At 61.4% G+C, this 53,928-nt stretch carries 62 protein-coding genes and 1 pseudogene (2 of these 63 cut by a window edge); 43 read left to right on the forward strand and 20 right to left on the reverse strand.

The genetic code is table 11. The annotated features are described in order from the left end of the window. The 7 genes from HGHM_RS16940 to HGHM_RS16970 all read left to right on the forward strand — a co-directional run. Positions 1-134, forward strand: the end of a protein-coding gene (locus HGHM_RS16940; RefSeq protein ID WP_019142751.1) for a hypothetical protein. The gene continues 355 nt to the left of window position 1, outside the view; 134 of the gene's 489 nt are visible here — the last part of the coding sequence; the start codon falls outside the window, past its left edge; it ends in the stop codon at positions 132-134. A 195-nt stretch (positions 135-329) separates the two neighbouring features. After that, positions 330-710, forward strand: a complete 381-nt coding sequence (locus HGHM_RS16945; protein ID WP_019142752.1) for a tautomerase family protein — start codon at positions 330-332, stop codon at positions 708-710. Between the two features lie 166 nt (positions 711-876). Further along, positions 877-1,332, forward strand: a complete 456-nt coding sequence (locus HGHM_RS16950) for a hypothetical protein (RefSeq protein ID WP_148415734.1) — start codon at positions 877-879, stop codon at positions 1,330-1,332. Positions 1,333-1,448: 116 nt separating this feature from the next. After that, positions 1,449-1,859 (forward strand): DUF1801 domain-containing protein, encoded by a 411-nt coding sequence (locus tag HGHM_RS16955; RefSeq protein WP_019142754.1) that lies wholly within the window; start codon positions 1,449-1,451, stop codon positions 1,857-1,859. A gap of 136 nt (positions 1,860-1,995) precedes the next feature. Then, a complete protein-coding gene (locus HGHM_RS16960; RefSeq protein WP_161603791.1) occupies positions 1,996-2,532 on the forward strand; it encodes a contact-dependent growth inhibition system immunity protein in 537 nt (178 codons plus the stop codon). A 247-nt stretch (positions 2,533-2,779) separates the two neighbouring features. Further along, a complete protein-coding gene (locus HGHM_RS16965) occupies positions 2,780-3,130 on the forward strand; it encodes a hypothetical protein (protein WP_148415736.1) in 351 nt (116 codons plus the stop codon). Positions 3,131-3,354: 224 nt separating this feature from the next. Next, on the forward strand, positions 3,355-3,882 hold the full coding sequence (locus tag HGHM_RS16970; RefSeq protein WP_019142757.1) for a hypothetical protein: 528 nt from the start codon (positions 3,355-3,357) through the stop codon (positions 3,880-3,882). A gap of 88 nt (positions 3,883-3,970) precedes the next feature. Here HGHM_RS16970 and HGHM_RS16975 read toward each other — a convergent pair whose 3' ends face one another. Then, the gene (locus HGHM_RS16975; RefSeq protein WP_019142758.1) at positions 3,971-5,122 is read right to left on the reverse strand and encodes a patatin-like phospholipase family protein; all 1,152 of its coding nucleotides are present in this window, start codon (positions 5,120-5,122) and stop codon (positions 3,971-3,973) included. A gap of 691 nt (positions 5,123-5,813) precedes the next feature. Here HGHM_RS16975 and HGHM_RS16985 point away from each other — a divergent pair. The 5 genes from HGHM_RS16985 to HGHM_RS17010 all read left to right on the forward strand — a co-directional run bounded on the left by HGHM_RS16985 (position 5,814) and on the right by HGHM_RS17010 (position 10,095). Beyond that, a complete protein-coding gene (locus HGHM_RS16985) occupies positions 5,814-7,679 on the forward strand; it encodes a M48 family metallopeptidase (protein WP_034349215.1) in 1,866 nt (621 codons plus the stop codon). 190 nt (positions 7,680-7,869) lie between these two features. Then, positions 7,870-8,643 (forward strand): SDR family oxidoreductase, encoded by a 774-nt coding sequence (locus HGHM_RS16995; protein ID WP_019142760.1) that lies wholly within the window; start codon positions 7,870-7,872, stop codon positions 8,641-8,643. Between the two features lie 123 nt (positions 8,644-8,766). Then, a complete protein-coding gene (locus HGHM_RS17000) occupies positions 8,767-9,078 on the forward strand; it encodes a hypothetical protein (RefSeq protein WP_019142761.1) in 312 nt (103 codons plus the stop codon). Next, positions 9,079-9,519: an SRPBCC domain-containing protein gene (locus tag HGHM_RS17005; RefSeq protein ID WP_019142762.1), complete on the forward strand. Its 441-nt coding sequence runs from the start codon at positions 9,079-9,081 to the stop codon at positions 9,517-9,519. It begins immediately after the preceding gene. 78 nt (positions 9,520-9,597) lie between these two features. Next, positions 9,598-10,095 (forward strand): VOC family protein, encoded by a 498-nt coding sequence (locus HGHM_RS17010; RefSeq protein WP_019142763.1) that lies wholly within the window; start codon positions 9,598-9,600, stop codon positions 10,093-10,095. Between the two features lie 16 nt (positions 10,096-10,111). Here the strand turns inward: HGHM_RS17010 and HGHM_RS17015 are convergent, their stop codons facing one another. Beyond that, positions 10,112-10,459 (reverse strand): antibiotic biosynthesis monooxygenase family protein, encoded by a 348-nt coding sequence (locus HGHM_RS17015; RefSeq protein WP_019142764.1) that lies wholly within the window; start codon positions 10,457-10,459, stop codon positions 10,112-10,114. Then, positions 10,459-10,804, reverse strand: a pseudogene (locus HGHM_RS21705) (NIPSNAP family protein). The gene HGHM_RS17015 and the pseudogene HGHM_RS21705 overlap by 1 nt, the downstream one beginning before the upstream one ends. Positions 10,805-10,885: 81 nt before the next feature. Between HGHM_RS21705 and HGHM_RS17025 the strand changes: the two are divergent. Next, positions 10,886-11,626 carry an ArsR/SmtB family transcription factor gene (locus tag HGHM_RS17025; RefSeq protein ID WP_019142766.1) on the forward strand — a complete coding sequence of 247 codons (741 nt, stop codon included), beginning with the start codon at positions 10,886-10,888 and terminating at the stop codon, positions 11,624-11,626. 8 nt (positions 11,627-11,634) lie between these two features. Here HGHM_RS17025 and HGHM_RS21710 read toward each other — a convergent pair whose 3' ends face one another. From HGHM_RS21710 to HGHM_RS17045, 4 genes are read right to left on the reverse strand one after another with little or no spacing between them, the layout of a single operon-like run. Then, a complete protein-coding gene (locus tag HGHM_RS21710; protein ID WP_075111757.1) occupies positions 11,635-12,642 on the reverse strand; it encodes a ribokinase in 1,008 nt (335 codons plus the stop codon). Next, the gene (locus tag HGHM_RS17035; protein WP_019142768.1) at positions 12,639-13,910 is read right to left on the reverse strand and encodes a cytochrome P450; all 1,272 of its coding nucleotides are present in this window, start codon (positions 13,908-13,910) and stop codon (positions 12,639-12,641) included. Before HGHM_RS17035 ends, HGHM_RS21710 begins: the two co-directional genes overlap by 4 nt. Before the next feature lie 17 nt (positions 13,911-13,927). Continuing rightward, on the reverse strand, positions 13,928-14,710 hold the full coding sequence (locus HGHM_RS17040) for an SDR family NAD(P)-dependent oxidoreductase (RefSeq protein WP_019142769.1): 783 nt from the start codon (positions 14,708-14,710) through the stop codon (positions 13,928-13,930). A gap of 36 nt (positions 14,711-14,746) precedes the next feature. Beyond that, complete coding sequence (locus HGHM_RS17045) at positions 14,747-15,097, reverse strand: hypothetical protein (RefSeq protein WP_019142770.1); 351 nt, start codon at positions 15,095-15,097, stop codon at positions 14,747-14,749. 272 nt (positions 15,098-15,369) lie between these two features. On the opposite strand from HGHM_RS17045, the gene HGHM_RS17050 reads away from it, so the two are divergent. Then, positions 15,370-15,603 (forward strand): hypothetical protein, encoded by a 234-nt coding sequence (locus HGHM_RS17050; protein ID WP_148415738.1) that lies wholly within the window; start codon positions 15,370-15,372, stop codon positions 15,601-15,603. A 33-nt stretch (positions 15,604-15,636) separates the two neighbouring features. On the opposite strand, the gene HGHM_RS17055 is transcribed toward HGHM_RS17050, so the two are convergent. Further along, complete coding sequence (locus tag HGHM_RS17055) at positions 15,637-15,870, reverse strand: hypothetical protein (protein WP_019142772.1); 234 nt, start codon at positions 15,868-15,870, stop codon at positions 15,637-15,639. Positions 15,871-16,017: 147 nt separating this feature from the next. Here HGHM_RS17055 and HGHM_RS17060 point away from each other — a divergent pair, with 147 nt between their 5' ends. The 6 genes from HGHM_RS17060 (at position 16,018) to HGHM_RS17090 (ending at position 22,878) form a co-directional block, all read left to right on the forward strand. After that, positions 16,018-17,262: a zinc-dependent alcohol dehydrogenase gene (locus HGHM_RS17060; RefSeq protein ID WP_026076135.1), complete on the forward strand. Its 1,245-nt coding sequence runs from the start codon at positions 16,018-16,020 to the stop codon at positions 17,260-17,262. Between the two features lie 506 nt (positions 17,263-17,768). Beyond that, a complete protein-coding gene (locus HGHM_RS17070) occupies positions 17,769-18,239 on the forward strand; it encodes a MarR family winged helix-turn-helix transcriptional regulator (protein WP_019142775.1) in 471 nt (156 codons plus the stop codon). Then, the gene (locus HGHM_RS21715) at positions 18,236-20,287 is read left to right on the forward strand and encodes an FUSC family protein (RefSeq protein WP_019142776.1); all 2,052 of its coding nucleotides are present in this window, start codon (positions 18,236-18,238) and stop codon (positions 20,285-20,287) included. The genes HGHM_RS17070 and HGHM_RS21715 overlap by 4 nt, the downstream gene beginning before the upstream one ends. Further along, positions 20,284-20,490 (forward strand): DUF1656 domain-containing protein, encoded by a 207-nt coding sequence (locus HGHM_RS17080; RefSeq protein ID WP_019142777.1) that lies wholly within the window; start codon positions 20,284-20,286, stop codon positions 20,488-20,490. The genes HGHM_RS21715 and HGHM_RS17080 overlap by 4 nt, the downstream gene beginning before the upstream one ends. A 7-nt stretch (positions 20,491-20,497) precedes the next feature. Continuing rightward, positions 20,498-21,406, forward strand: coding sequence for an efflux RND transporter periplasmic adaptor subunit (locus HGHM_RS17085; RefSeq protein WP_019142778.1), 909 nt, complete (start codon positions 20,498-20,500; stop codon positions 21,404-21,406). A gap of 11 nt (positions 21,407-21,417) precedes the next feature. Beyond that, positions 21,418-22,878, forward strand: coding sequence for an efflux transporter outer membrane subunit (locus tag HGHM_RS17090; RefSeq protein WP_034349316.1), 1,461 nt, complete (start codon positions 21,418-21,420; stop codon positions 22,876-22,878). On the opposite strand, the gene HGHM_RS17095 is transcribed toward HGHM_RS17090, so the two are convergent. Both HGHM_RS17095 and HGHM_RS17100 read right to left on the reverse strand, forming a co-directional pair. After that, complete coding sequence (locus tag HGHM_RS17095; RefSeq protein ID WP_026076137.1) at positions 22,872-23,351, reverse strand: methyltransferase family protein; 480 nt, start codon at positions 23,349-23,351, stop codon at positions 22,872-22,874. The two genes, HGHM_RS17090 and HGHM_RS17095, sit on opposite strands and share 7 nt — an antisense overlap. Continuing rightward, on the reverse strand, positions 23,348-24,097 hold the full coding sequence (locus tag HGHM_RS17100; protein ID WP_019142781.1) for an MBL fold metallo-hydrolase: 750 nt from the start codon (positions 24,095-24,097) through the stop codon (positions 23,348-23,350). The genes HGHM_RS17095 and HGHM_RS17100 overlap by 4 nt, the downstream gene beginning before the upstream one ends. Before the next feature lie 125 nt (positions 24,098-24,222). Between HGHM_RS17100 and HGHM_RS17105 the strand changes: the two genes are divergently transcribed. From HGHM_RS17105 to HGHM_RS17115, 3 genes are read left to right on the forward strand one after another with little or no spacing between them, the layout of a single operon-like run. Next, entirely contained in the window at positions 24,223-24,558 is a 336-nt protein-coding gene (locus tag HGHM_RS17105) for an ArsR/SmtB family transcription factor (protein WP_034349317.1), read from the forward strand. After that, positions 24,555-24,983 (forward strand): YeeE/YedE family protein, encoded by a 429-nt coding sequence (locus HGHM_RS17110; protein WP_026076138.1) that lies wholly within the window; start codon positions 24,555-24,557, stop codon positions 24,981-24,983. The genes HGHM_RS17105 and HGHM_RS17110 overlap by 4 nt, the downstream gene beginning before the upstream one ends. 9 nt (positions 24,984-24,992) lie before the next feature. Then, complete coding sequence (locus tag HGHM_RS17115) at positions 24,993-25,433, forward strand: DUF6691 family protein (protein WP_019142784.1); 441 nt, start codon at positions 24,993-24,995, stop codon at positions 25,431-25,433. A gap of 9 nt (positions 25,434-25,442) precedes the next feature. Here HGHM_RS17115 and HGHM_RS17120 read toward each other — a convergent pair whose 3' ends face one another. After that, positions 25,443-25,682, reverse strand: coding sequence for a hypothetical protein (locus tag HGHM_RS17120; protein WP_019142785.1), 240 nt, complete (start codon positions 25,680-25,682; stop codon positions 25,443-25,445). 125 nt (positions 25,683-25,807) lie between these two features. Between HGHM_RS17120 and HGHM_RS17125 the strand changes: the two genes are divergently transcribed. The 8 genes from HGHM_RS17125 to HGHM_RS17160 all read left to right on the forward strand — a co-directional run bounded on the left by HGHM_RS17125 (position 25,808) and on the right by HGHM_RS17160 (position 33,323). Then, positions 25,808-26,539 (forward strand): TraX family protein, encoded by a 732-nt coding sequence (locus HGHM_RS17125; protein ID WP_026076140.1) that lies wholly within the window; start codon positions 25,808-25,810, stop codon positions 26,537-26,539. A gap of 94 nt (positions 26,540-26,633) precedes the next feature. Beyond that, on the forward strand, positions 26,634-27,503 hold the full coding sequence (locus tag HGHM_RS17130; protein ID WP_019142787.1) for a cytochrome b/b6 domain-containing protein: 870 nt from the start codon (positions 26,634-26,636) through the stop codon (positions 27,501-27,503). Position 27,504: 1 nt separating this feature from the next. Further along, on the forward strand, positions 27,505-28,281 hold the full coding sequence (locus tag HGHM_RS17135; protein WP_034349217.1) for a molybdopterin-binding protein: 777 nt from the start codon (positions 27,505-27,507) through the stop codon (positions 28,279-28,281). Positions 28,282-28,615: 334 nt separating this feature from the next. After that, positions 28,616-29,224, forward strand: a complete 609-nt coding sequence (locus HGHM_RS17140) for a trimeric intracellular cation channel family protein (RefSeq protein ID WP_034349318.1) — start codon at positions 28,616-28,618, stop codon at positions 29,222-29,224. A 102-nt stretch (positions 29,225-29,326) separates the two neighbouring features. After that, positions 29,327-30,265, forward strand: coding sequence for a dihydrodipicolinate synthase family protein (locus HGHM_RS17145; protein WP_019142790.1), 939 nt, complete (start codon positions 29,327-29,329; stop codon positions 30,263-30,265). A 190-nt stretch (positions 30,266-30,455) separates the two neighbouring features. Then, positions 30,456-31,607: an SMP-30/gluconolactonase/LRE family protein gene (locus HGHM_RS17150; protein WP_019142791.1), complete on the forward strand. Its 1,152-nt coding sequence runs from the start codon at positions 30,456-30,458 to the stop codon at positions 31,605-31,607. Between the two features lie 25 nt (positions 31,608-31,632). Next, the gene (locus tag HGHM_RS21720) at positions 31,633-32,442 is read left to right on the forward strand and encodes a phytanoyl-CoA dioxygenase family protein (RefSeq protein ID WP_019142792.1); all 810 of its coding nucleotides are present in this window, start codon (positions 31,633-31,635) and stop codon (positions 32,440-32,442) included. Positions 32,443-32,459: 17 nt separating this feature from the next. After that, complete coding sequence (locus HGHM_RS17160; RefSeq protein WP_026076143.1) at positions 32,460-33,323, forward strand: PhzF family phenazine biosynthesis protein; 864 nt, start codon at positions 32,460-32,462, stop codon at positions 33,321-33,323. Between the two features lie 104 nt (positions 33,324-33,427). Here HGHM_RS17160 and HGHM_RS23415 read toward each other — a convergent pair whose 3' ends face one another. Next, positions 33,428-33,919: an SMI1/KNR4 family protein gene (locus HGHM_RS23415; RefSeq protein WP_019142794.1), complete on the reverse strand. Its 492-nt coding sequence runs from the start codon at positions 33,917-33,919 to the stop codon at positions 33,428-33,430. A 276-nt stretch (positions 33,920-34,195) separates the two neighbouring features. Here HGHM_RS23415 and HGHM_RS17170 point away from each other — a divergent pair, with 276 nt between their 5' ends. Both HGHM_RS17170 and HGHM_RS17175 read left to right on the forward strand, forming a co-directional pair. Next, positions 34,196-35,317, forward strand: a complete 1,122-nt coding sequence (locus HGHM_RS17170) for a methyltransferase (RefSeq protein WP_019142795.1) — start codon at positions 34,196-34,198, stop codon at positions 35,315-35,317. Positions 35,318-35,403: 86 nt separating this feature from the next. Then, on the forward strand, positions 35,404-35,625 hold the full coding sequence (locus tag HGHM_RS17175; RefSeq protein ID WP_019142796.1) for a hypothetical protein: 222 nt from the start codon (positions 35,404-35,406) through the stop codon (positions 35,623-35,625). A gap of 10 nt (positions 35,626-35,635) precedes the next feature. Here HGHM_RS17175 and HGHM_RS17180 read toward each other — a convergent pair whose 3' ends face one another. Then, positions 35,636-36,187, reverse strand: a complete 552-nt coding sequence (locus HGHM_RS17180) for a DUF2939 domain-containing protein (RefSeq protein ID WP_081583600.1) — start codon at positions 36,185-36,187, stop codon at positions 35,636-35,638. A 415-nt stretch (positions 36,188-36,602) separates the two neighbouring features. Between HGHM_RS17180 and HGHM_RS17190 the strand changes: the two genes are divergently transcribed. From HGHM_RS17190 to HGHM_RS17215, 6 genes are all read left to right on the forward strand, one after another. Further along, complete coding sequence (locus HGHM_RS17190) at positions 36,603-37,466, forward strand: branched-chain amino acid ABC transporter permease (RefSeq protein ID WP_026076144.1); 864 nt, start codon at positions 36,603-36,605, stop codon at positions 37,464-37,466. A 2-nt stretch (positions 37,467-37,468) separates the two neighbouring features. Beyond that, complete coding sequence (locus HGHM_RS21725) at positions 37,469-38,494, forward strand: branched-chain amino acid ABC transporter permease (protein WP_034349218.1); 1,026 nt, start codon at positions 37,469-37,471, stop codon at positions 38,492-38,494. Beyond that, a complete protein-coding gene (locus tag HGHM_RS17200; protein ID WP_019142801.1) occupies positions 38,487-39,251 on the forward strand; it encodes an ABC transporter ATP-binding protein in 765 nt (254 codons plus the stop codon). Before HGHM_RS21725 ends, HGHM_RS17200 begins: the two co-directional genes overlap by 8 nt. Continuing rightward, positions 39,238-39,945, forward strand: a complete 708-nt coding sequence (locus HGHM_RS17205; protein WP_026076145.1) for an ABC transporter ATP-binding protein — start codon at positions 39,238-39,240, stop codon at positions 39,943-39,945. The genes HGHM_RS17200 and HGHM_RS17205 overlap by 14 nt, the downstream gene beginning before the upstream one ends. Before the next feature lie 58 nt (positions 39,946-40,003). Continuing rightward, entirely contained in the window at positions 40,004-41,176 is a 1,173-nt protein-coding gene (locus HGHM_RS17210; protein ID WP_019142803.1) for an ABC transporter substrate-binding protein, read from the forward strand. Between the two features lie 76 nt (positions 41,177-41,252). Next, positions 41,253-42,299 carry a cyclase family protein gene (locus tag HGHM_RS17215; protein ID WP_026076146.1) on the forward strand — a complete coding sequence of 349 codons (1,047 nt, stop codon included), beginning with the start codon at positions 41,253-41,255 and terminating at the stop codon, positions 42,297-42,299. Between the two features lie 149 nt (positions 42,300-42,448). Here HGHM_RS17215 and HGHM_RS17220 read toward each other — a convergent pair whose 3' ends face one another. Further along, positions 42,449-43,267 carry an acyl-CoA thioesterase gene (locus tag HGHM_RS17220; RefSeq protein ID WP_019142805.1) on the reverse strand — a complete coding sequence of 273 codons (819 nt, stop codon included), beginning with the start codon at positions 43,265-43,267 and terminating at the stop codon, positions 42,449-42,451. Between the two features lie 117 nt (positions 43,268-43,384). Here HGHM_RS17220 and HGHM_RS21730 point away from each other — a divergent pair, with 117 nt between their 5' ends. Together HGHM_RS21730 and HGHM_RS17230 are read left to right on the forward strand one after the other, a co-directional pair. Further along, complete coding sequence (locus HGHM_RS21730; RefSeq protein ID WP_019142806.1) at positions 43,385-43,924, forward strand: MarR family winged helix-turn-helix transcriptional regulator; 540 nt, start codon at positions 43,385-43,387, stop codon at positions 43,922-43,924. Further along, the gene (locus HGHM_RS17230; protein ID WP_407635410.1) at positions 43,894-45,183 is read left to right on the forward strand and encodes an MFS transporter; all 1,290 of its coding nucleotides are present in this window, start codon (positions 43,894-43,896) and stop codon (positions 45,181-45,183) included. Before HGHM_RS21730 ends, HGHM_RS17230 begins: the two co-directional genes overlap by 31 nt. A gap of 55 nt (positions 45,184-45,238) precedes the next feature. Here HGHM_RS17230 and HGHM_RS17235 read toward each other — a convergent pair whose 3' ends face one another. Then, complete coding sequence (locus HGHM_RS17235; RefSeq protein WP_019142808.1) at positions 45,239-45,691, reverse strand: MarR family winged helix-turn-helix transcriptional regulator; 453 nt, start codon at positions 45,689-45,691, stop codon at positions 45,239-45,241. A gap of 119 nt (positions 45,692-45,810) precedes the next feature. Between HGHM_RS17235 and HGHM_RS17240 the strand changes: the two genes are divergently transcribed. Then, positions 45,811-47,343, forward strand: a complete 1,533-nt coding sequence (locus HGHM_RS17240; protein WP_019142809.1) for an MDR family MFS transporter — start codon at positions 45,811-45,813, stop codon at positions 47,341-47,343. A 257-nt stretch (positions 47,344-47,600) separates the two neighbouring features. Here HGHM_RS17240 and HGHM_RS17245 read toward each other — a convergent pair whose 3' ends face one another. Then, positions 47,601-48,572, reverse strand: a complete 972-nt coding sequence (locus HGHM_RS17245) for a GlxA family transcriptional regulator (protein ID WP_019142810.1) — start codon at positions 48,570-48,572, stop codon at positions 47,601-47,603. Positions 48,573-48,665: 93 nt separating this feature from the next. On the opposite strand from HGHM_RS17245, the gene HGHM_RS17250 reads away from it, so the two are divergent. Further along, on the forward strand, positions 48,666-49,499 hold the full coding sequence (locus HGHM_RS17250; protein ID WP_019142811.1) for a dienelactone hydrolase family protein: 834 nt from the start codon (positions 48,666-48,668) through the stop codon (positions 49,497-49,499). Between the two features lie 246 nt (positions 49,500-49,745). On the opposite strand, the gene fdxA is transcribed toward HGHM_RS17250, so the two are convergent. The 4 genes from fdxA to HGHM_RS17270 form a co-directional block, all read right to left on the reverse strand. Beyond that, on the reverse strand, positions 49,746-50,090 hold the full coding sequence (gene fdxA, locus HGHM_RS17255) for a ferredoxin FdxA (RefSeq protein WP_034349220.1): 345 nt from the start codon (positions 50,088-50,090) through the stop codon (positions 49,746-49,748). 173 nt (positions 50,091-50,263) lie between these two features. Then, positions 50,264-51,049 (reverse strand): SDR family NAD(P)-dependent oxidoreductase, encoded by a 786-nt coding sequence (locus tag HGHM_RS17260; protein WP_034349321.1) that lies wholly within the window; start codon positions 51,047-51,049, stop codon positions 50,264-50,266. A gap of 25 nt (positions 51,050-51,074) precedes the next feature. Then, the gene (locus HGHM_RS17265) at positions 51,075-52,733 is read right to left on the reverse strand and encodes a long-chain fatty acid--CoA ligase (RefSeq protein WP_019142814.1); all 1,659 of its coding nucleotides are present in this window, start codon (positions 52,731-52,733) and stop codon (positions 51,075-51,077) included. A 15-nt stretch (positions 52,734-52,748) separates the two neighbouring features. Then, positions 52,749-53,928 carry the 3' portion of an acyl-CoA dehydrogenase family protein gene (locus HGHM_RS17270; protein ID WP_019142815.1) on the reverse strand. Its footprint extends 44 nt past the window's final position, so 1,180 of the gene's 1,224 nt are visible here — the last part of the coding sequence; its start codon lies off the right edge, out of view; its stop codon occupies positions 52,749-52,751.

The following is a 53,928-nucleotide window of genomic DNA, read 5'->3' on the forward strand; positions in this document are numbered from 1 at the left end:
CAGCCTATGAGCAACTGAGACTGCGCTGGGAGTATGGTCACGCAGCGGCTTTCATCGCCTGGCTCGCCGGTTGGTTCGCGCTTGTGGCCGCGATTACGAGACCGCTGGACTCGGGGCGAAACACAGCGGCCTAAATTGGTCCAGCCGGTGTGAAAGATCCGCGCGTGCTGATCTTCGGCAGGAAAACTGGAATTTAATGACGTGCCGCCGGTGACGCACGAGAAACAGCTTGCTTCCCCGGGAACGCTAATAAAATCGGGGGAAGCTCCGCCGCTGCACGGCGAGTCGTCCCACCAGTCAGATGCTCTAATCGCGAAAGGAGAGAAAACATGCCATTGGTAACGATCACAGTGCAAAAACCCAAGACCCCGCAATTCAAAGACAGCGTTCTGTCGGCGGTACACGAGGCCCTCGTCGCGTCGGGCGTTCCGGAAACCGATCGTTTTCACAGAGTTCTCGAACTTGAACCGGAAGACTTTCGCTTCGACTTGAACTACCCAGACCTTACACGTCCACGAAACGATGACTTTGTGCTGATAGAGATTCTTCTCTCGGTGGGCCGAAGCGTGAAAGTCAAAAAGAAAATCGTTCAGGACATCATCAGCAAGCTCTCTTCCCAGGGCTTCGATGCGGAGCGGATCATGATTTGCTTCAAGGAGACGGCATGGGAGAATTGGTCCTTCGGCGGTGGCCGCTTCTTCTATATGTGAAGCGATGGGTGAGGCGACGAGAGGCACGTCCGGGACTTGGCTGCCTGTAGCGTGCAGGTCAATTGACTCTCTGGGAGGCATAAGGGATGCGAAAGGAATATGGCCAGGCGTTAAGAGCTTTGTTTGAACAGGCCATGTCGCAGCGCTGGCCGGGCTACGAAAAGTGGTGTCGCACTATATCTGGCCTGGAGAACGGGCCTTCCGCAAGCGGGTCGCCGACATGGCGGATCTCTGGATTGTATTATCGCCAAATCAGAAACTTGAGCAATTTTCTGTCGAGATAGGATGGTCGCGCCTGCAGCGTTTTCCCGAATTAAGCATGAGGCCGTCATCCATTGCGCCTCAAGACGCGTATGACCAGAATGAATACTTTTGCCGCCTGGGTGAAATGGTGCATGGACATGACTACTGGTGGACAATCGAAGAGTTTCGCCAGGCGCAGAGCATTGAAGAGCTTGGGGCGTCGCTGGAAAAACTTAGCGCATCTATGGTGCAGGAACGGTTGCAGCCAAGGGTGAAGGAAGCCATGGACGCTCTGGAGAAGCATGGCATCCCCTATCTCGAAATGGCTGTCCAGCGATTCAATGCCGGAAACGCGTCGCAGACGAAACGAACGATGTAATGACAGATGGAGATGCGCGCCGGCTGGCCCGATTTGCATGGCCAGCGATGCGTACACCAGACCGGCAGAACGACAAACTCTAGATTGAATGGGAGGAGAGCATGAAAAACGAAAGCATGAAAAATCCCGACGCGAGCCAAGGCGGATCGGCATCCGAGCTGATCTCGCAAAGAATCGCTGAACTCGGGGACTGGCGCGGCGACATCCTTGCCAGGATGCGCAAGCTCATCCGGGAAGCGGCCCCGGATGTTGTCGAGGAGTGGAAGTGGAACGTCCCGGTCTGGTCGCATGATGGCATCATCTGCACCGGAGAGACGTACAAGTCCGCTGTGAAGCTTACCTTTGCCAAGGGAGCTTCGTTGCAGGATCCCACCGGGCTCTTTAACTCTAGCCTCACCGGAAATGTACGACGGGCGATTGACATTCACGAGAATGAGAAGATCGATGAGGCTGCCTTCAAGTCGCTGATCAGGGCGGCGGTTACGGCCAACAGCGCCGCGGCCAAGGCGCGGAGTACGAAAAAGTAGCTGGCACCAACGGGATTGTGCGTCACCATGTCCCGTTCACTCGAGCGGCGCCGGTCGTAGTGAATTGCCGGTTCGAGGTGACGTTCGGACTATGCCGGACGCAGCGAGGCCGCCGATCAACCCATTGCCAGAAAACATGCTGAAAATTCTTCGCGAACGTTTTCAGAAAACTGTACCAACGAAGCATGCCATGGTGTATGCAGTTCCCGGCTTCGTCATGATTGTTGCAGCTTCGGGCAACTTGCGTCTGCGCTTTGACGCTGAAGCATTCCAGTGCACATTGCCGATGGCATCAGATCCGGAATTGTTGGGTGGTGCCGTCCGGGACGCATTGGCTGCCAGCCGTGCCATACCCATTGCGAAGCTGCAGGCATTTCTGGATGCCCCCGGCGATTTCGGGTACGAGGCTTGTGTCAAGGCTCTTTGGCGCCTCGTCGGCGGCAGGCCGAGGGCTGCTGTGCCGGAGAACACGGCGCGCTGCGATGTGCATACGGAAAATGGCGGCATCGTTTTTCTTCCTATGCAAAAACGTCATGGGAGTGTTTGGGCCAACCACGGCGAGATTGAACCGGTCATGGTCGATGCGCGCGGCGAGCTGGGACTGATCGGCGAGGCCCTGATCGACGCCTTGCGCCGCTGCATTCCCAATGTCATCGATGACGCTCAGCCATGAAGCATGCCAATGAACTTCGATGCGAATCGTGACGGCGATCTCAGCTCAGCGTGTCAGGGATTATGCCGAATGAGAGATGACGAACAGGCACTTGTCACGCACTTGTGCCGCCCCCTTGATGAGCCGTTCACAGGAGGTTTCCGCGCTAGCTGGCGTTATCGAACGCCAATCTGGCATTTATGTGAGTGCTATACTCCACCGGGCATTAACGCTAAACGCAATCAACAAAACATCTTCGGAGACAATCATGCGTTTACTTATCGCTACCCTTCTGACCATCATGGCCGTATCAACTGCGCACGCGGCAACGCAGCAGCAATGCGAAGCACTGAGCAAGCCGGTTGAGACCAAGATGACGGCGCTGTCGCAGATAGACGAACGCACGCCAACGCCATACACCTGCTCGCGCGTGAACGATCTCATCAAGATGTATGTGGACTATCAGGCGCAGGCGGACAAGCTCAACTGCCCGTTTGCCTATGAATCGGGCCAGAGGGTCGGTGGAGCTGCGGAGCGGGCCAGCCTGGTTAACGACATGAAAAAAGCCTATGCGGAGAAGTGCCGCCAGGCGACGCTGGCCGCAGGCGATAAACCGTGAGGCGCACGCTGACGCTGGTGGTGCCGGACCGCGAATAAAGACAAGCACCCATGGCACCTCCCGTCATCGGTATGCGGCGTAACGCTTCTACCGGATCAGTGAGAACTTCTTCAGGTGGACGGCGTCAAACAGGATGAATGTGCGCGGTATCGTCGCGCGCCGCAGCCGGAACACGAATATAGAACCGGCTGCGACCTAGCCTTGCTCTCCCTGTAAATCGATTCATGACGCCTGAAACGCTGCTGCTTGCCCTGCTGATTGCGCAAGGCGTGATCGGTGGAATGGACACCTTGCTCAATCATGAAATCATCGTGCGCCTGCCGCAGCGCATGGAGGCGCGCACGGAAATCGGCATTCATGTGCTGCGCGAGGCAGCTTACGGCTTGTTGTTCGGGACGCTTGCCTGGTTCGCATGGAATGGCACGTGGGCCGTCGTCATCGGCGTGTTGCTGCTTGCCGCAATCGTCATCGACGCTTGCGACGAATTCGTTGAGAACCGGACGCGGGTGCTGCCGCAGAACGAACGCCTGCTGCATTTTCTCCTGATCCTGAACCTAGGCTTTATCACCATCGTGCTTGTGCCCGTCCTGATGGATTGGGCGTCGAACCGGACCGGACTGGTGCCGGCCGGTCATGGAATCCTGTCATGGATACTGTCTGCGCTTGCCCTGGCGGCGATCGGGTGGTCGATACGGGATCTGCTTGCCTGGCGGGCATTGTCCCGAAAGCAAAGCGGCAAAAGAACAGCCTGAGGGCTGCGACAACTACATAAAGACTGTTGCAGGCGGAACGCCGGGCGGCGCTGGGTGCAAAACCTCCGTTTGCTGATGAAGTCGCCGTTCAGTGTTGGTAAGGAAATGCCTGAGCCGCAGGCAGCCCACGGTCATGCCATGCACGAAGGGCGACATCGCATATCGCATATCCCCAGTTGATCAGCCGCTCCTGCAGCTCGGGCGATAGCGCGGCAAGGCGCGTCGGGATCTCGGCAAGTTCGGTGGTTTGCTCGAGCGGGCAGGGGAGGGCGGATTCGACCGGGTACTTGGCCATCTCCGAACGGATTCCCCAGTAGGCGACCTTCCGTATTCCCGCATCGTTGGCGGCGAACAGCTGGCGCTTGCGCAGGGAGCGGACCTGGTTGTCGACCAGGTCCAGGATGCGCTTCGTATGCTGGACCCAGTCCAGCTGTGGCGCTTCCTCGCTCGGCATCTTGCGCCCGGCATCGCTGACGAGGATGGTCTTGCAGCGTTTCCAGACCGTTTCCAGCCCGAGGTTGTCATACACGCCGCCGTCACTCAACACTACCCTGGTCGTATACGGCGGATGATGCAATGGCTCGCCTTCGCTCGGCGCGAAGCTGCCTTCATCGAGATTCAGAACGGCCGGGGACAGGAAGGGCGGGAAGGCCGAGGATGCGGCCACGACTTCCGCCAGCGGCAGGGCAGGGCGCAGCACTTGCCCGACCTGGTAATCGCGCATGTACGGCTTCGAAAAGCGCCACAGGGAGCCGGACTGGACATTGATGGCATTGATGATGATGCGCGGCGGGTCGTCCGGGAAGTCCTGCAGGGTGGCGTCGCCAAAGAGATGCTCCGCGAGAGTCCGGGCGACATAATCGCTGACGGGCCCGGGCAGCAGCACGCCCTTGGCCACCGACCAGGTATCGACGGTGACATTGGCCAGCCTGCGCAGGGGCGTGACGATTTCATCCACGAAGACTTGCTCGGTAGTGCCGGCACCGGCGATGTTCCGCCACTTGACTCCCAGCAGGCCGCCAGTGATCGCGCCGCCGGACACGCAGGAAATCCGGTCCAGCTTCGGCAGCAATCCCAGCTGATGGAGGCGCCATAGCGCGCCGGCATGGAACAGCATGGCGCGGTACCCGCCGCCCGACAGGCACAAGCCCAGCGTATCCTGCGCCGGCTCGCTTTTTCGCCTTTCCTCGTCTGACACGAGGGGATTCAATGCTTCCGATACTGCGGACGAGTTTTCCATGGAATGCTCCGCTTCAGTCAGCCTGCGTTGAAGAGCTGCTTGTCAGGCATAGTAATTTCATCATTTGGCTCTTGAGTCTTAATGGGCATCAAAAAAGGTCGAAATAGCGAAGCAATCGCCTAAGCAGTAGGCCCCAATCCCCGAATGCCGATGCCGCTGTTCAACGACGATGCGGGCCGGTGGGGCTTGTCATCTGCAGGTGCAGCTTCCCTCCCCGGCCAGACCTGCCAGCGGCCCGCCGGCATGCTGTTCCGGAAAAAGGCGCGCCTGCGCCATGACCGAAGCCGCGCCAAGTCTTCATGATTCGCGGTTCCGGGAAAGCAGGGCGACGGACCGCAGACCTGCTACGGGTGATAGGTTCGTTCCCTGGGGGGCGCACGCCTGGCCCGACCGCTGCATCGGAAGCCGCCCAAGTGTGGCTTGCAGGTGACATTCGGGCATTCGGCATGCCTTGTCCGGTCATGCTTCTTGCAAAAATGACCAGGGGCGCGCTTACAATCCACAGTCATCGCCGGTACTCGCCGTTCGATCAGGTGGTATTTGTCGCCGCGGTCTTGGCGCTCTCGTTTTGGACGCCTGGGAGCGAGGGGCAAACGCCATTCCCTGGCTTGCGCTTGAGAGAGGCGCGAGCAAACCGGTCAATTCAAACTGGCTCTCGTTCAAGAAAGGCCAGACCAGCAGGGAGATCGACATGGAAGCGAAAGCCTTTGACCAACTCGTGGCACGGCTTGAACTGTTTGCCCAACGTGCTCCAGTGGCCTATAAAATCCGGGTCGGCCTGCTGGCCGCGCTCGGTTATGGCTACGTCTTTGGCGTGCTGGCCGTCCTTGTCGCGATCCTCGTTCTGCTTGGCTGGTTTGCAAGCGGCGGCAAGCATCTCTTCCCGGTCATCAAGATCGCGATCCCATTGCTGATGCTGACGTGGGTGATCCTGCGGGCATTGTGGGTGCGGCTGGAGGAGCCGGAGGGGCGTGCGCTCACGCCCCAGGAGGCGCCGGAACTGTTCGCCGTGATCGATGATATGCGCCGCCGCTTGCGCGGTCCCCGCGTTCATGGCGTCCTGCTCACCGATGAGTACAATGCCGCCGTGGTGCAAACGCCCAGATTGGGAATGTTTGGCTGGCAGAAAAACCACCTGATCCTTGGCCTGCCGCTGATGCAAGCCTTGTCGCCTGAGCAGTTTCTTGCCGTGCTCGCCCATGAGTATGGTCACCTGGCCGGAGCCCATAGCCGGTTTGCATCCTGGATCTACCGGATTCGCAAATCCTGGCACCAGCTGATGGATGCCCTGGACAGGCAGGGAAGCTCGAATTTTCTCTTCAAAAAATTCTTTGACTGGTATTCGCCGTTTTTCGCCGCCTATTCCTTCGTGCTGGCACGTGCAAATGAATATCAGGCTGATCAGGTATCCCGGGAACTGGTGGGTTCGCGCCACGCAGCTGACGCGCTGATCAACTCCTCCATCAAAAGCGTGCTGCTGCGCGAGCAGTTCTGGCCGAAGGTGTACGAGCATGCCGAGCATGAAGCGGCGCCGAGCTTCGCGCCATTTGAAAAGCTGGCTGGCAGTCTGACCCAGCCGGTTGCGCCGGAAGAGGCTGAGGAGTGGCTGCAGGCTGCTCTTGCTTGCAAGACCGGCAGCGACGATACTCATCCAAGCCTCAGCGACCGGCTGCGCGCGCTTGGCGAGGCGCCGCGTGTACCGGAAGCAATTGGCGAAAGCGCTGCCCAGCGCTACCTGGCGCAATCGCTCAGCCGTCTCACCAGCGAGCTGGATCAGGGCTGGCGCGAGCGCGTTGCCGATTCATGGCGCGAACGCTTCGAGCATGTGCAGCAAGGAAAGACCGAACTTGCGCAGCTCCAGGAGAAATCCACCCAGGGGACGCTGGAACTGCAGCAACTATGGGATCTTGCTTACTGGACCGAAGAAATCCATGGCGGCGAAGCTGCATTGCCGCGCTACCAGGAAGTCCTTAGCCGTGCACCGGATTCGCCGGCCACGCAATTCGCCGTAGGCCGGTTGTTGCTGACGCAGGGAGAGGAAGCCGGCATCGCCCATCTGGAAAAGGCAATGGAGCTCGATCCTGCGCGCGCGGTAGCAGCCAATGAATGGATCGGCGATTTCCTGTGGCAGCGCGGGCGCGAAGATGAAGCGCGTACCTGTTTCACGCGCGCGGCGGCGGCCCGCCAACTTGCAGCGGAGGCGGCACAGGAACGGGCATCGCTTACCACGGCTGACAAGTTCATGCACCATGAACTCGATGAGGACACGCTTGCAACGCTGCGCGAACAACTGGCGCTCCAGCCGCGAATCGCAAAAGCCTGGCTGGCCCGAAAAGTGCTCACGCATAATCCCGATGAAGAGCCGGTATTCGGCCTTGCGGTACAGACCAGGTTTTGGCACCTGTCAGGCAGAAAATACGTGAGCAAGCTTTGCCAGGAATTGTCTGGCATAGGGCATACGTATATCGTTGTGGTCAATGCGTTCGACGACGACGCCTATCGCGCCATTGGAAAGAGCATCAAGAAGGTGAAGGGTACCTTGATCTACCGCCGATAATCGCATCATCGCCAAGCCTGCCGACTCAAGACGCCACAAGTGCCGTCGCTTCGTATGGGGAGCGACATTGATACTGGGCCGGAATGCAGGAAACCGTTTCAGGAAGCAAGCGGCAGAATCGGCCAGAACAGTGGCCGGCTGCCGCCAGTCGTGACGATAAATGTGCGCATATAGGGAGGCATGGAGAATCTTGGACAGCATTTTCATCACGGGGGCAGGTGCCGGCATCGGATTGGCAACCGCACGCCTGTTTGCCGCCAAGGGCTGGTTCGTCGGGGCGGCTGACCGCGATGCTTCGGCTTTGGAATCCTTGCGCCAGGAAATCGGCTCCGGAAATTGCAGCGTGCATGTCGTCGATGTCACGGATGAAGGAGCGATGCAGCAGGCCCTCGCCGATTTCGCGAGCCATAGTGGCGGAAAGCTGCGCGTATTGCACAACAACGCCGGCATCCTCAAGGTCGGCAAGTTCGAGGAAATCGGCGTGGCCGAACACAGGCGGATCGTCGAAGTCAATGTGATCGGCTTGCTGAACGTGCTGCATGCCGCTTTTCCCTACTTGCGCGCCACTCCCGGTGCGCAGGTTATCAACATGAGTTCCGCATCGGCGATCTACGGCATACCCGACTTCGCATCGTACTCGGCGAGCAAGCATGCGGTGCGTGCCCTGACCGAAGCGCTCGACATCGAATGGGAGTGCCATGGTATCCGCGTATGCGACCTGATGCCGCCCTTCGTCAATACCGGCATGGTGAAGGTGAATGAAGGCGAATCAAGGCTTTTCACGAATCTGGGAATCAAGCTTGTGGCGGAGGAGGTGGCGCACGAGGTATGGAGCCTCGTCCACCGGCCGCAGTTGCACCGGCCTGTAACATTCCAGTTCCGCGCGCTATGGCCACTGGTGCGCGTTGCGCCTGCCGGGCTTACGCGACGCATCATGCGGTATCTGTGGACAAGCGAAGCCTGAGCCGGACTGCCGGCATTGCCGGATTTGCAGAAGCGAGCAGGCGGCCTCTTTTCACTGGGCCAATAGCTGTTGAAATCCGAAGTTAGCCATGCGACATCACCCAGGAGCGAAAGCTACATATATATGAATCTCATACTCGACGAAGACAAGTTTGACGAACACCAGGCGATCCTTGCGGGGGAACTGATCGAACAGATCAAGCGCCACCTGGAAGAGGCTGGCCTGGAAGGGGACAAGCTGAAAGAGCTGACCGGACGCATTGCCTTCAGCGTTGCATGCGTGATCGACGGTGCATCTCCCATCGAATGGGAAGGCACGGAAGTGCATCCCTACCTGACCTTCCGAAGCGGTGATGATGAAATCATGCATTGGAACGACAGCTCGTCCATCCATGAATACGTGTTCGGTACCCTTGACGACATATTCGGTGAATAAATGCTCGAAATAAGGACAGAAATCGAGATCAACGCTTCGGCCGGGCGCGTCTGGTCGGTGCTGACCGACTTTGCCGGGCATCCGGCATGGAATCCTTTCGTTCGCCGCATCGAGGGCATGCCGAAGGCAGGTGAACGGCTCACAGTCTGGATTCAACCGCCCGGCGGCAAGGGCATGCGCTTCCGCCCGATCGTGCTGGAGGCGACCTCTGAACAGGAGTTGCGCTGGCTGGGGCGCGTGCTGCTGCCAGGCATGTTCGACGGGGAGCACTACTTCCGCATTGTTCCGGTCGGCGAGGACAAGGTACGCTTCATCCATGGCGAGCGATTTTCAGGTGTGTTGGTGGGCTTGCTGAAGTCGAGCCTGGAGACCGGGACCAGGGCGGGGTTCGAGGCGATGAACCGGGCGCTCAAGGCGAGGGCGGAGGCAGGTCAGGGATAAGTAGCCTGTCGGTTCTTAGCGGGGATGAGGTCGTCGTTTTGTTGTCTTTAGATCTGGGAAACGATCAGGAGAGAAGCCATGCAAAGCCTTCAGAAGATCACGCCCTGCCTGTGGTTCGATCATCAGGCCGAAGAGGCGGCACGTTTTTATACCGGCATCTTCAAAAATTCCCGAATTACCAATATTGCGCGCTACGGGGAGGCGGGCAAGGACGTTCACGGCATGAGCGCGGGTACCGTCATGACTGTTGCGTTCGAGCTCAACGGCCAGCCCTTCACTGCGCTCAATGGCGGTCCGATATTCAAGTTCAATGAAGCGGTCTCCCTGCAGGTGTATTGCGATAACCAGGACGAAGTCGATCATTACTGGGACAGGCTTTCCGCAGGCGGCGATGAAACGGCGCAGCGTTGCGGCTGGCTCAAGGACAGGTACGGCCTCTCATGGCAGGTGATTCCCAAGGCCTTGCCCGAACTGCTCAGTGGTCCCGATGCGGAACAGTCGCGCAAAGTCATGGAAGCGATGCTGCGGATGAAGAAGATCGACATCGACGAGCTGAGGCGGGCCAAGGCCGGCTAGGATATCCGGCCCTGCGTCATTCCCGATGGACGCGGCGCGAATCGTCCGGCGCTTCCGCGCGCTCATGCATGCCATAGTCCCGCATCACTTGCGCCACCCGCAGGCGATAATCGGAAAATACTCTTTCCCGGCCCAGCTGCTGAACATGGCGATGGGCTTCGAGGTTGCGCCAGCGCCGCACTGCATCTTCATCCCGCCAGAAGGAGAGCGACAGCAGCTTTCCGGGCTGCGACAGGCTCTCGAACCGTTCGATGGAGATGAATCCGTCGATGCGTTCCAGTTCCGGCCTGAGCATGGTTGCCGCATCGAGGTATGCCTGTTTCTGGCCGGAGCCGGGCAGCGCTTCGAAAATGACTGCGATCATCAGTGTGCTCCTTGCAAGGACGGGGCGGCGTGAAAAGTGCCATCCACAATTTCGGTAAAAGTCCGCTCTTCGCGCAATATCAATTTCTTCTCCTGTGCCATTTCGAAATTCGCACACCCGTCCGGGTCGGATTTCAACCTCGCCCGATACTGCTCGTAGGAGGCGAGGCTGTCGAACGCGATCAGCCCCCCAGGCTACATTGTTCGTGCCTTCATGCGGCAGGAAATAGCCGATCAGCCTGCCTCCGCAGCGCGGGATGATACGCCCCCAGTTTTCCGCATATTTCTTGAACGCATCGCGTTGAAAAGGGTCGATTTCGTAACGGATAAAGCAGGTGAGCATCATGTCTGTTTCGTCGTGGTCGATAAGCCAATGCGACAACGATAGCTGCTTGAGCCGCATGAATGGTTCGGCTAAGATCGAACCATGAAAGATGGCCCCAACATAGTCGGTATTGCCGCGTTGATCGGCGACCATGCGCGTGCGGAAGCCCTGACCGCGCTCATGAGCGGCCGGGCGCTCACGGCTACCGAGCTTGCCGATGCCGCGGGCGTGACCAAGCAGACGATGAGTGCGCATCTCGCGAAAATGCTGGACGCAGGATTGATCGCCGTGGAATCGCAGGGACGGCATCGCTACTTCCGCCTGGCCGATGAAGAAATCGCTCATCTTCTCGAATCCCTGATGGGTGTTGCCTACATGACGGGCGCGGTCCGGCTGCGCTCCAGTCCGCGCGAACCGGCCCTGAGAAAGGCCAGGGTGTGTTATGACCATCTCGCCGGCGAAACCGGGGTGAGAATTTACGCCAGCCTGTTGAAGAACAAGGCCCTGATGCTGGGCGACGTTGGTCTCGAAGTCACTGCCTTCGGAGAGCGGCTGTTTGCGCAGATCGGCATCGATGCCAGCCAGCTTTCGAGGCAGCGGCGCTTCTTTTGCCGGAGCTGTCTCGACTGGAGCGAGCGCCGCCATCATCTTGCCGGCAGCCTCGGCGCAGCCTTGTTTGCGCGCATGATCGAGCTCGGATGGGCCCGGCGCGCGAAGGATTCGCGGGTCGTCACCTTTACCACGACGGGCGAGCGGGCACTGCAGGCGTTCCTCTCCGCGAAGGATGAAATCATCCCAAGAAGTCTGGTTGCCGGCGGCGGCACGCTCTTGCCGGCAGACTGAATGACTCCCTAGCAAGGCGGCACCGCAGCGCCTCCGGAAGGGATTTCAAGAAGCTGCAACGCTCTGTCGTTACCGCACGATGCATCCTCCGCCAGCAAGGCCGTGATATCTTCCCGCCGCGGCAGTCCTGCGACCGCACCAAGCCGCGTCGTTGCCCATGCCGCTGCCGCATTCGCCCATGCCCCGGCGCTGTGTGGAGCTTGCCCCTCCAGCAGGGCGACGGCGAAGGCGGCGGAAAAGGCATCTCCGGCTCCGGTCGTGTCCCTGGCCTCGACAGGAATCGCCGCAAATGCATGCGCTTCGTCCTGCGCGACTACGATATTGCCGCCGTCGGGGCTCTGCAGCGTCACCAGGCGGGGTCCGCGCTCGAGCAGCTTTCCTGCTGCAGCCATTGCAGAACGGGCATCGGTGATCGCCATGCCGCTGATGGTTTGCGCACCGCTTGCGTCGGCACGGAGGACGGCGATCAGCTGCATCACCCGTTCCGGCAGTGGCGCCGCAGGATCGGCATCCAGCATGGTGACGAGGCGCTGCGCGTGGGCAATGCGGAATGCATGTTCCACGGCAGCCTGCGGCACTTCAAGCTGGGCGAGCACCCAGCCGGCCGAGGCGATCAGGCCGGCGGCGCGATCCACGTCGGCGGGTCGCAGGCACTGGTTGGCGCCCGGCGTGGCCATGCGCGTGGTCTTGCCGTCTGCGCCGATCATGACGAGGGTGGTGCCGGTGCTTGCCTCGCTCGTGCGGCGGACATGGCGGATGTCTACGCCTTCCGCGTTCAGCCGCTCCAGGATGTCTTCGCTGCGCCTGTCGCTGCCCGTCATTGCCACCAGCGCTACCCTCGCGCCCAGCCGCGCTGCGGCAATCGCCTGGTTCACTCCCTTCCCGCCGGGCGCGCATTCGAATAGCCGAGCCAGCGCGGAAGCGCCGGTGTCGGGAAGCTTCTCGCCTTGCATGCAGAAATCGGTGGCGGCGCCGCCGATCACGACCATGTCCGGGCGGCCGCGTCTTGATCTCATGCCGCAGGCCGCGCGACGGGCTCGATGCGGCGCACATTGGAAATGACGAAGCGGCTTGCCGGGATGGCAGGCATGCGCGACAGGTCGATCTGCAAATCCTGCTGCGGCACGTCATATCGCATTTCCGACACCAGCATGCGCACAGCCTCCCTCGTCAGCGCGATCGTGATTCGTTCGCCCGGACAGCGGTGGCCCTGCAGGTAATCGCCGCCGCCCTGCGGAATGAAGTTGAAAGGGCTTTGGTCCCAATGCCGGAAGCGCTCCGGCCGGAAGGTTTCCGGCTCGTCCCATATGCGCGCGTCATGGTTCGTGCCATACATGTCGAGAAATACCCAGTCACCTTCCGAAAAGCGGTGGGCGCGCCATTCGAAGGGAACGAGGACATGTCCGGCGATCAGGGGAAAGAAGGGATAGAAACGCCGCACTTCCTGCACAAAGCATTCGGCATAGCCATCCTCGCCAGCGGCAAGCCGCGCGCGGCAATCGGGATAGGCATGCAATGCGAGCGCGGCGAAGGTGATGAAACGGGCAACGGCCACAGTCGGCCGCAGGACATTGATGAGTTCCACCGCCGCCGTTCTTGCGTCGAGCAGCTTGCCATCCGTGTCGCCGTGCAAGGCAATCGCATGGGCCATGCTGCCTTCCGGGATGGCATGGCGGGAGCTGCGTGCCGTCGTGATCAGGCCGCGCGCCCATTGTTCGGTACGCATGCGCAGTGCCTGGCCTTTCCAGTTCCTGGGGCCGATCGCGCCGGAGCCGTCGATCATGGCAGAGAATTCCTCGGCCCTCTGCCGCGCCTCGGGATCGGCAAGCGGAATGCCGGCCCATTCGCAGACCGCGCGGCACAGGATCTCTTCGACTTCGGAATGCAGCACCACTTGCGGCTGCCGTTCCCACTTCGCCAGTTGCGCGCGCCAGTGGCGGATCATGGCTTGTGCAAGCCCGTCGACGGCTGGGGACTCCAGCAGGGGCATGAACATCTGCTTGCGCCGCTGATGCGCCGCTCCATCGAGCGTCTGCACGCTGCCCAGGTCTTGCAGCAGCATCAGGGTGGTCGGCGGGATTGCGCCCCTGCGGGTGAAGCGGCCCGGGTGAAAGAACATGCGCGCCGCATCTTCGCCCATGGTGCACACGGCCCTGCGCAGCATCAGGCGGGTTTCGAAGATGTCGGACTGAAAGCGCGCACAGCGTTTCGAGATGAAGGTGTAGCCATCCGACAGCAGCGCCAGTGTGCTGTCGAAGCTGTCATCGCGCGGAATGGCTGGCATCGGGATGGAATAGCGGATTACGCCCCCTGGCCCTGGAACAGCATCAATGCGCCATCGATCACGATGGTCGTGCCGTGAATGTAGCGCGCGTGCTCGGAAGCCAGGAACACCGCGGCATGCGCGATTTCCTCCGGCATCCCGGCGCGCTTCATCGGGATCGATTGCGCCTTCTTGTCACGCACTGCCGCGTCGTCGACTGCCTTCTGGTTCATTGGCGTCAGAATCATGCCGGGCGCGATATTGTTCACATTGATGTTCTTGTCGGCAAGTTCGAGCGCAAGCGTGGTGGTCAGGTTGCGCAAACCGCCCTTGGAACTGTCATAACCGGCGGCCCCCGCATTCGGAATTTCCTGATGCACGCTGGTGATGTTGATGATGCAGCCGTGGCGGTCGCTGCCCTCCAGGCCGCGAATGAATTCGCGGCAGCAGTAGAAGGGGCCATACAGGTTGGTGCGGATAACGTTGTCCCATTCCTCGTCGGTCATGTCCTTCACATGCTTGCCGATGGAATTGATGCCGGCATTGTTGACCAGGATGGTAGGCATGCCGGGGCCACTCCCCAGGTCGCGAAAGAGTTGCGCCACTGCCTGCGAGTCGCGCTGGTCGAGCTGGAACACCGCTGCCTTCCTGCCGGCGGCTTCGATTTCGCGCGCGGTATGTTCGGCGCCGGCGCGGTCGCGGAAATAAGTGATGGCCACGTCCGCGCCTTCGCGGGCGAAGGCGATCGCAGTGGCTTGCCCGATGCCGGAATCGGCGCCGGTCACGAGCGCAATTTCGCCCTTGAGTCTTTGCAGGTTCATGGAAAGCTCCAGACGGAAAATCGGCGCGGCAGCCGGTCAGTGATGCAGGCGCCGCTCCAGCACCGACATCAGGCCTTTGCGGTTCTTGTGTTCGGCTTCATAGGCCCGGATTTTTTCGATGTCCCTGCGCGACAGGGAATCGAGTTCGGCCCGGATCTGCGGAATGGTCAGATGCTGGTAATCCGCGATGGGCAGTTTGCGGTCGGGCGACCTGCCCGCGCGGTCCTTCTGCTTTTCTACCCGGGTTTCTCCGTATTGCGCGCGCTGCTTGTTGACGATGCGGGCTGCTACTTCATCTTCGCGACCCTTGTAGCGGCCTTCCTGCTTGAACCTGCGTTCCAACTGCTTGTATTCATGTTCGCGTTTCTGGCTGGCTCCTGCTGGCATGACATTCTCCTTGGGGGTAACCCGACTGCTTTTGCACAAACCGTGCCTCCCGGTCCTCGTGCCACCCGAAGCGCTGGCGTGAATGATGCTTGTGATGCTTGGTATGACTTGCCGCAGCGGCGATGCACGCAGGCGGCATTTGTGGGAACACACGGAGCAAGCCCTTGGCGCAGCGGCTCGAAGCAGGACGCTCGTCCGTGTAATTCCGCCATACCCCCGGACAAATCTACAAATCGCACAGGGGCCGCAGACGAATGGACACGCCCGACCGAATGGAGAAAATGACAGTGACGGAACATCAGCCGCCGGAGCAGGACCCGGTACGATCGCCGCCGGAGGTGCCGACGATTCCCAGGCCGGAGCCCGAAATCGAGCCGACGCACCGGCCCGGCCCGGAAATTCCGGCATTGCCACCCGATCCCGCAAGTCCGGATACGCCGCAGGGGCCGGAAATCATTCCCGATCCTGCGCCACCGGAATATCCGGTGCCGGGGCAGGGAAGCTGAGCGCGAGCGACAGGGGCAATCGCCGACAGCTGTTCAGGCTTGCTTGGTCAGCGGTCGGAATTCCGGGTTTTCGCCGATGCTCCCAAGTTCCGCCAGCTGATCGGAGGCGGCCTGGGCCAGGGTTTCCCCGATCATTTCGGGCGGCACGGTCGGCAGCTTGTCGCTGAGTTCCTTGACCGGCATCAGCCGGTGCCGTTCCGGATCCCACTGGTCATACACTTGCGCGATCTGTTTCCAGATCGCACCCTGGCTGCTGGTCATCGTCATACGCGCTCCTTGCGGCTCACTCTTTCATGAAGGATTTGTCCGCTGCATGGCCGATTAATTCCCCTCTGGCCTGCAGGCAATCGGCCGCCATCGGCACCTTCCTTGCATGGCTCGTCCATTTTCCATCGCACGGCAATGGAGGGATTCATGAAGGCAGTGGTTTATCACAGCGTGGGCGACATCCGGCTGGAAGACGTGCCGGAACCGAAGATCGAACAGCCGACGGATGCGATCGTGCGGCTGACGGCGAGCGCCATTTGCGGCACCGACCTGCATTTCGTGCGCGGCACCTTTGCCGGGATGCAGGAAGGCACCATCCTTGGCCATGAAGGCATCGGCATCGTGGAACAGGTCGGGGGCGGGGTGCGCAATATCGTGGCCGGCGACCGGGTGGTGATCCCCTCCACTATCGCCTGCGGCATTTGCTCGTACTGCCGGGAAGGCTATTACGCGCAGTGCGACAATGCCAATCCGAACGGCTCTTCCGCCGGCACCGCCTTCTATGGCGGTCCGAAGGCGACGGGTCCCTTTCACGGATTGCAGGCGGAAAAGGCGCGCATTCCGTTTGCCAATGTCAATCTGATCAAGCTGCCGGACGAGATCAACGATGAACAGGCGATCCTGCTGTCGGACATTTTCCCGACCGGCTACTTCGGCGCCGACCTGGCCGACATTCATCCAGGTCATACCGTTGCCGTGTTCGGCTGTGGTCCGGTCGGCCAATTCGCCATTGCCTCTGCCAAGCTGATGGTTGCGGGAAGGATTTTTGCGATTGACCGCATACCGGATCGGCTCGACATGGCACGCCAGCAGGGCGCGGAAGTGATCAATTTCGAGGAAGAAGATCCGATCCAGGCAATCAAGAATATGACGGGCGGCATAGGTGTCGATCGTGCCATCGATGCCGTCGGCGTCGATGCGGAATGCCCGCAGCATGGACCGGCCGCGGCGGCTGCCCGGCAAAAGCAGCAGGCGTTTCAGCAGGAAGTGCAGCAAGTCGCGCCCGAGCAGCATCCGCAAGGTGCCAACTGGCATCCGGGGCAGGCGCCGTCGCAAGCCCAGCAATGGGCCATCAAAGCCCTGGCCAAGGCGGGCACGCTCGCCATCATCGGTGTTTATCCACCCAGCGATACGTTTTTCCCGATCGGCATGGCGATGAACAAGAATCTCACCATCAAGATGGGAAACTGCAACCACCGCAAATACATTCCGCGCCTGATCGAACTGGTCCAGACCGGCGGCTTCGACCCGACCCGGCTGGTGACGCAGGTGGAACCGATGGATTCGGTGATCGATGCCTACAAGGCATTCGACTTGCGGCGTCCCGGCTGGCTGAAGGTGGAAATTCTCCCAAGCGGCAAGGCCCAGGCAGGCGGACATAGTGGTCCGTAAACCGATCGGGGTCACAGCCCCGCTGCTTGTACGGCGGAAGCGCATGAAAAAGCCCGGTCGGACGGACCGGGCCCGCAGGACTTTTGCCCGATGAGGAACTGCCGGTTGCGGAAAGCGACAACCTCAGGTTACCCAAGTGAATGAGCGTCCGTAGAAGCTTTCGTGGTCAAGATCAATGATGCCGGGGATCAGTTGACTAGATCACTTCGGTAACCCGCCAAAGAACTCGGCCCTGCACTTCATGCTAGTTCGGCCAGCCGGAGTATCCAAGTGGAATCGTCCGCCAGAGGCGATTTTTTATTGCAATCGACGAGCCGAGCCGATAGCAGGAGCTGGTGCCGCCGAATGCACGGGCCGGCAATCGCAGCGGCATCGGCTGCTTGCCTTTTTTTCAGCTTTCCCGCTTCTTCCGAGTCTGGATGGTGTTTCCGGGGCAGCATGCGGGTTCACTTCGATTTACTTTTCATGGTAATATTTCACATGCAAACTAAATTGCCGCTAGCCGCATGCAGAACCTCGACCACGCGCTGATGAACATCACCATGACGCTTGGCCACGTGTCGCGCGCCTACAAATCGGCTGCCGACAGGATGGTGGCCGATTTCGGACTGTCGCAGGCCAGTGCATGGCCTGTCCTCATGATCGGGCGGCTGGGTGACGGCGTGCGGCCTGGCACGGTTGCGGATGCCCTGGGACTGGAGCCTTCGTCGGTCGTGCGCGTGCTCGACCAGCTGGTCGATGCCGGGCTTGTGGAGCGGCGCGAAGATGCCAATGACCGTCGCGCCAAGACGCTGCACCTCACAGCCGAAGGACGGCGCTGCGCCGCACGGCTGGAAAAGGCGCTGATTCCCTTTCGCCGCAACCTGTTCGCAGGCGTCGCGCGGGATGACATAGAAGCATGCATGCGCGTGCTGCAGGCCCTCGATGCCTCGATCCGCCAGTTGCAGGATTCGTCTGCCGGACAGAAAGCATCGTGAAGCTGCCTACTGCCGCGGAAATCCTGTTTTCCCTGAAATGTTTTGCGGCGTCCATGCTGGCGCTGTATCTCGCCCTGCGCATCGGTTTGCCGCGTCCGTTCTGGTCGATGACGACAGCCTATGTGGTTGCCAGTCCTTTGGCAGGCGCGGTGCGCTCCAAAGCCATATTCCGGATGAGCGGCACGATTCTCGGCTCGATCGGCACCATATTGCTGGTCCCGGGCCTGGCCAATTCCCCGGAGCTGCTGACACTGGCAATGGCATGCTGGGTCGGTCTTTGCCTTTATATTTCGCTGCTCGACCGCACGCCGCGTTCCTATGTGTTCATGCTGGCCGGGTATACCGCAGCGCTGATCGGCTTTCCGGCAGTATCGGAGCCGGCGACGATCTTCGATGTCGGCCTGGCACGGGTCGAGGAAATCATCCTTGGGATCACTTGTGCAACGGTGGTTCACAGTCTCGTGCTGCCGCAGAGCCTGGGCCCGGTGCTGCTGGCGCGGCTGGACCGTGCCATCGGTGATGCCAGGCGCTGGGTACGGGATGCGCTGCATCTCGAATCGGCAGCCCAGGGTTCGCGCGACCGGCGCGCGCTGGCCGGCGACATTACCGAATTGCGGCTGATGGCTACCCATCTTCCGTTTGATACTTCGCACCTGCGCTGGACGGCGAATGCCATCCATGCATTGCAGGACCGGCTGGCGATGATGGTGCCGATCATTTCGGCCGTGGAAGACCGGTTGCGCACCTTGCACCGGCTGGACGGCGCGTCGCTGTCGCCTCGCTGGCAGCAGTTGCTCGGCGAAATCACGGAATGGAGCCAGGGTGGCGAAGGCGTTACGGCCGAGCGGGCGATGCAACTGCGGGCGGTAATTGCAGACATCACCCCGCGCATCGGCAGCGAGGCGTCCTGGAGCGACGTGCTGAAGGTCAATCTGGCGGCGCGCCTGCGTGCGCTGGTGGACGTGGGCGAAGACTGCCGGACCTTGCGCAATCACATCGATGCGGGATTGCACGGCGCGCATCCGCCCGAGCTGCGTCGGCTGTCAGCCTTGTCGCCGCGCGTGCTGCATCGCGATCATGGCATGGCCATCCTGTCTGCATCGGCGGCGGTGCTGGCGATCATCGCGTGCTCCGCTTTCTGGATCCTGACCGCATGGCCGGCCGGATCCGCTGCGGCCATGATGACGGCCGTCTTTTGCTGCTTCTTCGCGACGCAGGACGACCCGGTGCCCGGCATCAAGCTGTTCCTGAATTACACGGTGCTGTCGATTCCGATTTCCGCGATCTACCTGCTGGTGGTATTGCCGGCAGTGCACAGCTTCGAGATGCTGGTACTGGCTACTGCGCCGGTTTTTCTGGCGCTCGGCATTTTCGTCGCGCGGCCTGCCACCATGGGATCCGCCATGGCAGTGGTAATGGGCGTGGCCGGCATGCTGAGCCTGCAGGACACCAACACCCTGGACATGGTGTCGTTCATCAATAGCATGCTCGGCCAGATTGCCGGGATGCTGATAGCAGTGCTGATCAACCGGCTGTTCCGTTCGGTCAGCGCAGAATGGACTGCGCGCCGCCTGCTGCGGGCAGGATGGGCGGAACTGGCGGCCCTCGCCAAGGCTGCGCGCGCGCCATCGGTCTCCGAGGTATCGGCGCGCATGATGGACCGGATCGCACTGCTCACCCCGCGGCTGGCAATGGCCGGGCCGCAGCAGGATCTGAGCGCGGTCGATGCACTGAGCGACTTGCGGGCCGGCTTGAACATGGCGCAGCTGCGTCGCATCGAAGCGCGCTTCGAGCTGGAGGGCGTGAGCCTGCGGCCCCTGATGGATATGCTATCCGACCATTTCAGCCTGCGCCATGGTGAGCCCAACCAGCCCGCATCGGCGCTGCTCGAGCGGCTCGATGCAAGCCTGCGCGCGGTATGCACATCCCGGCCAGGGGCGGAACAGCAGGAATCAGTGGCTGCGCTGGTCGGTATCCGTCGTGACCTGTTCCCCGACGCGCCCGCCTACCGGGCGCTGGTACATGAAGAAGAAAAGGAGGGCCGATGATCGGCGAAATCAGCCTTTACGGCGTTTATGTTCCCCGGCTGCTGGTGGTGACGCTGCTGGCGCTTGCCTGCAATCGTCTCCTCAGCGCCACCTTTGCGCGCTTCGGCCTGTATCGTCTGGTCTGGCACCCGGCGCTGTTCGACTTCGCGCTGTTTGTCATTCTCCTCGGCGGCTTCGTATTCCTAACTCCCGGTTTGTTTTGATATGGTCATGAAAGTCTCATTTCCCGCTCTCGGCAGGATTGCCTTCACCTTGTCGGCCGTTGCCATCGCGCTTGCGGTTGGCTGGCAGCTTTGGCAGCGTTATGAAGTCGAGCCCTGGACGCGCGACGGCCGCGTCCGGGCCAACGTCGTGCAGATCGCGCCCGACGTCACCGGTCAGGTGACGGCGGTCTACGTGCACGACAACCAGCCGGTCCGCGCTGGCGAGCCCCTGTTCGAGATCGACCGCGCGCGCTTCGAACTGGCGCTGCGCCAGGCCGAGGCCTCCGAGCAGGCGCAGCGCACTGCGCTGGCGCAGGCCACCAAGGAAGCGCGCCGCAACACCGAACTGGGCAAACTGGTTGCGCAGGAAGTGCGCGAGCAGGGCCAGTCGCGGGTGGAACAGGCGCGCGCCGCGCTGGCCCAGGCCATCGTCAACCGCGACCTTGCCCGTCTCAATCTCGAACGCACACGGGTGGTCTCCAGCGTCAACGGTTATGTCACCAACCTCGACCTGCAGGCCGGCGCTTATGTGACCGCGGGCCATCCGGTGCTGGCGCTGGTCGACCGCGGCTCCTTCTATGTCGAAGGCTATTTCGAGGAAACCAAGCTGCCGCATATTCATGTAGGTGATCCGGCATCGGTATCCCTGATGGGCGAGCGGCAGCCGCTGGCCGGCCATGTGGACAGCTTCGCGGAAGGCATCACCGACCGCGACCGCAGCACCGGCACCAACCTCCTGCCCAACGTCAATCCCACCTTTAACTGGGTACGGCTGGCGCAGCGCATTCCCGTGCGCATTGCGCTCGACCGCGTGCCGGACTCGGTGCGCCTGGTCGCAGGCCGGACTGCCACCGTCGAGATCCACGCTCCCGATACGCATGCCGCCTTGCATCAGACTTCCGCTTCCGCATCATGATGTTCCGTGAAATGACCCTGCGCAGGGCGAGTGCGCTCGCCCTGGTGTCTGCCCTGAGCGCGATGCTCCTTGCCTGTACCACGGTCGGTCCCGACTACCGGGTTCCGCCACAGGCCGTCGTCAACCGCAGCAGCGCTTCCGCCGCCCTCGCCGGTTCGGAAGAGTCTGCATTTCGTACCGAGCCGCTGCCGTCGCAATGGTGGCGGCTGTACCGCGATGACAAGCTGGACCGGCTGATCGAAAAGGCGTTTGCCGCCAATACCGATTTGCGCGCGGCCTCCGCCAACCTGGCGCGCGCCCGCGCCGTGCTGGGCGAGACGGAAACGGCGCGCCGCCCGACGGTCGGCGTTAGCGCCGCGCCTGCATTTGGCCGCGCCTCGGCGGCTGCCAAGGGATTGCCGGAACCCTTGCCGGACATGTGGACCCACGACGCCGGCATCAGTGCGTCTTACCAGGTCGACTTGTTCGGAAAGATCAGGCGGGCGGTCGAAGCCGCCGGTGCCGATGTGCAGGCGGCGCAGGCGGCGTACGACCTGGTGCGCATTACGGTGGCAGCGGATACGGCACGCGCCTACGCCGACATGTGCTCCGCCGGGCAACAGATCAAGGTGGCGCAGCACTCGGTCGACCTGCAGCAGCAATTCCTGGAAATGAATGAACAGCGCGTGCATGCCGGACGCGGCACGGTGCTCGATCTCAGCCGCGCGCGCAGCCAGCTCGAGCAACTGCGCGCGGCAGTGCCGCCGCTGCAGGCGCAGCGCCGCAGCGCACTGTACCGGCTGGCGGTGCTGACCGGGGAAGTGCCGGGGACTTTGCCTGCCGACATCGAGCAATGCACGGTGCCGCCGAAGCTTGCCGACCCCATTCCGGTCGGTGACGGCGCCGCGTTGCTGCGCCGCCGTCCCGACATCCGCCAGGCCGAGCGCGCTCTGGCCAGCGCCACCGCCCGTATCGGCGTGGCCACTGCCGATCTTTATCCCAGCATCAACCTCGGGCTTTCCGCCGGCAGCACCGGCATGCTGAGCCAGTTCGGTGATGCGAACGCTTTCCGCTGGAGTTTCGGTCCGCTGATTTCATGGACATTGCCGGCCACCGGCACGGCGCGCAGCCGCATCGCCCAGGCCGAGGCCGGCAGCGATGCGGCCCTGGCGCACTTCGATGGCGCGGTACTGAACGCCTTGCGCGAAACCGAAAGCGCGCTTGCCGTGTACGCGCGCGAGCTCGACCGTAATGCCTCGCTCAAGGAAGCCCGCGACCAGAGCGCGCTTGCAGCCAGCCAGGCCCGCACCTTGTATCGCTACGGCCGTACCGATTTCCTGACCACGCTGGACGCCGACCGCACGCTGGCGAGCGCCGAAATCGCATTGAGCGTATCGGATGCGCAGCTGGCCACTGACCAGGTAGCCTTGTTCCTGGCGCTGGGCGGCGGATGGGAACAGGATGCGAATGGCAGCGCGGCCGGCGGTCAGTAAAGCCCGGGAATCAGTTTGCGCACACGCGACTTGTAAGCCGCATATTCCGGATATTGTTCCTGCAGCCAGCGTTCTTCCCTGCGCGCCTTCAGGTCGAAAAACACGAAGAGCAGCACGGTCAGCACCATGCGCAGCGGATTCGCCGTTGCGAACGCGAATCCGCACGCAGCCAGCAGGACGCCGAGATAGCTCGGATGCCGTACCACGCGATACGGGCCGCTGGTAACGAGGCGACCTTCCGGAACAGGGCGGGGAAAGGGTGTCAGCGAATGCCCCAGCTTCGCGGCGCTCCACGCCAGCAGCGCCATTCCCGCAACAAGCAGCACCCCGCCGAAGAAGCGATACAGGCTGGACTCCGCCCAGTAAGGGCCGGACTGCGGCGCCAGCACGATCAGTAGCAGCAGCACTGCCTGCGCCACCACCCACATCTCGCCGCGTCGTCCCGTGACGCCTTCCTTTCCCCTGTTTTTCATCCTTGCGGACTGCACGTCATCTGTACGCAGTACTTGCGCAAATCGTCCGGTACCTCGGACGGACATACGCCGCACTGGCGATTGCCGGGCACGGCGTAATCGATGAATGTCGGGTACGGCAGCTTCAGGTTCGCCATGATGGCCTTGAATTCCTCCAGCGTGCGTTCCTTGCCGAGGCGCGGATTGCGCGATTTTTCCTGTCCGATGCACGACACCCGCCTGCCCTGATAGTCATGCGCCGGGTATACCAGGCACTCATCCGGCAGCTTGAAAAGTTTTTCCGTCACGCTCTTGTACAAGGTTTCCGCATCGCCATTCTGGAAATCAGTGCGGCCGCAGCCGTCGATGAGAAGGGCGTCGCCCGTGAATACGCGGTCGCCGAGCAGGTAGGCGAAATGCCCATCGGTGTGGCCCGGCGTGTGCAGGGGTTGCAGGACGATCGAGCCAACCTGAAACGGCTTGCCTTCTTCGATGCCGACATCGGTGCAGGGCAGGCGGTCCCAGGCCGGCGCAGCGATCCTGCTGCCGGTCGCTTTTTTCAATTCGAGCGCGGCCGTGATGTGGTCGGCATGAATGTGGGTATCAATGCTGTAAGCCAATGTAAGACCGAGACTGCGGACTTCCGCGAGGTCGCGCTCCATCGACGAAATCACCGGATCGATCAGGACTGCCTGCCCGGTGTGCTCGCAACCCAGCAAATAGGTATAGGTGCTCGACACGGGTTCGAATAGCTGGCGGAAAATCATGATGGTCCCCCATATTTGGTTCACCAGAGAAGAGCAGCCTGCGCGGGCTCGATCCATGAAAAAACATTATATAATTAAATATACTAAAACAAAGCCGGCCATCTGCAAGGATGTCGGCAGGAACCATGCCGAAAATTGACCGCAGCATCGACCCAGAAGCCTTGCAGGCTGCCGCATTGCAGGCATGCGGCTTGCTCAAGGTTCTGGCCAATCCGGACCGCCTGCTGCTGCTTTGCCAGCTGAGCCAGGGTGAGTATTGCGTCAGCGAACTGGAAAGCCTGACCGGCATTCGCCAGCCTACCTTGTCGCAGCAACTGACGGTGTTGCGCGAAGAGGAATTGGTGAGCACCCGGCGTGAAGGCAAGCAGATCTATTACAGCATCGCAAGCAAGGAAGCGCTGGCAGTGCTGCAAGTGCTGTACAAGCTGTTCTGCAAGGACGGCAAAGGAGGCAGGAAATGATGATCGACTGGACCCATTTCACACCTTGGGCTTCGCTCGCCGGCGGCGTGCTGATCGGTTTGGCGGCGGCGATGCTGATCCTGTTGAACGGCAGAATCGCCGGCATCAGCGGCATCGCGGGCGGCCTGTTGCGTCCGGCATCCGGCGACAGCAGCTGGCGCCTTGCCTTTCTCCTCGGGCTGGTGCTGGCTCCTCTGGCGTATGGCCTCGTTGCGACCTTGCCTGCCATACAGATCGATGCCGGCATGCCGGTGGTGATGATTGCCGGCTTGCTGGTTGGCGTCGGAACCCGCTATGGCGCGGGCTGTACCAGCGGGCATGGTGTCTGCGGTCTGTCGCGCCGTTCGCCGCGTTCGCTGGCCGCGACCGCCGTATTCATGGCGGCCGGATTCGCGACCGTCTTCGTCGTGCGCCATCTTTTTTAAGGAAGCATCATGCAAGCCTTGACTGCCTTTATCGCAGGCCTGGTGTTCGGCCTGGGACTACTGTTGTCCGGCATGATCAATCCCGCCAAGGTTCTCGGCTTTCTCGACCTGGCCGGAAGCTGGGATCCATCGCTGGCTTTCGTGATGGGAGGCGCGATCCTGGTCGCTTTCCCGGCCTTCCTCGTTGCGGGGCGGCGCTCCACGGCCTTGCTTGGCAATGCCATGCAATTGCCGACCGCGCGCCATATCGATCGCCGCCTGGTCTTCGGTGCGCTCGTATTCGGTATCGGCTGGAGCCTGGTTGGCTACTGCCCGGGGCCTGCGCTGGCATCGCTTGCCATTGGCGGCAGCAAGGCGCTCGTGTTCGTGCTTTCCATGCTTGCCGGAATGGCGCTGTTTGAAATCCAGGACAGGCGGGTGAGCGCGCCGAGAACACCGAGGCAGGCTTAGGCTCGGCAATCACTGCGGCAGGTTATAGCTTTCCCGTGCCTGTTCCAGCAGCGCGCGGATGTCGCGGTCGTAGTCCCTTACCCCGGTGAAAGACTTCATGTTCCAGTTGCAACCACTTTCATCGGGTTCCTGCCATTGGGGCAAGGGTACGTTGACAACGGCATTGTCTTGCACGACTTCGGGAATGGCATTGACGAGCTGCTGGACGTGTTGCCGGATTTCTTCGGCACTGAGGATTTTCCGGTACATGGTCACCTCCTGTGGATAATAAATCCTAGCATGCAGGCAGACGCGAGCCAAACTGCAATCCAGGGCGCGCACCGCGCGCAGTGCGCGGACCCTGCTGCATCTGGTGCGAAGAGGTGAAACGCATCATGGAAACAAGCGCTTCCAGCAAGAATGAACCCACCTCAGGCCACACTGACAAGCGTGTTCCGCGCCTTAAAATTCCGGACGGAACGCTCGAAGCCCTGAAATGGCTGGCACTGGTCCTGATGACGATCGACCATGTGAATACTTTCCTGCTCGATCGCGAGCAGCGATGGATGTTCGACATCGGCCGCATCGCCATGCCGCTCTTCGAATTCGTGCTTGCGTACAATCTCGCGCGGCCGGGCGCCTTGCAGCGTGGCCTGCATGGCCGGGCGATGAAGCGACTGCTGATCGCCGGAATCGTCGCCATGCCCTTCTATGTCGCACTGCTTGACGATGGCTGGCGTCCCCTCAACATCATGTTCACCCTGCTGGTCTGCACTGGTGTGTCCTGGCTGCTCGATCAGGGCGGCCCCCGCCGCATCATGGTGGCGGCCGTGGTGTTTGCAGCCGGCGGCACGCTGGTCGATTACTGGTGGTTCGGCTTATCCTTTTTCCTTGCTGCATGGTGGTATTGCAGGAAGCAGTTCGCTCCGCGCCTGGTGCTGTGGCTCATCACGGCTGCCTTGCTATATGTGGTGAACCGCAACTTCTGGTCGGTGGCTGCCATGCCGCTGATTTTTGCCGCTGGCAAGGTCGAGTTGCCGATTCCGCGCTGGCGCTATCTGTTCTACGTTTACTATCCGGTACATCTGGCGCTACTGCTGGCAATACGCGAAAGCTCCTGGTGGTAGGGCCATGAGCAAGCACAAGCAGCCCGCATCGCTTCCCTGAACCAAACCCGGACAGCGCCATTCGAAGCAGGAAAGTCGGGACCGGCAGGCGACCATGCACGACAAATCCTCAGCTGTTGATACATTGAATGGCAGGGCTACGCTTGCAGCCGGAACCGGGACCAGTCTGTACTACCGGCATCGCTTGCCGGTTCGTATCATGCACTGGATCAATGTGATCTGCCTCACCATCCTTTTCATGAGCGGCCTAGCCATCTTCAATGCCCATCCCGCCCTGTACTGGGGCGATTCCTCGTACAGCGGCAGCCCGGCCTTCCTGCAGATCGCTGCAGCCGACGCAGCGGAAGGAAAGAAGGGCGTGCTTCGCCTGGGCCGGCATGAATTCGAGACCACCGGCTTCCTCGGCGTGTCGCGGCAGAAGGACGGCAGCGTGAATGCGCATGCCTTTCCGCACTGGCTTACGATTCCCGGCTATTACTCGCTGGCGTCGGCACGTTCCTGGCATTTCTTCTTTGCCTGGCTGCTGGTCATCAATGGCGTGACCTATGTGCTGTATGCCATCCTGGGCGGGCATGTGCGGCGTGACTTGCTGCCGACGACAGCAGACCTGAGCGGAATTGGAAGATCCATCAAGGACCATCTGCTCCTGAAGCATCCGCACGGAGAGGCGGCCAGGCATTACAACGTCCTGCAAAAGCTGGCTTACCTGCTGGTGATCTTCATCCTGCTGCCCTTGATCATCCTGATGGGCATGGCCATGTCGCCGATGCTTGATACCGTCATCACCGGATGGGTGGGCTGGTTCGGAGGGCGGCAGTCGGCACGCAGCATCCACTTCATCCTTGCCTGGCTGCTGCTGGCATTCGTGCTGGTGCATGTATTCGAAGTGATTGTGAGCGGATTCTGGAACCATCTGCGTTCCATGATCACGGGCTATTACCGTATTCCGGAAAGAAGGGATTAGCGTGGGTCCGCGGGATGACGGCAGGCGGCGGTTTTTCCGGCACTCGCTCGGCGGAATGGGCGTGCTGCTGCTCGCCGGCTGCGATCGGCTCGGCAGCACTGCCTGGTTCCCCAGGCTGCTCAATCTCGGGGAAAGTCTGAGCCGCCAGGCACACAAGGCCCTGCTGCCCCGGCATTCGATGGCGCAGGAATTCACGGAAGCCGATCTTTCCCCGCATTTCCGCAGCAACGGCACGAGCAATCCCGACAACCCGGCTTATCAGGAACTGGCGCGCAACGGCTTCCGGGACTGGGCATTGCAGGTCGATGGACTGGTGCAAACTCCGACGCGCTTTTCACTGGCGCAGCTGCGCGCCATGCCGGCGCGAACCCAGATCACCCGACACGATTGCGTGGAAGGCTGGAGCGCGATCGGCAAGTGGAAGGGACCAAACCTCGCTCGCGTCCTGGAAGCGGCCCATCCGCTGCCGGAAGCGAGATTCGTGGTGTTTCACTGCGCCGACCCGATGGAGAGCGGAGGCAGGGCCTTGTATTACGAGAGCATCGACATGGAAGATGCCTGGCATCCGCAAACTATTCTTGCCTATGAATTGAACGATACGCCGCTGCCGATTGCAAATGGCGCGCCGGTGCGCCTGCGGGTGGAACGGCAGCTCGGCTACAAGCATGCGAAATACCTGATGCGCATCGAACTCGCGTCCCGCCTGGATGACATCCACGGCGGCAAGGGCGGCTACTGGGAAGACAGCAACGGCTATCAATGGTATGCCGGGATTTGAGCGCTTAGCACAGCTCTTCTCCTTGCATTCCTCAGGCAGCCGAGCGCAGGGCGACGACAGGCTACCCCAATAAATGCCCCGATAGTTGCCTGCAGTCGAGGTTCCCGCTGGTGTGCAGACCTGACTGCGGGCCATCGCGGGCACGCCCGCCGTGCTCATGTCCACAGTCCGGCTATGACCAACGCGACCCGTCCCGCCTCTTTCCGATCAAACACGCATGCCGCGGTTGCCTGCAGCTCCGCCTTGCGTCAATATTGCCGTCGCTCTGCAAGGCAGAATGAGCTCAAGTTCATCGAAAAAAGGGGAAACCGTGGCCTTGGATGTACAGTCGGGCATGAATACCGTGCTACAGGTCATCGAAGTATGCGGCATCCTGGCGTTCGCCTTTTCCGGCTTCATCGAAGCCAGCCGCAGGGACATGGACCTGGTCGGCGTGTTCACCGTTGCCTTCATCACCGCCTTTGGCGGCGGCACCCTGCGCGACCTTTTGCTCGACCGCAGGCCCCTGTTCTGGGTGGAGCATCAGGAATATACGCTGCTTGTGTTCGTGCTGGCACTGGTGGTGACGCCTTTCCTGCGCCACCTGCGCACCTCGCTCTCGGAAAAGATCATCATCGTCGCGGATGCGCTCGGGCTCGGCTTGTTCAGCGCGCTCGGTGCCTCCATGGCGGAACACGCCGGCATGCCGATATTCGTGTGCGTCATGATGGGCGTCATCACCGGTATTTTCGGCGGGGTGCTGCGCGATGTGGTCTGCAATGAAATTCCACTGGTGTTCCGGCGCGGCCACCTGTACGCCACCTGTTCCTTCGCCGGCTGCTGGACCTATCTCATCCTGGAACGGTTCGAAGCATTCCAGGCCGGCGCCCTGATCGTCAGCATCTTCGTGACCTGCACCATGCGCCTGCTGTCGGTGCGTTTCAACCTGAAACTGCCGGGATAGCCCGGATATCGACACGGGTTTGCTAAACTGTCTGCCGAACTTACCCAAGCGGCGGAATTTTCCGGTTTTCCATTCTTTTCCCGCCCTCTACAGGAGACTCGCATGAACACAATTAATACCTCGACCAAGGGCGTTTTCATCATCGCCGTCACCCCTTTTACCGAAAGCGGTGCTCTCGACCTGGCAAGCACTGACCGCATGGTCGATTTTTATCTGGAAAGCGGCGTCAATGGCATGACCATCCTTGGCATCCTGGGCGAAGCCACCAAGCTGACTGCCGAAGAGTCCCGCACCTTCGTGCGCCGTGTTCTGGCTCGCGTCGGCGGGCGGGTGCCAGTCGTGGTCGGTGCATCGGCCCCCGGCTTTGCCCCGATGCGCGAGTTGACGCAAAGCGTGATGGACATGGGCGCGTCCGGCGTCATGGTGGCGCCGCCGTCGACAGTGCGCACCGACGACCAGATCCTTGCCTATTTCGACATGGTGAATGAGACACTCGGCGCGCAAGTGCCGTGGGTCCTGCAGGACCATCCGGTATCGACCGGCGTGCAAATGTCGACTCCGGTGGTTTTGCGCATCCTCAAGAATTCCCCGACCTGCGTGATGCTCAAGCACGAGGATTCGCCGGGCTTGAACAAGCTGTCGGCGATCCGCGCCGCCAGCGACAAGGGCGAAATCAAGCGCATTTCCATCCTGACCGGCAATGGCGGCGGCTTGTTCCTGCCGGAAGAACTGACGCGCGGCGCCGACGGTGCCATGACCGGCTTTGCCTATCCCGAAATGATGGTGGACGTGTGCAAGGCGCACGCCGCTGGCGACATCGAAAAAGCGCATGACATTTTCGATGCCTATCTGCCGCTGGCACGCTACGAGCAGCAGGCCGGCATCGGGCTCGCCGTCCGGAAGCATATCCTGGCCCAGCGTGGCGTGATCGCTTCCGCAGCATTGCGCAAGCCAGGGCCGAAGCTGACTGCCGCCGACATTGCCGACATCGAGCGCCTGACGCGCAGGCAAGACAAGCGCTTGCGGGAGATTGCGAGCTGACGGTTCGCAATCGGACAGGAGTGAATCGAGGAGCATCCGCATAGGGGCACTCCGCGCGAGATGGTCAGTTCATGTGAAGTAGACAGAAGCATCCGGGCGGAGGAGCCGCGTCAATGGAGCTCCGAGCCGCGGACACAAGAAATGCTGCAGTCCACCAACCGCTGTCCTTAACCACGGAAAGGAAACTCACATGTTGCGTAAAGGTCTCGCTGTCATTCTTGTGCTGGTCGTGATGCTTGCCGCCTACCTGCTGCTGGCACCGGTTCCGATCGAGCCGGTGACATGGAATGCACCCAAGGATGCCGGATACGCGGGGCCGTATGCGGTCAATACCCGCCTGGGCGGCTTGCAGCACATTTCGCTCGGTCAGGATAGCGGACCCGAACACGTGGTAATCGGACCCGGTGGAAAACTGTATGCCGCAGTCGACGGCGGCAAGATCCTGCGCATGAATCCGGATGGATCCTCTGCCGAAGTGTGGGCACAGACCGGTGGCCGCGTGCTGGGCTTCGACTTCGACGCACGCGGCCGACTGATCGCGGCCGATGCGGAGCGCGGCTTGCTGGCCGTGGCGGCGGACAAGAAGGTCGAGGTGCTGGCCGACAGGGTCATGGTCGACGGGAAGGAAGACCTGATCCGCTTTGCCGATGCAGTCGTCGTCGCCAAAGAAGGCAAGATTTATTTCACCGATGCCTCGCGCCGCTTTGGTCCGAAGGAGTGGGGCGGCGCCTTCAATGCCAGCGTGCTCGATGTCCTCGAGCATGCGGCAACTGGCCGCGTGCTGGTGCACGATCCGGCAAGCGCGAAGACGGAGGTCGTGATGGGTGGCTTGTCGTTTGCCAACGGCCTGGCCTTGTCCGCCGACGAGCGTTCGCTGTTCGTTGCCGAGACCGGCGCCTACCGGGTGTGGAAGCTTGCAACCGATGCCCGCGGGCTGAATGCCAAGGCGCTGGCCGAACCGGGTGAAGGGGCCGGCGCCCCGGCACGGGTGGTGCTGGCCAATCTGCCTGGCTACCCGGACAACCTGATGCGCGGCATGGACGGGCGCATCTGGCTTGGTTTTGCGAAGCCGCGCAGCGCCGTCGCTGACAAGCTGGCGGACAAGCCTTTCCTGCGCAAGGTGACGATGCGCCTGCCGAAGTCTCTGTGGCCGCTGCCACCGGCATACGGCCATGTAGTCGCATTCGATGAAAGCGGCAAGGTCGTGGCTGACCTGCAGGATCCGAGCGGCAAGTATCCGGAAACGACGGGCGTCACGGAAACTGCGGACCGGCTGTATATCCAGAGCCTGCATGCGCCATCCCTGGGCTGGTTGCCCAAGGACGCAGCCGGCTTGCGCTGATCGCGATTGCTGAGGGAGCAAGAACGTGGACGAACGCAAGGCTTTCGCAGATTGCGGTCATGTCGTGCTCAAGGGCTTTTTCTCCCGGTCCGAGATCGCAGCCCTGTCGGCAATCGTGGACCGGATCCACAGCCAATGGGTGGAAAGCACGGTCGATGCCGATCGGCGGCAGCAGGTCAACATGCATTCTCTGACCAGTCCGGCGTACTTCCGGGATGATGCCCGGGGAAGGATCGATTTCTTCGAGCGCATCGCTCCGCCCAGCCTGACGGCCACAATGGAAGAGATGTTCGGAGGCGGACTGTATTTCCACAATACGCAGCTGTTCTTCAATCCTTCCGACCGGCAGCAGCTCCCGTACTGGCACCGGGATCTGCAATACAGTCAGGTGGAAGACGCCTTGCAGGCCAGCCAGCAGGATCAGCTGCTCAACCTGCATGTCCGGGTCCCTCTGGTGAAGGAGGCCGGCGTGGAACTCGTTCCGGGTACGCACCGGCGTTGGGACACAGCTTTGGAAAGCAGCGTGCGATTTGAAAGGAATGGTCACAGGAACAGCGAAGACTTGCCGGGCGCAAGGCTGATCGCTTTGGATCCCGGTGACATCCTGATCTTTGATGCCCAGATGATCCACCGGGGCAATTACCGCCTGAATGAAACGAGAAAGGCCTTCGATATCTGCGTCGGGAAACCGCATCCCTTCAGTGTGCAGTATCTTGATGCGAGTGTGCTGCCGGACGAGCAGGAGATCGAAAGGATTGCCAACAATGACTGGTACCGGCGGGCACGGGAACTGGCCTTGGCCAATTCGGCCAGCAAATCCGCGCGTACCGATTGAAGAACAAGGAAACAAGCATGGCACGCTATGCCTTTCGCATCCTGAATGTCTTTGCCGAATCGACTTTCGGCGGCAATGCCTTGTGCGTGTTCGAAGACGCGCGCGGCATGGATGACGCAAGCATGCAGGCGCTGGCGCGCCAGTTCAACCTGTCGGAAACCACCTTCATCCTTCCTTCCGGTCAGGCTGATGCCCGGGTACGCATCTTCAATCCCGATGCGGAAATGCGCTTCGCGGGGCATCCGACGCTCGGATCGGCCCAGGTCGTGCGCGATTTGCTGGGAAAGGGCGACCGGGTGACGCTGGAGCTCCAGGGCGGGATGGTTCCGGTCGAGGCGAATGGCGACGTATGGACGCTGACCATGCCGCCGTTTTCCGCTCCCGCCATGCGGCATTGCCAGCTCACCCGCGAAGCTGCGGCGCGTCTGCTGGGACTGGATGTGCAAGACCTGGAGGGCGAGCCGGTATGGGTCAATACCGGGGCGGAGCATGTGCTGATTCCTCTGGCTGCGGCCGATGCGGTACGGCGTGCGGCACCGCGCGGCGACTTTCTTGTCCAGTGGCCCGCCAACGGTGCCGGCCGCAAGACTGCCTACCTGTTTGCATTCGAGCCCGGCAGCAACGGGGGCGAAGTGGCGGCGCGCTATTTCTCGGCCAAGCCGGGCGGCGGCATCAATGAAGATCCGGGTACCGGCTCGGCATGCGCGAACCTTGGTGCATGGCTGATCGAGACGGGACGGACGCTACCGCAACAGCTGCGGATAAGCCAGGGCGAAGCGGTTTCCAGGCCGTGTCGGCTGTTTCTTGAGGTGGCCGAAGGGAGAAATATCAGGGTGGGCGGCAGGGTGATCGAGATCGCCCGCGGCAGCGTCAGTATTTGAACAGAGTCGGCAGGGAGTGCGGCGGTGGGTGCGAAGGCGGCCAGGCATCCTGACCAGGCGGAAAGAGTGGCCGGGACGCGGCAGTGCGCATCCAGGCTATTTATCTAGATTTCCCTGCGGATCAAGCCTTGCAGGAAGGCGGCGAAGGAAGGCGCTACATTTTCCGCTTCATGCTTGCCGCCTTTCCGTTCCCCGTTCAGGAAAACGATCTGGCCTTTCTTCGGCCCTTCCATCACCAGGCAATAAAAATTGCGTGCGGAATCTTCGGCGATCGGAAGCAGGGATGACGGCAGGGTGTCGGCGACCAGCCGGTAAACCTTGTCGATCTGCAGATGGATCGGGCCATCGGCGAATTCGTACAGGGCATGCACATCCCAGTAATCCGGATTGGCGGCATGCGCAGCATTCATGTTTTCCTGCGCGCGGTGCTGTTTCAGGAAAGAGGCGTATTCCGCAGGCAGTTTCGTTCCCAGATCCGCTTCAAGCGCAGCCAGCCTTTCCTCGGTCGTCAGGTGAAACCTGACAATCTGGTAATAGGCGTTCAGCAGGACATCGGCGTTGGGCGTGGTGCTCGGGGTTAGAATCGCTGTTTCCATGGTTCGCCTCTGAATACATCGACGCGCCGGGCTGCGTCGAGAGCCATCGATCGGAATGCCGCTTGCAGGTCCGGGACGGAAAGTGCAGACATGTTGCCGGATGGTAAATGCGGTCTCATCGGCACACCATCCCATGAATATGGGATCGAGTGTCTTGCCGGTAAAATGCTGCAATGCGGGAAGGCCCGCTTCCCGAGAAGACTGCCGGAATCCAAATGAAAATTTTTTCAGCTCTGCCTTGTTCCAGGATCGACGAGGGCGACGGAGAGCATTGCGATGAATGACCATCCGATCATCCAGTGGACCGAGGCGGGAGAGGCCCGCTCGGCACGCTGGCGCTCCGAGAGCGGGGCCGTACCGCCAAAGCGGGTGGTGATTGCCGACGACCGCATGACGGCCGATGCCGCCTTTCGCCTGGCCAGCGAGGGCAGCGCGCTGCTGTGGCGCGGCGACTTCCAGAATGCCCGCCAGCTGCTGCAGGCGATGGCGCGGCGCGCCGACCGCAAGCCGCGCAAGTCGGCCGGCTCCCCGCTCGATGCCTTCAACCTGTATCGCCAGGCCCAGTCGCAGCGCGCCCGCACGCTGGGCATGCTGCTCTTGCCCTTTGATGCCGGCTACCGGATTCCGTTACGCCGCGCGCCCGACGTGAGCCAGGCATGCATCGAAGTCTATGGACCGGATGACGGCCCTTTCGTCGCCTCGATGCGTGAACTGCTCGGCGTGATCGGTGCCCATGAATGGCGCAAGAAGGGCGTCGAGGTTCCGGTGCTTGGCGCGCGCATCCATCCGCACTATGGCGTGTTCTCTCCGGTGCGTGGGGAATATGTCGACCTGGTGGCAACGGCGCCGCTACCCTCGACCAAGCTTGCATTCGATATCGGCACCGGAACCGGAGTGCTGGCGGCAGTGCTGGCGCGCCGCGGCATCGAGCGTGTCGTGGCGACCGACCAGGATGCGCGCGCTCTGGCGTGCGCACGGGAGAACATGACCCGGCTCGGATTGACGGAACAGGTAGACGTGGTGCAGGCCGACCTGTTTCCTGAAGGGCGGGCGTCGCTCATCGTGTGCAATCCGCCGTGGGTGCCGGCGCGACCGAGTTCTCCGCTTGAATACGCCGTCTACGATCCGGATGGACGCATGCTGCGCGGCTTCCTTAACGGGCTGGCAGCCCATCTGGAGCCGGGAGGCGAGGGTTGGCTGATCCTCTCGGATTTCGCCGAGCATCTTGGCTTGCGTCCACGCGCCGAGCTGCTTGCCGCCTTCGACGCGGCGGGCCTGAAGGTGATCGGAAAAATGGACATCCGGCCGCGCCATCCGCGCGCATCCGATCCGGGCGACCCACTCCATGCTGCACGTGCGGCGGAGACGACGTCGCTCTGGCGTTTGGCAGCACGCTGATCGGCACATGCGAAGCATGTAAAATTCTGCCTCTTTCCCCAAGGCCGGTATGAATGCCGGCCAAGTCCGATCATTCAAGGAAATCCATGAGCAACAAACCTTCCCGGACGCTGACTTTCAAGTGCCAGAAATGTTCGAAACCGGTCACGCTGTACCTGCAAAAGGTATCTGCCTGCTCGCATATCCAGCCTTACCAGGGCATCTGCAAATGTGGCGAAGTCCTGCGCCATGCAACCGGCCAGAAGGATGCGGTCGAATCCTATCTCGCGTCCGGCGACAGCGGCTGGATGCATCACCACCACCACTGACCGTTCCGCCTCAGTGCGCGCCCTCAAGCAAGGGCGCCAATTCCACCTCCGCCAGCTTCCACCCGAACAAGCCGCAGCGACGCAGCACGAGTGTCGAGACCGGTGTCCCTTCTCTGAGAATTGTCACGGTGTACCGGGACAGCGAGTCCCAACGCTCGGCATACGAAATTCTGCCTTCCTGCCGCGCATCTGTTCCGGCGCCGGGTTCCGGTGCGGCAAGCGTTTCCTCCGGGCGGTATCCGTCGAGGATAAAGGCAAGCCCCAAGGGTGAAACCACCAGATCGACCGTTGGCCCGATGATCATGGCTCCCAGCCTGGCCCCGAGCTGCGCGCCGGACGATGAGCCAGCGCGGGACTCGAGGTCTTTCACCAAGGCTGTCTTGACCGAGGCGCGCAGTGCAGGAAAGTCCACCAGCCTGTTGAGGGCGTCATAATCCTTGGCGGCGACCGCCTCATGGATGGCTGCCATCGTGGCGGACGGACGCATCGCAAAATATATCGCCCCCAGCGCCAGTACAGCGGTGGCAAGGACGGCGATCAATATCACTTTTGAACGAGGCATTGCCCGGGCGCTCCTGAAGTCCGATCGAAGAGTGGTCCCGCATCGTCAGGGACAGATACATTATGGCGAGGCTGCCGAAAAGCGGCTATGATCCTTCGCGGCCCATCACTTATGCATGGCCGCAGCAGCGCGCAAAATCCGCATTTTGCAGAGCGTCAAACAGCTCATTACGCTCAAGCAAAATGGCCCGGCCAAATGGACGCGTGCCGGAACCCGCCTGCACTCGCCGCCATTGATACTTCCCAAGCATACTCTTCAAGCACGTTTTGCTAAGCAAAACTCAATTCCAAAAGTGTTGACGCAGCATCGCGGTATAGGGTAGCTTTCATCCAATACGCAGGTGCGAATGAAAATCCGGACGAACGACCGGTCCGGATCACGCGCAACCGGCAAGAAAAAAATAGGAGACAACAATTTGGAACTGTTATTTCAGCAGGTCCTGAACGGACTCACCCTGGGCGGTGTCTACAGCCTGGTCGCACTTGGGCTGACACTGGTCTACGGCATTCTTCATGTACCCAATTTCGCCCACGGCGCGTTCTACATGGCCGGCGCCTTCGTCGCCTTCGTCCTGATGACGAAGCTCGGCTTCAATTACTGGCTGGCGATGGCCGGTGCCGCTGTGGCGATCGCCGTGCTGGCCATGCTGGCGGAGCGTCTGGTTTTCCATCCCCTGCGCCGTTCCCCGGATCTGCACCAGATGATCGCCGCGATCGGTCTCCTGCTGTTTCTCGAATCCGGGGCTCAGGCAATCTGGGGTGCCGACTTCCTGCGCATGCCCACGCCCTACAGCGGCATCGTCGAACTGGCCGGCCTGACACTGCCGACGCAGCGCCTGCTGATCATCCTCGCCGCCTTCGGCCTGATGGTGCTGCTGCACCTTTTCCTGAAGAAGACGGTTACCGGCGCCACCATCATTGCAATGGCGCAGAACCGTGACGGCGCTGCGCTGGTCGGCATCGATCCGAGCCGCGTGGCGATGATGACCTTCGCCATCTCCGGCGTGCTGGCCGCCGTCGCCGCTACGCTCTATGCGCCCATCAACCTGGTGTACCCGTCGATGGGCAATCTGGTGATCACCAAGGCCTTCGTCATCATCGTTCTCGGCGGGATGGGCAGCATTCCCGGCGCGATCATCGGCGGCTTGATCATCGGCTTTGCCGAAGCCTTCGGCGGCTTCTACATCTCGACCGACTACAAGGACATCATCGCCTTCGTTCTGCTGGTCTTCATCCTGTCGGTACGCCCGCAGGGATTGTTCACCAAAGGGGTCCGCTAAGCATGAAACACTTCAATAGCAGAATCGGTTGGGCCGTGCTGCTGGCGCTTGCCGTCGCCTTTCCGTTCCTGGCCGGCAACGACTACTACCTGACTGTGATGTCGACGGCATACATCTTCGCGATCGCAACCCTCGGTCTGAACCTGATCACCGGCTATACCGGGCAGTACAACCTGGCGCACAGCGGCTTCATGGCAGTCGGCGCCTATACGGTCGGCATTCTCACGGTCGACCATCAGGTTCCGTTCTGGCTCGCGTTCGCGCTCTCCGGCTTTGTCGCCGCCTTCCTCGGCTTCTTCATCGGTATCCTGTCGCTGCGCCTGCGCGGCCATTACTTCTCGATCTTCACCCTGTGCGTCGGTTACATCATGTTCCTGGTGATCGAGAAATGGGACAGCCTTACCCATGGCACTGTCGGCATCATCGGCATCCCGGCGCCGGAACCAATCGCCGGCATCGACTTCGAGTCGCCCCGCAACCAGTATTACCTGGTGCTGTTCTTCCTGGTCGCCAGCGCCTGGATCATGCACCGCATCGTCAGTTCGCTGCTCGGCCGCACCTTCATGGCGATCCGCAACAGCGACGACCTGGCGGAAGCGCTCGGCATCAATCTGATGCGCAACAAGGTGCTGGCCTTCATGCTGTCGGTGTTCTATGCCGGACTGGCCGGTGGCCTGTATGCCGGTTACGTGCGCTTTCTCGGTCCGGCACTGGCCGGGGTGGAGCATACCTTCGACATGACGATGTACATGCTGGTCGGTGGCATCGGCACCCTGTTCGGTCCGCTGCTGGGCGCAGTGTCCCTGCCCTGGGTCACGCAGTATCTGCAATTCCTGCAGGATTACCGCTTCCTGGTGTTCGGTCCGCTGCTGATCCTGCTGATCATTTTCTTGCCCAACGGTGTCGTGGGTACCTATGCCGCATGGCGTTTGCGCGTGCAGTCGCGCCAGGCTTCCGCGGCTGACAAGCCAAGCGGGCAGGCCCAGGTCCAACCCCAGCCCAAACAGGAAAGCCGCTCCCATGCTTAAGATCGAATCGCTGACCAAGCAGTTCGGCGGCCTGACCGCCGTGCGCGATGTTTCCGTCTCCTTCGAGAAGGGGAAGATCAACGCGATCATCGGCCCCAATGGCGCCGGCAAGACTACCTTTTTCAATCTGATCAGCGGCGTGTTTCTGCCGAGTTCAGGCCGCATCACTTTCAACGGACAGGACGTGACTAAGTTGCGCGCCGATGAAATGGCGAGACTCGGCGTGTCGCGCACTTTCCAGACGACCAGCCTGTTCGACCGCGCCACCGTGCTCGACAACCTGATCGTCGGCCACCGCCTGCGCACCCGGTCCGGTTTGCTTGACGTGCTGCTGGGCACGCCGCGGCTGAAGGAGGAGGAACGGGTCTGCCGCGAAAAGGCGCGCGAAGCGCTCGACTTCGTCGGCCTGTCGCACGTGGCAAACCGCCTCGCGGGCGACATCTCTCAGGAAGAACGCAAGCGCGTGGCATTCGCGCTCGCGCTGGCGACCGAACCTACCCTGGTGCTGCTCGATGAACCGGCCGGCGGCGTCAACCCGGAAGAGACGGTCGGCCTGTCGAAGCTGATCCGCAAGATGGTCGACACCGGCCTGACCGTCTGCCTGATCGAACACAAGATGAACATGATCATGAACCTGGCCGACAAGATCATGGTGCTCAATTACGGTGAAAAGATCGCCGAAGGCACGCCGGATGAAATCCGCGCGAATCCGGATGTGATCGATGCCTACCTGGGGAAAGAACATGCTGCAGCTTGACAAGGTTTCAGTCGATTACGGCAGTTTCCGTGCGCTCGACAATGTCAGCCTCCATGCCAAGCAGGGTGAGCTGGTGGTGCTGCTGGGGGCGAATGGCGCCGGCAAGAGTTCAATCTTCCTGACCATCAGCGGACTGAACCGGCCCAAGACCGGCAGCATCCGCTTCGGCGACAAGGAACTGACGGGTTCGAAGCCATCGAAGATCGTGCATGACGGCGTGGTGCATTGCCCCGAAGGGCGCAAGCTGTTCCCGGGCATGTCGGTCCTGAAGAACCTGATGCTGGGCGGTTATGTGCATCGCTCCGACAAGGCTGGGCTGCAGCGCACGCTGGACGAAGTGTTTTCCATGTTTCCGATCCTGAAGGAAAAAAAGGATCTGCCGGCTGGTTCGCTCTCCGGCGGGCAGCAGCAGATGGTTGCCATTGGCCGGGCCCTGATGGGTCGTCCCAAGGCGCTGCTGCTGGACGAGCCTTCGCTCGGCCTGGCGCCACTGGTGGTCAACCAGGTATTCGACATCATCCAGCGCATCAACAAGGCCGGCACCACCGTGCTGCTGGCGGAACAGAATGCCTATGCGGCATTGAACATCGCCGACCGCGGCTACGTGATCGAGAGCGGCCGCATCGTGATGGAAGGCAGCCGCAGCGAATTGCTCAATAATGAAGAAGTGCGCAAGGCTTACATTGGCGCTTGAACGGGCGCCAGCGCAAAAACCGTTTTTCAAACAAGCTCAACAACGGACGGAGACTTCCATGAAAATGAAAAAGCAATTGAAGCAGTTGTCCCTCGCGATGGCAGTCGGACTCGCCTTCGCCGGCAGCGCGCTGGCGCAGGAGGTGGTGAAGATCGGCTATTCCGGTCCGCTCTCCGGCGGTGCCGCCCAGTACGGCAAGAACGTGCTGATGGGCATGGAGATGGCTGCCAATGAAATCAATGCCAAGGGCCTGGAAGTAGGCGGCAAGAAATACAAGGTCGAGATCGTTCCGCTCGACGACAAGTACAACCCGAGCGAGACCGCCATCAACGTCCAGCGCCTGGTGCAGCAGCACAAGGCACCGGTCGTGCTGGTGCCTCACTCCGGCGGCATCTTCGCAGTCCAGGCTTTCAATGAAAAGACCGACACGCTGTTGCTGGGGTACAGCAGCCTGCCGACGCTGACTGCGCGCGGCAACAAGCTGACCGTCCGCATCCCGCCGGACATCACCATTTACCAGGAGCCGTTCTCGAAGTACGAGATGGGCCGCTTTGGCAAGAAAGCCGGCCTGGCGCCTGCCGACCACGACTATGCGAAGGCCTGGACCACGATGTTCAAGGCCACCTGGGAAAAGTCCGGTGGCGAGATCGTTTCCGAGAACCCGATGTCCTACAACAAGTCGACCGACTTCTACAGCGGCGTGAGCCGGGTGGTGCAGGGCAAGCCTGATGTGATGTTCATCGGCGGCGCTTCCGAACCGACTGCGCTGGTGGCCAAGCAGGCACGCGACCTCGGCTTCAAGGGCGGCTTCGTGGTGATGGACCAGGCCAAGCTGGATGAAATGGCCAAGGTTGTCGGCGGCTATGGACCGCTGGAAGGCTCGATCGGCGTCATGCCGCTGACCGAGGACACGGACCCAAACGTACAGGCTTTCGTGGAACGCTTCAAGAAGGCCAATACCGACAAGGTTCCGACCACGGAAATCTCGCTGAACTACAGCGCCGTGCATGCAACCGCGATCGCAATGAAGCTGGCCGGCACCGTGACCGATGCCAAGGCGATCCGCGCAAACATGGACAAGGCCATCAAGAGCCTGCCGAAGGAGAACAACCCGAACAGCCTGGAAGGGCTGGATGACAAGGGCGGCACGCTGGCCAACGTGACGGTGGCAGCCGTCGAGAATGGCAAGATCAAGGCCATCAACCTGCGGACACTGAACGGCAGCAAGTAATCCGGCATAGTCTGCAAGACGGCCGCGCTTTCTCACTGGAAGTCGCGGCCGTCGGCAATTTGGGGAGGAGATGTCGATGCGCTGGAAAAACCGTCCCCCGGGGTCGACCTGGGGCGATTTCGGAGCCGACGATCAGCTCGGCCGAGTCAACCTCATCGGGTGCGAGCAGGTGCTGAAGGGAGCTGCTGAAATACGCGAAGGGCGCAGCTTCTGCCTCTCGCTGCCGCTCGATCTGCCCGGCGGCAACCTGCTCAATCCGCGCCGCAATCCGCCGCGCCTGCAGCCTACTTACCGTGACGGCAAGCCGGTCATGAATTTCCCGATGACGGCCGTTGACCCGGACAGCATCGACGTTGTCTCCGACGACCAGGTGGCAATCTGCCTGCAATACTCGACGCAGTGGGATTCGCTTGCACACGTGGGCGCGCGCTTCGATGCCAATGGCGACGGCAGCGCGGAGATGGTCTACTACAACGGCTTTCGCGCCGGTGATGATGTGGCCGGACCGATGCGTTATAGCGATGATGGCGAACAGGAATGTGGCTGCGACGGCCCCCATCTCTCGCATGCCGATGCGCTGGGCATCGAGCACATGGCGGCCCACGGCATGCAGGGCCGCGGTGTTCTGGTCGACCTCTACCGTCACTTCGGGAAGGAGCGCAAGCTGGTCGGTTACGAAGACCTGGATGCGGTAATGAAAGCCGATGGGGTCGCGGTCGAGCGAGGCGACTTCCTGCTGCTGCGTACAGGATTTGCCGAACTGGTGGTCGAAATGGCCGGCGATCCCGATCCCAGGGTGTTGCATCATGCCTGCCCCGTTCTGAACGGACGGGATGAACGTCTGTTGCAGTGGATTACCAATTCCGGCATCGCCGCCCTGTGTGCCGACAACTATGCGGTGGAAGCCTACCCTGCGCTACCGCAGAGCGGGAAGAAATCCATCCTCCCACTGCACCACCATTGCCTGTTCAAGCTCGGCGTGCCCCTGGGCGAACTCTGGTACTTGCGCGACTTGGCCGAGTGGCTGCATGCGCACGGGCGCAACCGCTTCATGCTGACCGCGCCACCCTTGCGCCTGCCGGGCGCGGTCGGATCGCCCGTGACGCCGGTGGCGACGGTGTAGGCCTTGCAGGGGACTGAAAGACAGGCCGGGGGCACTTCATTGGCTTCTTCCACGTGCCCCCGCTGCATGCATGCTTACCGGCAGGCCACTCCTTCTGCAGTCATGGATAGGCATGGGAAACTGTCAGGAAGTGCCGATCCAATGGCGTCTTACTCCTTGAAGTAGACCACCTGATGACTGCTCGCCAGCAGTTTGCCGTCGGGGCTCCAGATTTCCGCGCTCTGATCGAAGAATCCCTTGCCGTAATTGATTCCCCGTGCCACGCCCAGTACCGGCGCCGTGCCCTGGGCGTTCAACTGCTCCTGGTCCGCGTGAAAGTATGTGGTGAGGGCCACCGTACCTGCTGGTACCCATTTGGGCCGCCGCACGAAAACGCGCGGGAAGAAGGCGTCGCACATCGCAGACAGGGACAGGAAGTCGAGCGGGCGCGGCGGCATATCGCGTATCCACAGCCTGGTCTGCGACGGATGGCCGTTGGTGTCGGCCTTGTCGAGTCCGCCGTCGATGAAACGCATTTCGTAGTTGGCGGTCCAGACCACGCGCGACATTGGCGGCGTCTGCTCCAGCGTGTCGGCGGATGGCACCTGCGGGAAGACGGCGTCGGTCGCGCTCCAGGTATCGCGCCGGATCGCGGTGACCATGGTGGCGAAGGCTGCAACCTGGCCAGCTTGAGACAGCTCGACGAACCAGTGCTGGGTGCTGCGATTGGTGCGCACCGCACGCGCATGAACGGAAAAGCCGCCATCGGCGATCGGCGCAGCGTAATGCACGGTAAGCGAGAGCGGATCTCCGAGTCGCTCCGGATGGCGCATGACGGCGTTGAGCAGAGTGGCGCCGATGATGCCGCCGAAGGGGCCGACCATGTTTGCGTAAGCCGGGCTTGTTTTGCCCGCATACGTGTCCTTGTCGCTGGGCGAGAGTGCAACTGCAGCGTCGAATGCATGCATCGGCGGCTTGCTTGATTCCATGCTTGTCCTTTTCTTGTTGATACGTCGGAAGAAGTTGTCTGCGGTCGGGAATTTGCCGCTACAATGCTTGCAGCTACAACTATTATGCCATGTGCCACGCACGCCGAACTTTCAAGAATGCCGACAGGCTGCACCAGTTTCAAGGTCCGCCAGCTGATGCGTCAGGTGTCTCAGCATTACGACGCCGAGCTGGCAAAGGCGGGGCTGAAGGCCACGCAGTATTCGCTGCTCGGCCATGTGCTCAAGTTTGGCCCGCTCCGTCCCGGAGAACTGGCGCAGATGATGCGGCTGGATGCGTCCACGCTCAGCCGCAACCTCAAGCCCCTGGTCGATGTCGGCTGGCTGCGTGTCGATACCGGTCCGGACGAGCGCAGCCGCAGCGTTGCCATTACCCCCGCCGGCCGCGTCAAGCGCGACGAGGCCCGACGCCACTGGAAAGCGGCGCAGGAAAAGCTCAACCGGGCGCTCGGCATGGAAAGAGTGCTTGCCCTGCATGCCATGATCGACGACGCGCTCGACCTGCTGTCGAGCATTGATAACCGGGCAGGGCATGGACGATCCGATGCAGGGGAGCGGTCGCTTGAGCGCAGGCCGACCGGTAAGCGCCCCACAACGGGAACAGTTGAATGCAACCAGAAGACAAGGAAAAACACGTGACTCAAAGACACGCGACCAGCTGGTATTTCGGCTGGAACATCGTCGCGGCCGCGACCCTGCTCACTTTGCTGACCGTTGGCATGCGGCTTGGCATCGGGCCATTCTTCCTGCCCATGGCCAGGGATCTCGGCTTCAGCCGCAGTCTGCTGGCCGGCATCATCGCGATCGGCATGCTGTGCTATGGCCTCGCCATGCCGCTCGCAGGTTATCTGGTTGGGCGCTACGGCACCCGCTGCGTGCTTCTGCTCGGGACTGCCATCGTCGTGGTATCCGTCATCTGGACGGTGACGGCCCGCTCACCCTTGGCATTCCTGCTCGCCTTCGGCGTATTGATGTCGGCCGGGCTTGCCTTTACCAGCCCGGTGGCCCTTACGTCCGTCATCAGCCGCTGGTTCACGCGCCAGCGCGGCATGGCGCTTTTCTTCCTGTCCACGGGTTCCATGGCCGGCATGGCGATCATGACGCCCGTGCTTACCTTCGCCATCGAATCGTTCGGATGGAAAATGACCCTGCTGGGGTTTGCCGCCCTGTTTGTGGCGGTCACGGTTCCTGCAGCCCTGCTGATCATCCGCGACACGGCCCCGCCGCATACGGACCTGCTTCCCGAACAGATTGCCGCCGGCGCCGCGACGAAAGCCGCGGTCCCCGAAAGCCTGCCTTTTGGCAAAGCAGTGCGTACCGCTCCATTCTGGAAGATCTTCCTCGGCTTGTTCGCGTGCGGCTTCAGCATGAATCTGCTCGGCACACACGGCGTTCCGATGCTGATGGATCATGGCTTCGACGCCATGACCAGCTCGCTCGGCATCGGCGTCATCGGCCTGGTCGCGATCGTGGGAACGCTGGTCCTCGGGCGCCTTTCCGACCGCCTGCCGCGCAGGAATATCCTTGCCGCCATCTACTTCATTCGGGGCCTCGGGTTCTTTGCGCTGCTGCTGGTTGGCACCCATTGGGAGCTGTACACCGCGGCCGCCATCGGCGGGCTGGTCTGGGCCGGCAGCATTGCCACTTCCTCCGCCATTCTCGCCGATGTCTACGGCGTCCGCCTGGTGGGCGTCATGTACGGCTGTGCCTATCTGGGACACCAGATAGGCGCCATGATCAGTTCATGGCTGGGTGGCTGGGGCTTTGAAACCTACGGCACCCACTGGATTGCCTTCGGTGCCTCCGGCGCGCTACTGCTGATCGCTGCCGCGGTCTCGCTGCGACTGCCGCTGAAAGGTTTCGTCCTGATGGCGCCCGCGCCAGTGTCCAATCGCTGAAACGTTCACGGCTGGCCGGGCGGGCGTCCGCCTGCGCGATTAGGCCGGGCCGACCCTATTCCCTGGATCCGGCGTCGGTAGCCGAAATCAGGTTGTGCCGGACCTTCTCCAGCAATTCGGTCAGCACTGCGCGTTCGGCGGCCGTGAATCCTGCCAGCGCTTCGTCCGCCACCTTGCGCCCGACCGTACGCGCTTCGCTCAGCGTTTCCCGTGCCTTGTCGGTCATCGCCAGTCGTCGCACGCGGCGGTCGCGCGCGTCCGCCGTCCGCGCAATCCATCCCCCCGCTTCCATCCGGTCCAGCAGGCGCGCGCTGGCAATCGGCGTGACGCCGAGAAGGTCGGCCAGTTGCGCCTGGCTGATATTGGGATTGCGGTCGAGGTAGGACAGGACGCTGCATTGCGCCCGAGACAGGTTGAGCACCGACTTGGCACGCTGGTCGAAACGCTTGCCGACCAGGCGGCCGGCATCCGAAATCAGGAAGCTGAAGGAAGGTTTTGTCTTTGCCATGATGTCGTAAGAATACCGCGACTCGGTTGATTTCGTTAGCCTTTTGCTATAATCCCCAGAACGTAAGCATGCTTATGGTTAATGCGCTTACGGCTTCCTGAATCCTCCGAATTCCCTGCATGAATACAGCCGCCGCCCGGTTGCCGGCCCTGCCGATCAACCGCCCGATGATCACCCTGGCGATCATGCTCGCCACCCTGATCCAGACCCTGGACGGGACGATCGCCAACGTCGCCCTGCCGCACATGCAAGGTTCGCTCAGCGCGTCTCAGGACGAGGTGACCTGGATCCTGACGTCGTACATCGTGGCTGCTGCCATTGCGACGCCGCTGACCGGCTGGTTCTCCGACCGCTTCGGCGTCAAGAAGCTGCTGCTTGCATCGATTTCCGGCTTTACTTTTGCCTCGGCCCTGTGCGGCCTGTCCCAGACCTTGCCGGAAATCGTGGCATCCCGTCTCCTGCAAGGCGTGTTCGGGGCGGCGCTTGTGCCCCTGTCGCAATCCATCCTGCTTGAGATCAACCCGCGCGAGAAGCAGGGATCCGCCATGGCGATCTGGGGCATGGGCGTCATGGTCGGGCCCATCCTCGGGCCGACGCTCGGAGGCTGGCTGACCGACAGCTACAACTGGCGCTGGGTGTTTTTCATCAATGTGCCGATCGGGCTGTTCGCCTTTTTCGGGGTGCTGGCTTACCTGCCCGATCTCGGCCAGCGCAAGAAGACACGCTTCGATGTATTCGGGTTCGCGACCCTGTCGATTTTCATCGGCGCCCTGCAAGCCTTCCTCGACCGCGGCGAGCAGCTCGACTGGTTCAATTCGAATGAAATCGTGGTTGAAGCGATCGTCTGCTTCGTCGCCTTCGTATTCTTCGTGGCCCATACAGCGACCATTGGCAAGGATTCGTTCTTTCGCTACGAACTGCTGAAGGACCGCAATTTCATCACCGGCTGTTCCTTCATTTTCATCATCGGCGCCGTGATGTACGCCACCCGCGCGCTGCTGCCGCCGATGCTGCAAAGCCTGATGGGCTATCCGGTCACGACGACGGGACTGGTCACGGCGCCAAGCGGTCTGGGCACGATGTTCGCCATGCTGCTGGTGGGTCGGTTGGTCGGGCGGGTCGACACCCGCATCATGCTGCTGACCGGTTTCGGGATTTCGGCGGTTGCGTTGTGGCAGATGAGCGGCTACACCATTGCTCTGACGCAGAGCGATATCGTGATTCCCGGCGTCGTGCAGGGATTCGGCCTGGGCCTGGTCTTCGTGCCGCTGTCGGCGGCGAGCTTTGCGACGCTCGACTCGTCGCTGCGTCCCGATGGCACCGCGATCTACAGCCTGGTGCGCAATATCGGCAGCAGTATCGGCATCTCGGTGGTGCAGACACTTGCCACGCGCAACACCGCAATTGCGCATGCTTCACTCACCGAGCACCTGACCGCCTACAATGCGGCAGGCTACAGCCAATTCGGCACCGACAATATCGTCGGGCTCGCAAGCATCAATCAGGAAATCACGCGGCAAGCGGCAATGATTGCCTATGTGGACGATTTCATGCTGATGCTGGGCGCGACAATTGCCATCGCTCCCCTGATCCTGTTGATCCGGCCGGCGCGCCAGACAGGCGGCGAACCGGTGCATGCTGCCATGGATTGACCCTTCCTGAGAGGATGCAGAATGGATGGCGCGCCGGGCGACGAGCGGCCGCAGTGCGTGCCGGCTTTCGCGCTCAGGCATTCATCCCGGAACTTGCCAGGGAAACTTTCGAGGTAGGCATGCTGCGTCCGGACAGGCTAAGTGAAGCAAGGGCGTGCCCTGTGCCAGTAAGCTCGCCGATCCGGTGCGTTGCCGGGCTAAGTGGGTCAGAAGCGGCGCTACGGACCCGCGCTCGTCTGGCGCTGTGCCGGCAAGGTTCAGCGCAAGCCGCCGGGCGTCGTGCCGAATTCGCGCTTCACCAGCTTGCGCAGCGCGGTGCCATCCTGGTATCCGATCTTTGCGGCGATGGCCTCGATCGACATCGATGTCGTTTCAATGAGATGGATGGCATGCATCAATTTGCGGCGCTGTATGAATTTGACTGGTGAAACACCCGTGGCCGCCTGAATTCTGCGTGACAGCGTCCTGGTCGAAACCGCCAGTTCGGACGACAGGCTTGCCACGCTGATCGGCGACAGGATGTGGTCGTCTATCCATCGCTCGGCAGCCAGCACGGTGGGATCCATGTGCCGGATATGCGCTTGTATCATGTACCTCGCCTGTGATGGTCGCCGGTCAATCAGCAAATAGCGCGAACATAAATGCGCAATGGAAGCGCCCATCGTATCGGCGACAATCGCCAGCGCCAGATCCAGCTGTGCGAAGGCGGAGCCGGCCGTCAAAAACTGGCCGTCGCGCACCAGCATCTTCGATTCGTCCAGCCTGATATCGGGATACCGGGTACGGAAGATGTGGGACAGCCACCATGTCGTCGTCGCAGCGCGGCCTGCCAACAAGCCTGCTTCCGCAAGAAAAAAAACAGAAGAGCAGCCTGCACTGACTTGTGCCTTCCCTTTGCTGAAACCCCGCAGCAAGCGCATGGCCTCGATCGCATCGCTTTTTGCAAACCGGTCGCCGATTTCCTTATCCGAGGTCAAGCCCGCACCCGGGACAATCACCCAGTCTGGCTTGAAGCCTGATTCGCTTGCTTCCTTGAAGGTCATATCCGCCGTCAGTCGCAGTCCCGCGCCGGTTTGAATGCGTTTCCTGTATCCGGCAGTGACGATGCGGACCTTGTCCTTCCTGCCCGCACCGGAGAGGAAGGCGCAGCCAGCCTTCAATGTGTCGAGCGCAATGGCAAGACCGGAGTCCATCACGCCGTCGAGTACCAAGATCAGGATCGTTTGCATTTGTCCATTTTGACATGAAAGTTGTCATATTCGACAATGTTTCATTTGATTGTCCAAAGCTAGACTGCGATCTGTTCACCAGAGGAGATGCAGATGCCAGATATCACGATACCGATCCGGAACATGAATGAAGACGATCCGCTCGAGGATTTCGAACGCCGCCGCATCACCCTCAACGGAATCACGAAGGATGTCTATCTGGCGGGCGCGGGGCCGGCAGTCATCGTGATGACCGAGATGCCAGGCATCAGTCCGCATGTCGCACGATTCAGCCGATGGGTGCGCGCAGCGGGCTTCACCGTATACATGCCTTCCCTGTTCGGACGCGACGGCGCCGTGCCCGGCATCGAGGAAGGCATTGCGACGTTCAAGCGGGCTTGTGTCAGCGCAGAGTTTCGCGCCTTCGCCAACAATGAATCCAGCCCGGTGACGCAGTGGCTGCGCGCACTCGCGCGGCTTGCGCATAAGCAATGCGGCGGGCCGGGCGTCGGCGCAATCGGCATGTGCTTCACCGGCAACTTCGCGCTCACGATGATGCTTGAACCGACGATGCTTGCGCCGGTAGTATGTCAGCCATCCTTGCCCCTGGACGACCCGGCCGGGATCAACATGGCCCCGGATGAGCTGGCGAATGTCCGCAAACGCCTGGAGCGGGAGGATCTCACGGTGATGGCTTACCGGTTCGAGGGAGACAGGCACTGCAAGGCCCAGCGCTTTGCGGCTTACCGTGAAGCCCTCGGCGACCGGTTCGTGGCACGGGTATTGCCTGACAGCGCAGCCAACCCGAATACGCCACCGTTCTTTGAAAAAGTCGTCGCAAGTCCGCACAGCGTGGTCACTGCGCACCTGATAGACGAAGCAGGTCAGCCGACGATTGCGGCGCGCGATGAAATCCTTGCGTTCTTTGCGCATCGCCTTAAGAAATGAGGCCGGCAAGGTCAGCTATGGCATTGCCTCATAGAGCGGCCCGATATCGATCAGCGATTCATTCAGACCGGTTTGCGCCGACCTTCAAGACGATTGCCGGCTGTCACAAGGACAGTGGCCATACGATCTGCGGTGTAGGCCGGCAGATTGTCGAGCTTTGCCCTCGAATGAAGCTATTCGAAGACGACGAGGTGGCAATCGATGACCGCAAGCTCAAGGCCCGCGCCAATTCCTTGATCTCTACCATCAGTCCGCAGCCTCAGGCTGAGCGAGCAAATGGATTTTGTCTTTCACTTTTGCCCAGGCCGCGTGTTCGGGCAGGGGAGACCTGGAAACGGCGATTCGCTTCCAGCGCGGGTCTTGAGAAAGGTCGCGGTTCATCTGTACGAAATGCGCCTGGTCGGGAGCGATCTCCCTTTCGCCGACGATCGCCTCTACCGGGCACTCGCCGACGCAAATCGAGCAATCGATACATTCGTCCGGATTGATGACAAGGAAATTCGGACCTTCATAAAAGCATTCCATCGGGCAGACGCTGACGCAGTCTGTGTACTTGCAGGCGATGCAAGCTTCGGTTACAACAAAAGCCATGCGCGTGTAGAACTTTCTGAGTAGTTTGGCAATTCGAACTGCTGCCCGGGAGGGGCGGGTTCGCTGTTTTACGCATTGTGGGTGCAGATTGTCGCCGAAATCGCATAGTGCGAACCGACTTTGCCAGATTGGAGCATCCATTCGGCCGTGAATTCCGGCGCGGCCGGACAGCGCTAAACCTTCATTCCCGGCAAATTCAGCGAAGCAGTATTGCCGCCATCGACAGGCAAGGCCTGGCCGGTTACGTAGCTCGCATCGTCGCTGGCCAGGAAAGCAATGGCGGCCGCCACTTCTTCCGGATGACCGTAGCGGCGCAGCTCGCTGCGCGAGCCGAGCTTGTGTTCTTTCTGCGCTGCCCTCGCGCGTTCGAACACCGGCGCGGTCATGCCGGTTTCGATCAGGCCGGGGCAGATCGCATTGACCCGCACATTCCATTCGCCCAGATCGCAGGCCGAGGTCATGGTCAGGTTGATGATCGCGGCCTTGGATGCGCTGTAGGCATTGCCGCCGGCGCCGGAACGTATGCCGGCAACCGATGCGGTATTGACGATTGCCCCGCGACGCTGCTCGCGCATGCTGCGCGCGGCGTACTTGGTGAAGTGCACCGCACCCATGACATTCACACCCAGGATCTTCTGCCATGTCTCGGTACTGGTCTCGGTGATCGGCGAGTAATCGCCGCCCGAGATGCCGGCGTTATTGCACAGGACATCGATCCGCCCGAAGCGCGCCAGCACATCGGCGACGCATTGCTCGACCGCCGCTTCGTCGGCAATGTCGAGCGCGCGGTGCCAGATCCTGGACTGGTCGGGAAGGGAATGGGTGACGGCAGACAATCCTTCTTCATTCCAGTCGACCAGCGCGACGCTGGCGCCTTCAGCGGCAAGCCGCTGCGCCGTGGCGCGGCCGATGCCGCTGGCGGCACCGGTAACGATGGCTATCCTGTTTTCAAAGCGCATGAGCAACTCCGGGTTATGGTTGGCGTTATGCCGCGTTTTCCTGTTCCTGCAGCTGGCGCCATTGCACCTTGCCGGACGAGGATTTCGGCAGCGCCTCGACAAATTGCACGATGCGCGGGCTCTTGTAGGCGGCCATGTTCCGGTGCGCCCATTCGATGATCTCGGCTTCGCTGACCTTGCCCTGCTCGCCATCCTTCAGCACCACGAGTGCCTTGACCGTTTCGCCGCGCTTGGCGTCACGGGTGGCGATGACGCAGGCTTCCCGGATCGCCGGATGGCGGTACAACAGGGTTTCGACTTCCGCCGGCCATACCTTGTACCCGGAGGCATTGATCATGCGCTTCAGGCGGTCAACCATGAAGAAATAACCGTCTTCATCGATCATTCCGAGGTCGCCAGTGCGCAGGAAACGCTTGCCGTCAATCTCGATGAAGGCATCCTTCGCCGCTTCCGGGTGATTCCAGTAGCCCAGCATGACGTTCGGGGCATGAACGACGATTTCGCCGGTTTCCCCGGGAGGCAGTTCTTCGAAGGTGTCGGGATGGATGACGCGTGAATCGACGTCATACAGCGGCACGCCAAGGCATTGCTTCTTCGGACACCGCATGGGATTGATGTGCGTCGCCGCCATGGTTTCCGACATGCCGTAGCCTTCGACATAGTGCAGACCGAACAGATCGAGCAGTTTCTGCGCGATCGCCTCCGGCATCGCCGCGCCGCCCCCGCGCATGACTTTCAGGCTCGACAAGTCGTAGCGCCCGAGGTCCGGATGGGAAAGCAGGTCCACCACCATGGCGGCAATCAGCTGCACGCTGGTGACCTTGTGGCGCTGGATGAGGTTCGCGGCCATCTCGCGATCCCAGCGCGGCAGGATGACGAGGGTGGCGCCGACATACAGCGGGCCGCTCATGCTGCCCTGCATGCCGGTGACATGGAAGAAGGGCAGCGTGGCGAGGATGACTGCGTCCTGCTGCGTGCCGAACCATTGCATGCTGGCGACGATGCTGTACATCACGCCGCGATGGGTATGCATGCAGCCTTTCGGATTGCCGGTGGTGCCGGAGGTATAGGGCATCACGCACAAATCATCCGGTCCGGCAATCAGCGGCCCGGGGCGCAGTTTGCGCGCCAGCATGTCGCTCCAGAGCACGATGCCTTTGCCGGCAATGGGCTGGCGGGGCGCGGCGACAAATTCCGGGACGGCGAGATCGGTCGGGCGCTTCAGGTAATCGGAGTAGGCGGCCACGATGACCCGCTCCAATCCTTCGCCTATCAATGGCGCAATCTGCGGAAACAGATCCTGCGGGACGAAGGCGTTCCTGGCACCGGTATCCTGCACGTAATGGCGCAGCTCGGCGGTCAGGTTCATCGGGTTGACCGGCACTACCACCGCATTGGCGCGCAGGATGCCGTAATAGGCGAGTACGAACTGCGGGCTGTTCTGCATGTACAGCAGCACCCGGTCGCCTTTGCGGACGCCGCATTCCTGCTGCAGGTAGCCGGCGATCCGTTCCGCCTCGTCCCGGAATTCCGCGTAGCTGATCGGCGTGTCGTAAAACAGGATGCATGGCTTGTCCGGAAAGCGCGTGGCGGATACCTCGATGTTGTAGAACAAATTCGTTTGCGGCACCGTCAGGTGCCGCGACTGGTTGGCGGGCCAGTAAGCCAGGTGACGATCGGACATGGACTTCGGTCGGGATTAGCGTTCGATGTAGCGGGAGAGTTCGAGTTTGGCGATGGCGTTACGGTGCACTTCATCCGGCCCATCGGCCAGACGCAGGGTGCGGGAGCTGGCATAGGCCTGCGCCAGGCCGAAGTCTTCGCTGACGCCGGCCGCGCCATGCGCCTGGATCGCCCAGTCGATCACCTGGCACGCCATGTTCGGTGCCACCACCTTGATCATCGCGATTTCCTTGGCGGCCGCCTTGTTGCCGACGGTATCCATCATGTGGGCCGCATTCAGCACCAGCAGGCGCGCCTGGTCGATCATGATGCGCGCATTGGCGATGCGTTCACGGGTCACGCCCTGGTCGGCGACCGGCTTGCCGAAAGCCACCCGCTGGAGCGCGCGGCGGCACATCTTTTCCAGCGCGCGCTCGGCCTTGCCGATCAGGCGCATGCAATGGTGGATGCGGCCCGGGCCAAGGCGCCCCTGCGCGATCTCGAATCCGCGCCCTTCGCCAAGGAGGATATTGGAAGCCGGCACGCGCACATTCTCGAAGCGCACTTCCGCGTGGCCGTGCGGCGCATCGTCATAGCCGAATACCGGCAGGTGGCGCAGCACGGTGATGCCCGGCGTATCCATCGGCACCAGGATCATGGATTGCTGGCGATGGCGGTTAGGATTGTCGGGATCGGTCTTGCCCATGAAGATAAGGATCTTGCAGCGCGGATCATTGGCGCCGGAAGTCCACCATTTCTGCCCGTTGATGAGGTAATCGTTGCCGTCGCGCTCGATGCGCGCCTGGATGTTGGTCGCATCCGAAGACGCCACATCCGGCTCCGTCATGGCAAATCCGGAGCGGATGGTGCCGTCAAGCAGCGGCATCAGCCATTGCTGCTGCTGTTCCGGCGTACCGTAGCGGACCAGGGTTTCCATGTTGCCGGTATCCGGCGCGGAACAGTTGAACACTTCCGGGGCGATCGGCGAACGTCCCATGATCTCGCACAGCGGCGCGTATTCCAGATTGGTGAGGCCGGCGCCGAACTGCGATTCCGGTAGGAACAGGTTCCACAGGTCGGCGGCGCGCGCCTTTTCCTTGAGCTGCTCGACGATCCGGGTCGGCACCCAGGGATTGCCGTTCTTGCGGGCTTCATCCATTTCCGCCTTGAACACAGCCTCGGCGGGATAGATGTATTCATCCATGAATGCGTTGAGG

It is taken from the genome of Noviherbaspirillum massiliense JC206 (genome assembly GCF_000312045.1).
GTDB classification, from domain to species: Bacteria; Pseudomonadota; Gammaproteobacteria; order Burkholderiales; family Burkholderiaceae_D; genus Noviherbaspirillum; species Noviherbaspirillum massiliense.

Excerpts from the sequence above, each read along its gene's own strand:
- HGHM_RS17180 (WP_081583600.1), bottom strand. The coding sequence starts at position 36,187 with ATGCCTCGTTCAAAAGTGATATTGATCGCCGTCCTTGCCACCGCTGTA.
- HGHM_RS17205 (WP_026076145.1), top strand. The coding sequence starts at position 39,238 with ATGCTGCAGCTTGACAAGGTTTCAGTCGATTACGGCAGTTTCCGTGCG.
- HGHM_RS17070 (WP_019142775.1), top strand. The coding sequence starts at position 17,769 with ATGCAGAACCTCGACCACGCGCTGATGAACATCACCATGACGCTTGGC.
- HGHM_RS17265 (WP_019142814.1), bottom strand. The coding sequence starts at position 52,733 with ATGTCCGATCGTCACCTGGCTTACTGGCCCGCCAACCAGTCGCGGCAC.
- HGHM_RS16965 (WP_148415736.1), top strand. The coding sequence starts at position 2,780 with ATGCGTTTACTTATCGCTACCCTTCTGACCATCATGGCCGTATCAACT.
- HGHM_RS17150 (WP_019142791.1), top strand. The coding sequence starts at position 30,456 with ATGTTGCGTAAAGGTCTCGCTGTCATTCTTGTGCTGGTCGTGATGCTT.
- HGHM_RS23415 (WP_019142794.1), bottom strand. The coding sequence starts at position 33,919 with ATGGAAACAGCGATTCTAACCCCGAGCACCACGCCCAACGCCGATGTC.
- HGHM_RS17040 (WP_019142769.1), bottom strand. The coding sequence starts at position 14,710 with ATGAACCTGCAAAGACTCAAGGGCGAAATTGCGCTCGTGACCGGCGCC.
- HGHM_RS17230 (WP_407635410.1), top strand. The coding sequence starts at position 43,894 with ATGCAACCAGAAGACAAGGAAAAACACGTGACTCAAAGACACGCGACC.
- HGHM_RS17115 (WP_019142784.1), top strand. The coding sequence starts at position 24,993 with ATGCAAGCCTTGACTGCCTTTATCGCAGGCCTGGTGTTCGGCCTGGGA.
- HGHM_RS17215 (WP_026076146.1), top strand. The coding sequence starts at position 41,253 with ATGCGCTGGAAAAACCGTCCCCCGGGGTCGACCTGGGGCGATTTCGGA.
- HGHM_RS17170 (WP_019142795.1), top strand. The coding sequence starts at position 34,196 with ATGAATGACCATCCGATCATCCAGTGGACCGAGGCGGGAGAGGCCCGC.
- HGHM_RS17210 (WP_019142803.1), top strand. The coding sequence starts at position 40,004 with ATGAAAATGAAAAAGCAATTGAAGCAGTTGTCCCTCGCGATGGCAGTC.
- HGHM_RS17125 (WP_026076140.1), top strand. The coding sequence starts at position 25,808 with ATGGAAACAAGCGCTTCCAGCAAGAATGAACCCACCTCAGGCCACACT.
- HGHM_RS17100 (WP_019142781.1), bottom strand. The coding sequence starts at position 24,097 with ATGATTTTCCGCCAGCTATTCGAACCCGTGTCGAGCACCTATACCTAT.
- HGHM_RS17025 (WP_019142766.1), top strand. The coding sequence starts at position 10,886 with ATGAAAGATGGCCCCAACATAGTCGGTATTGCCGCGTTGATCGGCGAC.
- HGHM_RS17085 (WP_019142778.1), top strand. The coding sequence starts at position 20,498 with ATGAAAGTCTCATTTCCCGCTCTCGGCAGGATTGCCTTCACCTTGTCG.
- HGHM_RS17235 (WP_019142808.1), bottom strand. The coding sequence starts at position 45,691 with ATGGCAAAGACAAAACCTTCCTTCAGCTTCCTGATTTCGGATGCCGGC.
- HGHM_RS21730 (WP_019142806.1), top strand. The coding sequence starts at position 43,385 with ATGCCGACAGGCTGCACCAGTTTCAAGGTCCGCCAGCTGATGCGTCAG.
- HGHM_RS17080 (WP_019142777.1), top strand. The coding sequence starts at position 20,284 with ATGATCGGCGAAATCAGCCTTTACGGCGTTTATGTTCCCCGGCTGCTG.
- HGHM_RS16945 (WP_019142752.1), top strand. The coding sequence starts at position 330 with ATGCCATTGGTAACGATCACAGTGCAAAAACCCAAGACCCCGCAATTC.
- HGHM_RS17110 (WP_026076138.1), top strand. The coding sequence starts at position 24,555 with ATGATGATCGACTGGACCCATTTCACACCTTGGGCTTCGCTCGCCGGC.
- HGHM_RS17245 (WP_019142810.1), bottom strand. The coding sequence starts at position 48,572 with ATGCAAACGATCCTGATCTTGGTACTCGACGGCGTGATGGACTCCGGT.
- HGHM_RS17130 (WP_019142787.1), top strand. The coding sequence starts at position 26,634 with ATGCACGACAAATCCTCAGCTGTTGATACATTGAATGGCAGGGCTACG.
- HGHM_RS17010 (WP_019142763.1), top strand. The coding sequence starts at position 9,598 with ATGCAAAGCCTTCAGAAGATCACGCCCTGCCTGTGGTTCGATCATCAG.
- HGHM_RS16960 (WP_161603791.1), top strand. The coding sequence starts at position 1,996 with ATGCTGAAAATTCTTCGCGAACGTTTTCAGAAAACTGTACCAACGAAG.
- HGHM_RS17035 (WP_019142768.1), bottom strand. The coding sequence starts at position 13,910 with ATGCCAGCCATTCCGCGCGATGACAGCTTCGACAGCACACTGGCGCTG.
- HGHM_RS17060 (WP_026076135.1), top strand. The coding sequence starts at position 16,018 with ATGAAGGCAGTGGTTTATCACAGCGTGGGCGACATCCGGCTGGAAGAC.
- HGHM_RS16985 (WP_034349215.1), top strand. The coding sequence starts at position 5,814 with ATGGAAGCGAAAGCCTTTGACCAACTCGTGGCACGGCTTGAACTGTTT.
- HGHM_RS17140 (WP_034349318.1), top strand. The coding sequence starts at position 28,616 with ATGAATACCGTGCTACAGGTCATCGAAGTATGCGGCATCCTGGCGTTC.
- HGHM_RS17015 (WP_019142764.1), bottom strand. The coding sequence starts at position 10,459 with ATGATCGCAGTCATTTTCGAAGCGCTGCCCGGCTCCGGCCAGAAACAG.
- HGHM_RS17000 (WP_019142761.1), top strand. The coding sequence starts at position 8,767 with ATGAATCTCATACTCGACGAAGACAAGTTTGACGAACACCAGGCGATC.
- HGHM_RS17045 (WP_019142770.1), bottom strand. The coding sequence starts at position 15,097 with ATGCCAGCAGGAGCCAGCCAGAAACGCGAACATGAATACAAGCAGTTG.
- HGHM_RS17160 (WP_026076143.1), top strand. The coding sequence starts at position 32,460 with ATGGCACGCTATGCCTTTCGCATCCTGAATGTCTTTGCCGAATCGACT.
- HGHM_RS16955 (WP_019142754.1), top strand. The coding sequence starts at position 1,449 with ATGAAAAATCCCGACGCGAGCCAAGGCGGATCGGCATCCGAGCTGATC.
- HGHM_RS16970 (WP_019142757.1), top strand. The coding sequence starts at position 3,355 with ATGACGCCTGAAACGCTGCTGCTTGCCCTGCTGATTGCGCAAGGCGTG.
- HGHM_RS17120 (WP_019142785.1), bottom strand. The coding sequence starts at position 25,682 with ATGTACCGGAAAATCCTCAGTGCCGAAGAAATCCGGCAACACGTCCAG.
- HGHM_RS17145 (WP_019142790.1), top strand. The coding sequence starts at position 29,327 with ATGAACACAATTAATACCTCGACCAAGGGCGTTTTCATCATCGCCGTC.
- HGHM_RS21710 (WP_075111757.1), bottom strand. The coding sequence starts at position 12,642 with ATGAGATCAAGACGCGGCCGCCCGGACATGGTCGTGATCGGCGGCGCC.
- HGHM_RS17090 (WP_034349316.1), top strand. The coding sequence starts at position 21,418 with ATGACCCTGCGCAGGGCGAGTGCGCTCGCCCTGGTGTCTGCCCTGAGC.
- HGHM_RS17220 (WP_019142805.1), bottom strand. The coding sequence starts at position 43,267 with ATGGAATCAAGCAAGCCGCCGATGCATGCATTCGACGCTGCAGTTGCA.
- HGHM_RS17240 (WP_019142809.1), top strand. The coding sequence starts at position 45,811 with ATGAATACAGCCGCCGCCCGGTTGCCGGCCCTGCCGATCAACCGCCCG.
- HGHM_RS16975 (WP_019142758.1), bottom strand. The coding sequence starts at position 5,122 with ATGGAAAACTCGTCCGCAGTATCGGAAGCATTGAATCCCCTCGTGTCA.
- HGHM_RS17260 (WP_034349321.1), bottom strand. The coding sequence starts at position 51,049 with ATGCGCTTTGAAAACAGGATAGCCATCGTTACCGGTGCCGCCAGCGGC.
- fdxA (WP_034349220.1), bottom strand. The coding sequence starts at position 50,090 with ATGGCTTTTGTTGTAACCGAAGCTTGCATCGCCTGCAAGTACACAGAC.
- HGHM_RS21725 (WP_034349218.1), top strand. The coding sequence starts at position 37,469 with ATGAAACACTTCAATAGCAGAATCGGTTGGGCCGTGCTGCTGGCGCTT.
- HGHM_RS17005 (WP_019142762.1), top strand. The coding sequence starts at position 9,079 with ATGCTCGAAATAAGGACAGAAATCGAGATCAACGCTTCGGCCGGGCGC.
- HGHM_RS17050 (WP_148415738.1), top strand. The coding sequence starts at position 15,370 with ATGGAGAAAATGACAGTGACGGAACATCAGCCGCCGGAGCAGGACCCG.
- HGHM_RS17175 (WP_019142796.1), top strand. The coding sequence starts at position 35,404 with ATGAGCAACAAACCTTCCCGGACGCTGACTTTCAAGTGCCAGAAATGT.
- HGHM_RS17105 (WP_034349317.1), top strand. The coding sequence starts at position 24,223 with ATGCCGAAAATTGACCGCAGCATCGACCCAGAAGCCTTGCAGGCTGCC.
- HGHM_RS17055 (WP_019142772.1), bottom strand. The coding sequence starts at position 15,870 with ATGACGATGACCAGCAGCCAGGGTGCGATCTGGAAACAGATCGCGCAA.
- HGHM_RS17200 (WP_019142801.1), top strand. The coding sequence starts at position 38,487 with ATGCTTAAGATCGAATCGCTGACCAAGCAGTTCGGCGGCCTGACCGCC.
- HGHM_RS17095 (WP_026076137.1), bottom strand. The coding sequence starts at position 23,351 with ATGAAAAACAGGGGAAAGGAAGGCGTCACGGGACGACGCGGCGAGATG.
- HGHM_RS17250 (WP_019142811.1), top strand. The coding sequence starts at position 48,666 with ATGCCAGATATCACGATACCGATCCGGAACATGAATGAAGACGATCCG.